Origin of the sequence: Streptomyces sp. NPDC093591 (genome assembly GCF_044764885.1) — a bacterium.
Classification (GTDB): Bacteria; Actinomycetota; Actinomycetes; order Streptomycetales; family Streptomycetaceae; genus Streptomyces.
The window spans coordinates 104470-161257 of the sequence record NZ_JBIWIY010000018.1 but is presented as its reverse complement, the minus strand read 5'-3'; the positions used below and the strand labels follow the sequence as shown (position 1 = coordinate 161257).

The 56788-nt window shown below is 70.5% G+C and carries 49 protein-coding genes, 1 tRNA gene, 1 pseudogene and 1 riboswitch (2 of these 52 running past the window's edge); of the genes and pseudogenes, 10 read left to right on the top strand and 41 right to left on the bottom strand.

The window, feature by feature from the left end:
* On the bottom strand, positions 1 to 861 hold the start of the coding sequence (locus ACIREI_RS33995) for a glycoside hydrolase family 15 protein (RefSeq protein WP_403341206.1). It extends 960 nt beyond the left edge of the window; the window shows 861 of its 1821 coding nt (coding positions 1-861); it begins with the start codon at positions 859 to 861; the stop codon falls past the left edge of the window.
* Positions 862 to 1267: 406 nt separating this feature from the next.
* On the opposite strand from ACIREI_RS33995, the gene ACIREI_RS33990 reads away from it, so the two are divergent.
* The 4 genes from ACIREI_RS33990 (at position 1268) to ACIREI_RS33975 (ending at position 7362) form a co-directional block, all read left to right on the top strand.
* Positions 1268 to 2614: a nucleotide sugar dehydrogenase gene (locus ACIREI_RS33990; protein ID WP_403341204.1), complete on the top strand. Its 1347-nt coding sequence runs from the start codon at positions 1268 to 1270 to the stop codon at positions 2612 to 2614.
* A gap of 158 nt (positions 2615 to 2772) precedes the next feature.
* Positions 2773 to 4245, top strand: coding sequence for a glycosyltransferase (locus tag ACIREI_RS33985; RefSeq protein ID WP_403341508.1), 1473 nt, complete (start codon positions 2773 to 2775; stop codon positions 4243 to 4245).
* A 103-nt stretch (positions 4246 to 4348) separates the two neighbouring features.
* Positions 4349 to 6502, top strand: coding sequence for a polysaccharide deacetylase family protein (locus ACIREI_RS33980; protein WP_403341201.1), 2154 nt, complete (start codon positions 4349 to 4351; stop codon positions 6500 to 6502).
* A complete protein-coding gene (locus tag ACIREI_RS33975) occupies positions 6499 to 7362 on the top strand; it encodes a hypothetical protein (RefSeq protein ID WP_403341198.1) in 864 nt (287 codons plus the stop codon). The genes ACIREI_RS33980 and ACIREI_RS33975 overlap by 4 nt, the downstream gene beginning before the upstream one ends.
* Before the next feature lie 355 nt (positions 7363 to 7717).
* Here ACIREI_RS33975 and ACIREI_RS33970 read toward each other — a convergent pair whose 3' ends face one another.
* The gene (locus ACIREI_RS33970) at positions 7718 to 8959 is read right to left on the bottom strand and encodes an FAD-dependent oxidoreductase (RefSeq protein WP_403341196.1); all 1242 of its coding nucleotides are present in this window, start codon (positions 8957 to 8959) and stop codon (positions 7718 to 7720) included.
* A gap of 179 nt (positions 8960 to 9138) precedes the next feature.
* Here ACIREI_RS33970 and ACIREI_RS33965 point away from each other — a divergent pair, with 179 nt between their 5' ends.
* Genes ACIREI_RS33965 through ACIREI_RS33955 form a run of 3 tightly spaced genes read left to right on the top strand, consistent with a single transcriptional unit; the run spans position 9139 to position 13009 of the window.
* Positions 9139 to 10479: an exopolysaccharide biosynthesis polyprenyl glycosylphosphotransferase gene (locus tag ACIREI_RS33965; protein ID WP_403341193.1), complete on the top strand. Its 1341-nt coding sequence runs from the start codon at positions 9139 to 9141 to the stop codon at positions 10477 to 10479.
* A gap of 53 nt (positions 10480 to 10532) precedes the next feature.
* Positions 10533 to 11879: an ATP-grasp domain-containing protein gene (locus tag ACIREI_RS33960; RefSeq protein WP_403341190.1), complete on the top strand. Its 1347-nt coding sequence runs from the start codon at positions 10533 to 10535 to the stop codon at positions 11877 to 11879.
* Complete coding sequence (locus ACIREI_RS33955) at positions 11876 to 13009, top strand: glycosyltransferase (RefSeq protein WP_403341187.1); 1134 nt, start codon at positions 11876 to 11878, stop codon at positions 13007 to 13009. The genes ACIREI_RS33960 and ACIREI_RS33955 overlap by 4 nt, the downstream gene beginning before the upstream one ends.
* Before the next feature lie 63 nt (positions 13010 to 13072).
* Here ACIREI_RS33955 and ACIREI_RS33950 read toward each other — a convergent pair whose 3' ends face one another.
* From ACIREI_RS33950 to ACIREI_RS33865, 18 genes and pseudogenes are all read right to left on the bottom strand, one after another.
* The gene (locus ACIREI_RS33950; RefSeq protein WP_403341184.1) at positions 13073 to 13846 is read right to left on the bottom strand and encodes a polysaccharide deacetylase family protein; all 774 of its coding nucleotides are present in this window, start codon (positions 13844 to 13846) and stop codon (positions 13073 to 13075) included.
* Entirely contained in the window at positions 13843 to 15996 is a 2154-nt protein-coding gene (locus tag ACIREI_RS33945; protein ID WP_403341182.1) for a glycosyltransferase, read from the bottom strand. The genes ACIREI_RS33950 and ACIREI_RS33945 overlap by 4 nt, the downstream gene beginning before the upstream one ends.
* 422 nt (positions 15997 to 16418) lie before the next feature.
* A tRNA-Pro gene (locus ACIREI_RS33940) sits at positions 16419 to 16492 on the bottom strand.
* A 124-nt stretch (positions 16493 to 16616) separates the two neighbouring features.
* Complete coding sequence (locus ACIREI_RS33935) at positions 16617 to 16976, bottom strand: MmcQ/YjbR family DNA-binding protein (protein WP_403341179.1); 360 nt, start codon at positions 16974 to 16976, stop codon at positions 16617 to 16619.
* A gap of 70 nt (positions 16977 to 17046) precedes the next feature.
* On the bottom strand, positions 17047 to 17532 hold the full coding sequence (locus ACIREI_RS33930; RefSeq protein WP_403341176.1) for a YfbM family protein: 486 nt from the start codon (positions 17530 to 17532) through the stop codon (positions 17047 to 17049).
* Between the two features lie 93 nt (positions 17533 to 17625).
* Positions 17626 to 18138 carry a GNAT family N-acetyltransferase gene (locus ACIREI_RS33925; RefSeq protein ID WP_403341173.1) on the bottom strand — a complete coding sequence of 171 codons (513 nt, stop codon included), beginning with the start codon at positions 18136 to 18138 and terminating at the stop codon, positions 17626 to 17628.
* On the bottom strand, positions 18135 to 18752 hold the full coding sequence (locus ACIREI_RS33920; protein WP_403341170.1) for a helix-turn-helix domain-containing protein: 618 nt from the start codon (positions 18750 to 18752) through the stop codon (positions 18135 to 18137). Before ACIREI_RS33920 ends, ACIREI_RS33925 begins: the two co-directional genes overlap by 4 nt.
* Before the next feature lie 46 nt (positions 18753 to 18798).
* On the bottom strand, positions 18799 to 19701 hold the full coding sequence (locus tag ACIREI_RS33915) for a LysR family transcriptional regulator (protein ID WP_403341167.1): 903 nt from the start codon (positions 19699 to 19701) through the stop codon (positions 18799 to 18801).
* A 38-nt stretch (positions 19702 to 19739) separates the two neighbouring features.
* Positions 19740 to 20933: a glycine C-acetyltransferase gene (locus ACIREI_RS33910; protein ID WP_403341164.1), complete on the bottom strand. Its 1194-nt coding sequence runs from the start codon at positions 20931 to 20933 to the stop codon at positions 19740 to 19742.
* 52 nt (positions 20934 to 20985) lie between these two features.
* A complete protein-coding gene (gene tdh / locus ACIREI_RS33905) occupies positions 20986 to 22014 on the bottom strand; it encodes an L-threonine 3-dehydrogenase (protein ID WP_403341162.1) in 1029 nt (342 codons plus the stop codon).
* A 152-nt stretch (positions 22015 to 22166) separates the two neighbouring features.
* Positions 22167 to 23348, bottom strand: a complete 1182-nt coding sequence (locus ACIREI_RS33900) for a Gfo/Idh/MocA family protein (RefSeq protein ID WP_403341159.1) — start codon at positions 23346 to 23348, stop codon at positions 22167 to 22169.
* Between the two features lie 68 nt (positions 23349 to 23416).
* Complete coding sequence (locus tag ACIREI_RS33895) at positions 23417 to 23992, bottom strand: GAF domain-containing protein (protein ID WP_403341156.1); 576 nt, start codon at positions 23990 to 23992, stop codon at positions 23417 to 23419.
* Between the two features lie 61 nt (positions 23993 to 24053).
* Positions 24054 to 24653, bottom strand: a complete 600-nt coding sequence (locus tag ACIREI_RS33890; protein WP_301995278.1) for an ATP/GTP-binding protein — start codon at positions 24651 to 24653, stop codon at positions 24054 to 24056.
* Complete coding sequence (locus tag ACIREI_RS33885) at positions 24631 to 25002, bottom strand: DUF742 domain-containing protein (RefSeq protein WP_403341505.1); 372 nt, start codon at positions 25000 to 25002, stop codon at positions 24631 to 24633. The genes ACIREI_RS33890 and ACIREI_RS33885 overlap by 23 nt, the downstream gene beginning before the upstream one ends.
* A 2-nt stretch (positions 25003 to 25004) precedes the next feature.
* Positions 25005 to 25439, bottom strand: a complete 435-nt coding sequence (locus ACIREI_RS33880; protein WP_399106822.1) for a roadblock/LC7 domain-containing protein — start codon at positions 25437 to 25439, stop codon at positions 25005 to 25007.
* 908 nt (positions 25440 to 26347) lie between these two features.
* A pseudogene (locus ACIREI_RS33875) lies at positions 26348 to 28195 on the bottom strand (ATP-binding protein); the annotation flags it as partial.
* A 318-nt stretch (positions 28196 to 28513) separates the two neighbouring features.
* On the bottom strand, positions 28514 to 28669 hold the full coding sequence (locus tag ACIREI_RS33870) for a hypothetical protein (RefSeq protein WP_403341153.1): 156 nt from the start codon (positions 28667 to 28669) through the stop codon (positions 28514 to 28516).
* A 281-nt stretch (positions 28670 to 28950) separates the two neighbouring features.
* Positions 28951 to 30144 carry an MBL fold metallo-hydrolase gene (locus ACIREI_RS33865; protein WP_403341150.1) on the bottom strand — a complete coding sequence of 398 codons (1194 nt, stop codon included), beginning with the start codon at positions 30142 to 30144 and terminating at the stop codon, positions 28951 to 28953.
* A 291-nt stretch (positions 30145 to 30435) separates the two neighbouring features.
* Here ACIREI_RS33865 and ACIREI_RS33860 point away from each other — a divergent pair, with 291 nt between their 5' ends.
* Both ACIREI_RS33860 and ACIREI_RS33855 read left to right on the top strand, forming a co-directional pair.
* The gene (locus tag ACIREI_RS33860; protein WP_403341147.1) at positions 30436 to 31614 is read left to right on the top strand and encodes a Glu/Leu/Phe/Val dehydrogenase dimerization domain-containing protein; all 1179 of its coding nucleotides are present in this window, start codon (positions 30436 to 30438) and stop codon (positions 31612 to 31614) included.
* Between the two features lie 68 nt (positions 31615 to 31682).
* On the top strand, positions 31683 to 32303 hold the full coding sequence (locus ACIREI_RS33855) for a TetR/AcrR family transcriptional regulator (protein WP_403341144.1): 621 nt from the start codon (positions 31683 to 31685) through the stop codon (positions 32301 to 32303).
* 99 nt (positions 32304 to 32402) lie between these two features.
* Here the strand turns inward: ACIREI_RS33855 and ACIREI_RS33850 are convergent, their stop codons facing one another.
* The 5 genes from ACIREI_RS33850 to ACIREI_RS33830 all read right to left on the bottom strand — a co-directional run bounded on the left by ACIREI_RS33850 (position 32403) and on the right by ACIREI_RS33830 (position 38862).
* Entirely contained in the window at positions 32403 to 33188 is a 786-nt protein-coding gene (locus ACIREI_RS33850) for an SGNH/GDSL hydrolase family protein (RefSeq protein ID WP_403341502.1), read from the bottom strand.
* A gap of 145 nt (positions 33189 to 33333) precedes the next feature.
* A complete protein-coding gene (locus tag ACIREI_RS33845; protein ID WP_403341141.1) occupies positions 33334 to 34053 on the bottom strand; it encodes a DUF6250 domain-containing protein in 720 nt (239 codons plus the stop codon).
* A 54-nt stretch (positions 34054 to 34107) separates the two neighbouring features.
* Positions 34108 to 35163 carry a GDSL-type esterase/lipase family protein gene (locus tag ACIREI_RS33840; protein ID WP_403341139.1) on the bottom strand — a complete coding sequence of 352 codons (1056 nt, stop codon included), beginning with the start codon at positions 35161 to 35163 and terminating at the stop codon, positions 34108 to 34110.
* 218 nt (positions 35164 to 35381) lie between these two features.
* Entirely contained in the window at positions 35382 to 36323 is a 942-nt protein-coding gene (locus ACIREI_RS33835) for a LysM peptidoglycan-binding domain-containing M23 family metallopeptidase (protein WP_403341136.1), read from the bottom strand.
* A gap of 4 nt (positions 36324 to 36327) precedes the next feature.
* Positions 36328 to 36485: riboswitch (cyclic di-AMP (ydaO/yuaA leader) on the bottom strand.
* Positions 36486 to 36792: 307 nt separating this feature from the next.
* Positions 36793 to 38862 (bottom strand): alpha-galactosidase, encoded by a 2070-nt coding sequence (locus tag ACIREI_RS33830; protein WP_403341500.1) that lies wholly within the window; start codon positions 38860 to 38862, stop codon positions 36793 to 36795.
* A gap of 180 nt (positions 38863 to 39042) precedes the next feature.
* On the opposite strand from ACIREI_RS33830, the gene ACIREI_RS33825 reads away from it, so the two are divergent.
* Complete coding sequence (locus ACIREI_RS33825) at positions 39043 to 39840, top strand: tyrosine-protein phosphatase (RefSeq protein WP_403341133.1); 798 nt, start codon at positions 39043 to 39045, stop codon at positions 39838 to 39840.
* A 73-nt stretch (positions 39841 to 39913) separates the two neighbouring features.
* On the opposite strand, the gene ACIREI_RS33820 is transcribed toward ACIREI_RS33825, so the two are convergent.
* The 16 genes from ACIREI_RS33820 to ACIREI_RS33745 all read right to left on the bottom strand — a co-directional run.
* Complete coding sequence (locus ACIREI_RS33820) at positions 39914 to 40033, bottom strand: DUF6126 family protein (protein ID WP_403341131.1); 120 nt, start codon at positions 40031 to 40033, stop codon at positions 39914 to 39916.
* Positions 40030 to 40659 carry a helix-turn-helix domain-containing protein gene (locus ACIREI_RS33815; protein ID WP_403341128.1) on the bottom strand — a complete coding sequence of 210 codons (630 nt, stop codon included), beginning with the start codon at positions 40657 to 40659 and terminating at the stop codon, positions 40030 to 40032. Before ACIREI_RS33815 ends, ACIREI_RS33820 begins: the two co-directional genes overlap by 4 nt.
* A 110-nt stretch (positions 40660 to 40769) precedes the next feature.
* The gene (locus ACIREI_RS33810; protein ID WP_403341125.1) at positions 40770 to 42155 is read right to left on the bottom strand and encodes an aspartate aminotransferase family protein; all 1386 of its coding nucleotides are present in this window, start codon (positions 42153 to 42155) and stop codon (positions 40770 to 40772) included.
* Complete coding sequence (gene dxs / locus ACIREI_RS33805; protein WP_403341122.1) at positions 42152 to 44173, bottom strand: 1-deoxy-D-xylulose-5-phosphate synthase; 2022 nt, start codon at positions 44171 to 44173, stop codon at positions 42152 to 42154. Before dxs ends, ACIREI_RS33810 begins: the two co-directional genes overlap by 4 nt.
* Positions 44174 to 44204: 31 nt before the next feature.
* The gene (gene ispG / locus ACIREI_RS33800; protein WP_403341119.1) at positions 44205 to 45380 is read right to left on the bottom strand and encodes a flavodoxin-dependent (E)-4-hydroxy-3-methylbut-2-enyl-diphosphate synthase; all 1176 of its coding nucleotides are present in this window, start codon (positions 45378 to 45380) and stop codon (positions 44205 to 44207) included.
* A gap of 4 nt (positions 45381 to 45384) precedes the next feature.
* Positions 45385 to 46407 (bottom strand): adenosyl-hopene transferase HpnH, encoded by a 1023-nt coding sequence (gene hpnH / locus ACIREI_RS33795; RefSeq protein WP_062716260.1) that lies wholly within the window; start codon positions 46405 to 46407, stop codon positions 45385 to 45387.
* 5 nt (positions 46408 to 46412) lie between these two features.
* Entirely contained in the window at positions 46413 to 47054 is a 642-nt protein-coding gene (locus tag ACIREI_RS33790) for a 1-hydroxy-2-methyl-2-butenyl 4-diphosphate reductase (RefSeq protein ID WP_403341115.1), read from the bottom strand.
* A complete protein-coding gene (shc, locus tag ACIREI_RS33785; RefSeq protein WP_403341112.1) occupies positions 47054 to 49042 on the bottom strand; it encodes a squalene--hopene cyclase in 1989 nt (662 codons plus the stop codon). The genes ACIREI_RS33790 and shc overlap by 1 nt, the downstream gene beginning before the upstream one ends.
* Positions 49043 to 49185: 143 nt before the next feature.
* Positions 49186 to 50322 (bottom strand): polyprenyl synthetase family protein, encoded by a 1137-nt coding sequence (locus ACIREI_RS33780; RefSeq protein WP_403341498.1) that lies wholly within the window; start codon positions 50320 to 50322, stop codon positions 49186 to 49188.
* Positions 50322 to 51749: a hydroxysqualene dehydroxylase HpnE gene (gene hpnE / locus ACIREI_RS33775; protein ID WP_403341109.1), complete on the bottom strand. Its 1428-nt coding sequence runs from the start codon at positions 51747 to 51749 to the stop codon at positions 50322 to 50324. Before hpnE ends, ACIREI_RS33780 begins: the two co-directional genes overlap by 1 nt.
* Positions 51746 to 51889 carry a DUF6380 family protein gene (locus ACIREI_RS33770; protein WP_403341106.1) on the bottom strand — a complete coding sequence of 48 codons (144 nt, stop codon included), beginning with the start codon at positions 51887 to 51889 and terminating at the stop codon, positions 51746 to 51748. The genes hpnE and ACIREI_RS33770 overlap by 4 nt, the downstream gene beginning before the upstream one ends.
* A complete protein-coding gene (gene hpnD / locus ACIREI_RS33765) occupies positions 51889 to 52851 on the bottom strand; it encodes a presqualene diphosphate synthase HpnD (RefSeq protein WP_403341103.1) in 963 nt (320 codons plus the stop codon). Before hpnD ends, ACIREI_RS33770 begins: the two co-directional genes overlap by 1 nt.
* Complete coding sequence (gene hpnC / locus ACIREI_RS33760) at positions 52848 to 53777, bottom strand: squalene synthase HpnC (RefSeq protein ID WP_403341100.1); 930 nt, start codon at positions 53775 to 53777, stop codon at positions 52848 to 52850. Before hpnC ends, hpnD begins: the two co-directional genes overlap by 4 nt.
* A gap of 357 nt (positions 53778 to 54134) precedes the next feature.
* The gene (locus ACIREI_RS33755; protein ID WP_403341097.1) at positions 54135 to 54914 is read right to left on the bottom strand and encodes an ABC transporter ATP-binding protein; all 780 of its coding nucleotides are present in this window, start codon (positions 54912 to 54914) and stop codon (positions 54135 to 54137) included.
* Positions 54907 to 55836 carry an ABC transporter permease gene (locus tag ACIREI_RS33750; RefSeq protein WP_403341094.1) on the bottom strand — a complete coding sequence of 310 codons (930 nt, stop codon included), beginning with the start codon at positions 55834 to 55836 and terminating at the stop codon, positions 54907 to 54909. Before ACIREI_RS33750 ends, ACIREI_RS33755 begins: the two co-directional genes overlap by 8 nt.
* A 97-nt stretch (positions 55837 to 55933) precedes the next feature.
* Positions 55934 to 56788 carry the 3' portion of a glycosyltransferase family 2 protein gene (locus ACIREI_RS33745; protein ID WP_403341496.1) on the bottom strand. 18 nt of this gene lie beyond the right edge of the window, so only the last 855 of its 873 coding nucleotides appear in the window; its start codon lies off the right edge, out of view; the stop codon is at positions 55934 to 55936.

Below are 56788 nucleotides of genomic sequence, written 5' to 3'. Positions count from 1 at the left end.
CGCCTCGTCGCGGTAGCCACTGCGCAGCAGACAGGACAGGGTCAGGGTGGAATCACGCAGCCAGCAGTACCGGTGGTCCCAGTTGCGTTCCCCGCCGATGCAGCCGGGCAGCGAGGTCGTGGGCGCCGCGACGATGCCGCCGGTGGGCGCGTACGTGAGCGCCTTCAGCGTGATGAGGGACCGCAGCACGGCGTCCCGCCACGGCCCCTCGTAGCGGCACTGACCGCTCCAGAGCCGCCAGAAGTCACGAGTCTCCTTCAGCAGCGTCTCGGCGGGGATGCACAGCGGTGCGGGCGTCCCGGGCAGATGGGAGGGCGACCAGACCAGGGTCAGCGCCAGCCGCCGTCCGGCGGGAACGGTGAAGTCGTGCAGCGTCGAGTCCCCGCCGCCGACCGCCCGCACCGGGCCGTCGGCGTCCAGCCAGACGGCGTCCGGGCCGGCGACCGCCACCGCGCACCGGTCGACGGCCCGGATCCAGGGCACGACACGGCCCTGGTGGAAGCGCAGCTGCAGCTCGCTGCGCATGGGCACCGCGCCCGACAGGCCCTCGACCACGCGGACGAGGCAGGGCACTTCGGACCTGGGCGGCATGAAGTCCGTGACCCGCACGGCCCCGGTGGCGGTCTCCCACTCGGATCGCAGGACGAGGGTGTCCGGCTCGTAGGATCGCCGCGTGCAGGGGCCCCGGGCCAAGGGAGAGACCCGCCAGAAGCCGTGCTCCTCCGTCCCCAGCAGGGCGGCCATACAGGCAGGCGAGTCGAAGCGGGGCAGGCACAGCCAGTCGACGGCGCCGTTCCTGCCGACCATGGCGGCGGTTTCCAGGTCGCTGATGAGGGCGTAGTCCTCGATGGGTGCACTCATGATCGACAGTCACTCACAGTCGGCCGCCAGGAGCGGTGCATCCGGCACCGAGGTGACGCCGACGGCGGCGGCAGCTCCGCCATCGGCTCATTCTGCGGGGCGGTCCGTTCCGCATCATTGATCACCATGACGGGATCCGTGGATCCGTATATTTACGACGTATACGTACATGTTCACCCGATGGGGCCACCGAGTCAACCCCGCCCCTCGCCGCACACTCGGCCCCTCGAACACCCCGCCTTCGCCCGCCCCTTGACCCTCACACCCCCAAGGGAGAACATGGGGCATATACGCCGTAAACATACACATTCAGGACATGTCCAGCCGCCTCTCCGGATCGGGTGAGGCCCCGATCCTGAGCATCGGAACCGCACTTCCCCACAACACTTCCGTCCACGGAGCACCGATGTACCCCCTTCCTGTCCGGCGGAGCGCCCAGCGGATTTCTGATGTCGCCCAGGAGTACGAGTCCGCGCGAATCGACCATGCCGCGGCAGCCGTCGCTGTCGTCGGCCTGGGATACGTCGGTCTTCCCACGGCCCTGGCCCTGCTCGCGGCGGGCAACGAAGTGATCGGCATCGACCTGAGCGAGAGCCGGTTGGAGGCCATCCGCCGCCGCGAGGTGGACCTCGTGCCCATCGACCACCAGCGTCTCGCCACCTACGTCGACGACCCCCGCTTCACCATCACCTCCGACCCCGCTGCGACGGCCCGGGCGCGCACCGTCGTGATCTGTGTGCCGACCCCGATCGACCGCCACCTCGTGCCCGACCTTCGCGCGGTCTCCGCGGCCTGCGCCTCGGTGGTCGAGCACGCCGTACCCGGCCAGCTGTTGATGCTCACCTCGACCACCTACGTGGGCGCCACCCGCGATCTGCTGGTGGCGCCGCTGACCGAGCGCGGCTTCCGGGTCGGCGGCGATGTGTTCGTCGCCTTCTCACCGGAGCGCATCGACCCCGGCCTCATCAACGACCACCCGCACGTCTCCCACGACCGCACGCCGCGCGTGGTCGGCGGCACGGGCGAGCTGAGCACCGAGCTGGCCGCGGCCGTTCTGCAACGGACCGCGCCCGCCGTACATCTGGTCTCCTCGGCCGAGGAGGCCGAGATGACCAAGCTGTGGGAGAACACGTTCCGGGCCGTCAACCTCGCACTGGCCAACGAGTTCGCCGAGGACTGCCGTGCTCTCGGCCTGCGACCACGGCCGATCATCGAGGCGGCGGCGACCAAGCCCTACGGTTTCGTGGCCCACTATCCGGGCCCCGGCGTGGGCGGCCACTGCATCCCCTGCGATCCGCACTATCTGCTCTGGCAGTTGCGGGCCCTGCGCGTCACCTCCCCGCTCATCGAAACGGCCATGACCGCCATCGCGGCCCGGCCACGGCAGGTCGTGCGCCGAGCGCGGGACATCCTCGCCGACCGGGGCCACAGCACCTCGGGCGCCCGGATCCTGATCGTGGGCGTCGCCTACAAGGCGGGCGTCGCCGACCTTCGGGAGTCGCCTGCCGTGGAGATCCTGGGCGAACTGGCCGAGGAGGGCGCCAAGGTGCACTTCACGGACCCGCTGGTGCCCACCGTCAAGCTCGGCGCCAAGGTGCTCGCCAGCGTCACCGAGCCGGAGGCGGAGCAGTGGGATCTGGTCGTGGTTCACACGATGCAGCCGGGTGCCGAGCTGGGTTGGCTGGCCGATCAGCCGGCCGTGCTGGACGCCACCCACCGGCTCGACCCGCTCAAGGCCAAGGCCGTCCTATGAGCGACACTCGACAGCACGCCCTCCGGGCCGTCTACGTCGACGGCGAGCGTCCCGGTCCGGGCGCCGCACCGGCTCCGCGCCCGCTGGAATCGCAGAAGCCGCAGCACCGTGATCCGGGCCGTGATCCGGCGCCGGCGCGGCCCGGACCTTCTCGGACCATGCTCACCAGGCCGAAGCCCGCGCCGCCGCCCCTGCCACCGATTCGCTCGGCGAGGCCACAGCGGCCGGGAATAGTGCGCCGTTCGCTGGACCGGCTGCCACCGGACATCCGCTATGCCGCACGGCGCGTGCTGATCTTGATCTTCCTCCTCCCGCTGTTGCTGATCCTGGCGCGGGGGACGCCGGCACTGTTGCGGGACCCGCTGCTGATGAGCTACGGCTTCACCGTCCTGCTCGGCACCATCACGATGTTCTACATCGCCTACAGCCGGTACGACGACCCGTCGGAACGCCCCATGCGCAAGCGGCCCAAGGATGCGGAGAGCTTTCCGGCACTGCCCGCCAAGCCGCGCGTGAGCTTCATGCTCGCGGTCAAGGACGAGGTGGAGAACATCGAGAACTGCGTACGCTCCATGGCCACGAGCGACTACCCGGACCTGCAGGTCATCATCGTCGACGACCTGTCCGGGGACGGCACCCAGGACGTGCTGCGCCGGTTGGAGGCGGAACTCGACATCACGGTGATCTATCTGAAGAAGAACCTCGGCAAGAAGGGCGCCCTCGTCCGCGCCTGCGAGGTGGCCCACGGCGATGTCCTCGCCATGACCGACTCCGACTGTTTCCTGGCCCCGGACGCCCTCGGCCGCTGCGTACGCGCACTGGTCAACCATCCCGAGCTGGGTGCGGTGAGCGGCCACGCCCGCGCGCTCAACGTGGACTTCTCCTTCTGGACGAAGGCCCAGGACGTGTGGTTCGAGGGCCAGTTCCGGGTGGCGAAGGCGACCGAGGCCACCTTCGGCCGTGTCACCTGCGTGTCGGGCCCCTTGGCGGTGTTCCGGCGCGACGCGATCTTCAACTACCTGCCCGCCTGGGAGAACGACCGCTTCATGGGCGCGCCCTTCCGCTTCTCCACCGACCGCCAGCTCACCGGCTACGTCCTGGGCCAGAAGTGGAAGGGCCCGGAGCTCAAGCGCAAGTACGCGGATTCTCCGTTCGTCACCGGCCGGAACTACCCGGAGCGCGCGTGGCGGGTCGGCTACGTGTATTCGGCCAAGGTGTGGACCAACGCCCCGCCCCGCTTCCGCCCCCTCATGAAGCAGCAGATCCGCTGGAAGAAGAGCTTCGTGCGCAACCTGTGCTTCACCGGCTCCTTCATGTGGCGCATGGGCCTGGGACCGGCAACCCTCTACTACGGCCACGTCCTGTGGGTGACCGCCGCCCCCCTCATGGCGTTCCGGCACATGGCCTGGGCGCCGACGCACGGAGGGGCCTTCCTCACCCTGCTCTACCTGTGCGGAATCATCCTCAAGGGCTGCGCCTACGGCCTCGCCTTCAAGATCGACAATCCTGGCGACTCCCGCTGGGTCTACCGGCCTGCGATGGGCCTGCTCTCGACCTTGGTACTGGCCTGGCTGCTGCCGTACTCCCTGGCCACCATCCGGCGCGGGGTCTGGGCGAGAGGTGCGACCTGATGAACAACCTGCGCAAGGTCTGGAACCTGCTCGGCCTCCTGATGTCCCTCGCCGTGGTCGCCGGCTTGTACGCGATGGTGCTCAGCCGGGGAGGCATCCTGCCGTGACCGCGACCGATCCCCTGTCGAAGCCGACGCCCCTGCCCGTCGGGCCCCGTGGACCGACCTGGCGAGTCGCCCGTCATCTCGGCCACTGGTGGCTCCGGACCGCACTGATCCTGCTCGCACTGACCGTACTCGCGGTGCCGTTCTATGCGGCCAGGGAGTACTACCTGCACGAGAAGTACCTGAGCAAGCAGGCCGATCCGCCGGTGGTCCGCCTCGACGCGGCCGACGCCGCGGCAGCGACCCGGGCGGTCGCGGGGCTGCCGGCCGCCACGGCACCCGTCGTGCTGGTCTACCACGAGATCGCCGACGACAGCCCCAGCAAGTACACGGTCACCCCCGAGGCCTTCGACGCCCAGATGGCCGCGCTGGAGCAGGCGGGATACCGCAGCCTGACCACCGAGGAGTTCGTCAACTACCTCAAGGGCGGCCCCGCGCCGCCGAGGTCTGTCTACCTCACCTTCGACGACGGGCCGCACGGCCTGTGGATCAACGCCGACGCCATCCTGGCCCGCCATCGCATGCACGGCACCGTCTTCCTGGTCACCGACCGGCTGAACGACCGCCCGTACTATCTGTCCTGGATGGAGGTCGAGCGCATGGCCGGCAACGGTCGATGGGACTTCCAGGCCCATACCCACGACTCGCACACCCGTCGGCAGATCGACGCCGCCGGACACGTCGGCTCCGCCCTCTCCCACCGCCTGTGGCTGCGGGACGAACGGCGGCTGGAGACGCCGTCGGAGTACCAGGCCCGGGTGAGCGCCGACATCGAGCGGAACCTCGACGAGTTCCGCAACCACGACCTCCCGAGGCCCCAACTGTTCGCCTATCCCTTCTCCGAGGCCACGGAGCGCGGCAACCTGCCCGCGGGGCTGAGTCTGCAGGGCCTGCTGAACAAGCACTACGTGGCCACCATGTCCAACGAAGCGGATCCGCTGCGGCCGCCCGCCGTCGGCAGCCGTCGCGCCGCGGCCGAGCGCATGGTCCAGCGGCTCGAGGTGCTCAGTTCGACCACCGCCGAGCAGCTGCTCTCCAGAATCGCCGCGTGGACCCAAGTGCCGCCCGTCACCTCCGACCCGCTGACCCGGCCCGCGTTGTGGACGCGCACGGACGGCACCGGCCAGAGCGGCGTCGGCGTCTTCACCGAGGGCAAGCCGTTCGCCGACAAGGGGCAGCGTCACGCCGCTGCGGAGTACCGCCCCATGGGCAGCACGGACTGGACCGACTACCGGGTGGACGCCACCATCACCGGACTCGGTGAGAGGACCGGCCAGGCCGCCATAGCGGTACGCAACCGCAGCAAGGACCCGGTCGTGATCAGCGTCGGCCGGGGCACGGCCACACTGGAGCACGGCGGACGCCAGGCGGTCGAACGCCGACTGGTGCCGAAGAGTTCGCACACCCTGAGCATCAGCGTGCGCGGTCCCACCACCACGGCCCGGGTGGACGGCGGCACCGAGTTCAGCTGGACCGCCAAGGACGTCCCCGCCACCGCGCTCACCGGGGGCATCGGCATCCGGGTCGGCAGCAACCGGCCGGGAGCCGCACCTCCGGCCTTCAGCGCGCTGCACCTGACCCCGCTGCCCCAGAAGCCCCCTCCGGCAGCCGGCACCGGGCAACCAGTGGCGGGTTCGGCGCTGCTCGCCCCCGACGCGTACTGGGAGAGCGCCCCCGGGGTGCGGGCGCCGTTCGAGATCAAGGACGGCGTCATCACGCCGCTGGGTCGTAGCGCCCTGTCCGTCTATGGGGCGTATCAGCCCGCCCGGACGCAGGCATGGACCGGCTACACGGCCAGTGGCACGATCTCCAAGCTGTACGATCCGAGGGTGAAAGGTGCAATTCGGGTCAAGGTGGGCAGTCAGCAGGCGATCAGCGTGCAGGTCTCCCACAGCCGACTGGAGGTGCTCGCCGGGAACGCCGACAGCCAGAGCCTGGTCGGCGCACACGACCTGAAGGCGGCCGACTCGCACGAGGTGTCGGTCACGGCGACCGGCCGGTCCACGGTGATCAGCGTGGACGGCAAGGTCAGGATGACGCTGCCGGCCAAGGGAGAGACCGGAGGCGTGGCCTACGCCGCGTACCGGGACACCAACCGCAGCTCCTGGCCGCGCCTGGCCGACCTCAAGGTGGCACCGGTGGCGGGCGGATGAGCAACGCGCCGGCACACCCGCCCGAGGGCCGCGGGATCTCCCGGCGGACACTCATCGGCGGCCTGCTCGTGGCCACGGCGGCGGTTACCGGGACCGGCACGGCCATGTTCATGAAGATGAACGAGGAGGAGTCGCCGAAGCCGACGACCCCTTTCGACCCTTTCGAACCGACCTTCGGCAAGGAGGGCCTCGTCACCAACGCCTTCGCCTTCGTCCACCCGGACAACCCGCACTCGAAGCGCTCCCGGGACTGGGTCACCACCAGCGGTTCCCTCTTCGCCAAGGACGGCGCAGGCTGGACGGGCGTGCCCGACGCCGGGAACACCGGCCCCGACTCCGCCCGTCACACCGAATCAGCCGTCTTCCGTCTGGTCACGCGACGGCGCGACTTCGGGCCGGTGGAGGTGAGTGCGTGGGTCCGGCTGGAGCCGCCGGTGACCACGCGACGCACCCCGGCTCGGGACTGGGACGGCGGCCATGTCTGGCTGCGCTACCACAGTCCCCAGGAGCTGTACGCGCTCAGCTTCCGCCGCCGCGACGACGTGGTGGTGATCAAACGCAAGATTCCGGGGTTCGGCCCCGAGGACGAGGACAGCGGGGGCTACGCGACCCTGGCCGAGGGCAGACACGCCCTCTCCTATGGCGCCTGGCACCATGTGGTGGCGAGCGCGGTCAATCTGCCCTCCGGATCGGTGCGGCTCCGATTGGACATCGACGGGAAGACGGTCCTCACGGGCGAGGACCGCACCCCTGGGCCGCTCCGCCGGCCGGGCGGAGTGGGACTGAGGGCGGACAACACCGAGCTGCTCTTCCGGGATTTCCGTGCCCTGCCAGAGCCCTCCGCACCGACGTCCGAATGACCGGACTCGGCTGTCAGCGCTCGCGATGAACCGGGTCGAGCGGACTGCCCATGCCTACGGCCGGACGGCCGGGCACGGGGTTCGGCGCGCCCGGGCTCCTCCATGTCGTCCCGGAGTATGTCGTCCCGGAGGCTCGGCGCCGAGCGCGATGTCGAGGCCATGCCCGTCTCCCGTTGTGCCGCGGAGAAAAGCACGAGCCCCGTCGCATGCAGAGCGGGCCGAGGGGGCGGCGATCCTGCGCCTGCGGCCCTCCCCCGCGGCCGGGGCTGCGGCTCCACGGGCGCCTCCTCGCGCCGCTTCGACCGGACCGGCAGGGACGGCCGCACCGCCGCCCCCAGTGACTGGCTAGCCGGCCCTATGCGCCGTTGCCCGCCGCCAGCGAAGCGCTGATCCGACTGGCGGTGAATCCCGTGCCGCACACGAATCGCAGCAACGGCCCGAAGGTGGGAGCGGCAGCCAACCCCGCGAAGTACAGACCCGGCACCGATGCCTGGAAGTCGGCGGACAGCCGCGGCGCACCGGCCAGTTGAGGCGGATCGGCGGCGCCCTTGCGCACCGCCCGGCGCAGCTCCGGGCTCAGCAGTTCCATCCGGTCGATGTCGACCAGGTATCCGGTCCCCGCGATGACGTGGTCGGCGTGCAGGGCCTCCACGGCTCCACCCGGATTCCGTACCTCCAGCCGCACCCCGCCGTTCTCGCGCGCCGCCGAGTGCAGGCTACGGCCGGACAGGACCGGGACACGGCCCTGCACACGCTCCCGGAGCCACCAAGCCCCGGACGGCCCCAGGACCGTACGCAGCAGGTGGGCACGGATGCGGGCCGGCATGCGCCGGATGGCCGCGGGCCCGCGGCTGCAGACCACCAGCGGCCATCCGGTGCCCATCACGGCCTCCGGCCACAGCAGTCGAGCATGGAGCGAACGGTCCCGCGCCCAGTCGGCCTCGGGGGGAGGACCGAAGGACGGACGCGTGCGGGCGACCACGGTGGGCCGCGCTCCGGCCTCGTGCAGCAGAGCAGAGGTCTCCAACGCCGACTGGCCGCCTCCCACCACGACGACGCTCCGGCCCGCGAACACCGACAGATCCGTGTGGTCCGCCGTGTGGGAGACAAGGCCGTGCTCTCGCAGCCCGGTCAACTCGCGCGGTACGTACGCGAAGGGGCTGACACCCGTGGCGACGACGACAGCCGGAGCGGTGAACTCCTCCCCGGAGTCCAACGTGACCCGGAACCGGCCGGCGTGGGCACGGTCGATGCCGCGCACCACGGTCCGTTCCAGCTCGGGGACACAGTTCTGCTGGAACCAGAGCCCGTAGCGCACGAACTCCGAAAGCGGCACCGGTTCCCGCTCTCGGCCGGGGTGGCGTCCCTCCTGAGCTCGGAACGAACCGAGCCCATACCCCGGAGCGGGGGCGGAGATCGACGAAGAGAACGGGGACGACTTGAGGTACATCTCGCGCGGCATGTGCGAGCGCCAGCCCTCCATCGGCTCACCGAAGATCCGGTACGGCACTCGGCGGGCCTGGAGGTGGGCGGCGATGGAGAGCCCGTAGGGGCCTGCTCCCAGCACGGCGACTTTGGCGTCTCCTGGAGGCTTCATGATTCTCGGCGACCTTCCCACCAGCGACTTCTTGACTATTCCCCCATATCGGGCGTATGTATATATACATCGTAAACATACGCGATACGGCAATCAAGACCGGCCAAGAGGTGAGGTAGCGAGCCGTGGCCGTCGTAGACGAAACGAGCAGCACTGGACCGGCGCGGGCCGTGAGGAGGATGCGCGAGCGCCATCGCCGCGGATCTTCGGTCCCGGGCCTGCTCGCGGTCGACACGATTGCCGCGACCGTCGCGGCGGGCGGGGTGTATCTGCTCTTCCATCGCTGGTTCGTCCCGGCCGCGCTGTACCCGCTGTGGCTCCTGGCCCTGGCGTCACAGCGGTTGTACGGAGCGGACGCCGACGCGGAAGGCTTGCGACGGATCCTGCGGGCGGCCTGCCTGGCCGCCGCCGCGGCCGGCGCCGCATGGTGGTTCGCACCGCGCGACGAGCTGCTGCACGACGCTCTGATCGCACTGCCGCTCGCCGCCGGGCTGACGTACGGTTTGCGTCGCTGCCTGCAGGCGCGGTTGCGCATCGGCGCAGGCCGGGGCCGGAACGCCGACCGGGTGCTCGTGCTCGGACCCGACGAGTCCGCCGCCGAGTTGATCGCGGCACTACGGAGAGGGCGCCCCGGGCCGCAGGTCGTCGGCGTCTGCCGCACCGGCCAGGCGGCCTCCGACGGCGATGCCGTGGACCTGCTCAAGGCGGTACGGCTGACCGGCTGTGACGCGGTCATCGCGCTGCCGGGCCCCGAGCTGTGTGCCGCGAGACTGCGGCGGCTGTCCTGGGAGCTGCGGGCGGCGGGCGTCGACCTGATGCTCGCGCCGGTCCTGGCCGACATCGCGGCCTGGAGGCTGACCGTGCGTCCGGTCGCCGGAGTGCCCCTGCTGCAGCTGCGCGCGCCCCGGTTCTGCGCGCTGTCCCGCCTGCCCAAAGAGCTGACGGACCGTCTACTGGCCTTGCTGGGAATACTGTTGCTGGCTCCGTTGATGATGGCCATCGGCGCGTGGGTACGGCTCGACAGCCCGGGGCCCGCGTTCTTCCGGGAGCGCAGAATCGGGCGCGACAGCCGTGAATTCACTCTCCTGAAGTTCCGGACGATGCACCGTGGCGCGGAGCGGCGCAAGCTCGAACTCGCCCACCTCAACCTCTACGGCGGCGACCGGTTCTTCAAGATCGCCGATGACCCGCGCGTCACCAGAGCGGGCTCGTTCCTGCGCTCGTCGTCCCTGGACGAACTGCCGCAGCTGTTCAATGTGGTGGCAGGCCATATGTCCCTCGTCGGTCCGCGGCCTCTGGTGAAGGACGAAGTCGCCGCCCTGAGCGAGGACGGGAGCCACCGGCTTCTGGTGAAGCCGGGTATGAGCGGATTGTGGCAGGTCAGTGGCCGTTCCTGCCTGCCCGCCGAGGAGCGGGAGCGTCTCGATGTGAGCTACGTCGAGAACTGGTCGCCCGCCCTGGACCTGTCCATCTTGCTGCGGACGCCGTCCGCGGTCGTGCGCCGGACCGGCGCATGCTGACACATGTCATCGGCGTGACCCGCAGTCCGCAACGTCGCACCGAAGGAGCCCCCATGAGCGACCCCGTACCGGCACTGCTCGTCAAGGTGGGGCGTTTTCCCCAGCTCCATGGGGGCCTTGGGGTTGTGCGCACCCTGGGGCGGATCGGGGTCCCGGCGTACGCCATGGTCGAGGACCGTTTCACACCGGCCGCCCTCTCACGCCATCTCGCCGGCCGCTTCATCCGCCCGACGACCGGGGCGGAGGACGCGTCGGAACTGGTCTCGACCCTGCTGCAGATCGGACGCGAGATCGGTCGCCCCACCGTCGCCGTGGCGGAGGGAGACGAGGCCGCGGTGCTGCTGGCGGAGAACGCCGATCGCCTGGCGGAATGGTTCGTGCTGCCCCCCGTTCCGCCCGCCCTGCCCCGCAGGCTGGCGAGCAAGGAGGGGCTGCACCGGATCTGCCAGGAGCAGGAGGTGCCCACTCCCCGGACGCGATCGCCGGTCGACCGCGCCGAGCTCGTCGCGGTGAGTCGCGAATGGGGCTTTCCCGTGGTGCTGAAGGACAGGGAGCCGTTCACCAAGTTGGAGGACTCCGCCATGGGGCACACCACGGTCGTTCGCGACGAGGACGAATTGCTCGCCCGGTGCGGGGCGGCCGAGTCTCCCTCCGTCATCGTGCAGGAGTACATCCCTCTCGAGCTTGCCGAGGAATGGTTCACCCACCTCTATTGCAGCGCAGGGGGCGTACCCCGGCTCGTCTTCACGGGGCACAAGCTCCGCTCCTGGCCACCCAAGTCAGGACTCACCACCCGGGCGCGGGCCCGGCCCAACCCCACCCTGGCGACGCTGGCCGCCGAACTGTGCCGTGCGATCGGCTACTGCGGGATCGCCGACCTGGACTGGCGGTTCGACCGGCGCGACGGGCGCTACAAGCTGGTGGATTTCAACCCTCGGTTCGGGCAGCAGTTCCGCCTCTTCAGCACCGCGCAGGACATGGACGTGGTCCGTGCCATGTACCTGGACCTGACAGGTCAGTACACAGCCGACGGGTCACAGATCCACGGCCGGGGTTTCATCGTGGGCAATCTCGATGCGGTGTCGGCCGCGGTGACCGCCTGGCGCGAACGCCGGCTCCCGGCGGCGCTGCCGCGACGGAATCTCGAACGGGCCTGGCTTTGCCGGGACGATCCCGTGCCCGCGATCGCCGAGGCGGTGCGCTTCAGCGGCACCGTGGCACGGCGGCTCACGAAACCGCTGCGCGCCAAGGTCGCTCCGTCCCAGGCTGCTCCTGCCAAGGCCGCTCCTTCCAAGGCCGCTCCTTCCAAGGGGGTTCCGGCGGACGAGGGTGCGCTGCGGCAGGACGACGTCCCGGCTCGGGGAGGTCCGCACCTGCCGCTGAAGGGGGCAGCGCCGTGAGGCGGGCCATCCTGCACATCGCGCAGCCGAGCGAGGCAGGTGTCGCGCGAGTGGTCACGGACCTGGCGGCCGGGCAGTGCGCGAACGGCGACCAGGTGATCGTGGCGTGTCCGGTCACCGGCACGCTGTGGTGGACCGCCGCGCGGCGCGGGGCCCGGGTAGTGCAGTGGGACGCCGTGCGCTCCCCTGGTCCGGCCCTCGCGCGCGAGATTGCCGGAGTGCGGCGCATAGTCGACATGGTGCGTCCGGACGTGGTGCACCTGCACAGCGCGAAGGCGGGCCTCGCGGGACGCCTGGCGATACGCGGGCGCCTTCCGACCGTCTATCAGCCGCACGCCTGGTCGTTCGATGCCGTGTCCGCGGCTCTGCGCACTGTCGCGGTGCAGTGGGAGAGGGCGGGAGCGCGATGGGCGCACCAGGTGGTGTGCGTCAGCGACGGCGAGCGTGCCCACGGGGTCGCCGTGGGCATCCGGTCCCGGTACACCGTCGTACGCAACGGGGTGGACCTGGCTTGGTGCGGCCCGCCGGACGCCTCTTCACGCGAAGCCGCCCGGTGCCGGCTCGGCGTCCGCGTCACCGGACCACTGGCCGTGTGCGTGGCCCGCCTTTGCCGTCAGAAGGGGCAGGACGTGCTGCTCGACGCCTGGGCGGAGCTCGAGAAACGGATGCCGCAGGCGCGGCTGGTCCTCGTCGGGGGCGGGCCGGACCAATCGGCCCTGGCAGCACGGGCATCCCCGACCGTCGGGTTCGCCGGAGCCGTCGCCGACCCTCGCGACTGGTATATCGCGGCCGATGTCGTGGTTCTGGCCTCTCGCTGGGAAGCGGGAATGGCGCTCGCCCCCATGGAAGCCATGGCCTGCTCCCGCCCCGTCGTCGTCACCGACGTGCCGGGAGCGCGCGAAGTCCTCCCGCCCCGTCATGTGCCGTTCGCCGTCGTGCCGCTGGAGGATTCTGCTGCGCTCGCCGCCGCCATGGCACGCCTGCTGACCGATCCGGTGACCAGCCGTGCGCTCGGCGAGGAGGCACAGGCACACATCCGCTGCCACTACGACGTACGGCGGGTCGTCGAGCACATGTACACCGTGTACGGCGAAGCGCGCCGTGTCTGGGCCACGGGCCGCACGGCCTGAACCGTACGTCGGTCGCCGGCCGCCGGCGCGCGGGAATCCGGTGCCCGGGCGCCGCACACGTGGTCATGACCGTTGCGCGAAGCCGATCAGTGAGTGCAGGGCGGGGCGCAGCAGCGGGACTGCCCCGGACATCCGGCGGATGGTGGGGTAGCCCCGCCAGGTCTTCACCCGGAAGGTCGCGTCGACCTCGGTGGCGTTGATGTCGACCCGCCGGACGGCGTAGCGCCCGGCGGCGTCGTGCACGCTGAACGCGATCTCGAACCCGGCTTCGGCCACTGCTCTGCGTGCGGCGGCGTCGTGCGTTCCGTAGGGGTAGGCGAAGGCACGAGCGCGCTTGCCGGTGATGTCGGCCAACACCGCCGGTGCGTCCACGAGATTGCGGGCGAGGGTCCCGGTCCCGGCGTTCACCAGGTCGCTGTGGTCCCATCCGTGGCATTCGACGTCCAGGCCTGCATCAGCGAGTGCGCGCACGCCTGCGGCGTCGAGCAAGGGCTCATCCGGCATTTCGGCCATCCACGCGGAGGTGCCTCCGAGTACGCCGCTGAGCACGAAAGCGGTGGCCGGAAACCCCAGCTTGCGCAGGACCGGCAGGCCCTCGTCCAACAGGGCCTGGTAGCCGTCGTCGAACGTCACGAGCACGCTTCGCCTGGGGAAACGACCGTGCAGGTACCGGTCGAGGGTCAGAGGCGTCCAGCCCCGGTCGAGGAGCCCTCGCAGTTGTCTGTAGAGCGTGTCCGGTGGGACGAACAGGCAGAACGGGTCCTGGCGCGCGGAGCGTCTGCCGACGCCGTGGTACATCAGAACCAGTGCCTGCCTGGCCGTGAGGGTATGACTCATCGGGGACCTCCTCCGTCCGGACCGCCCGCGACAGCACTGTCCGATCTCATGCACCGGACCAGTCCACGCGCGGCCCCGGCCACCTTGGCGAGGTCGCGCACCGCTGCGGCGAAGGGGACGAGCGGCAGCGCCGCCCAGTGCCGTCGACGGACGACCCTGGTGAGCGGCAGTGACAGGTACGCCGCGAACGCGGTGGTCGCTACGGACCGGGCGCGTGGCCCCTTCACCACCGCGGCGAGGGCGAGGGCGTAAGCGAACGCTCTGGCCACGTCCCGGCCCACCAGGTACGGTCTCGCCGAACGTCCGTCGCCCTCGCCGTAACGGAAGTACATCGCCGCTGTCCGCCGTAGCGTCGGCCGCTGTTCCCAGCTCACCTCGGCGGAGGTGGCCAGGACCGCGCGGTGGCCGGCCGCGACCACCGCACGACCGAAGAGCACGTCCTCGGAAGTCCGCAGGTGCTCGGGGAAGCCCCCGGCGTCCTGCCAGGCAGCGCGGGAGAAGGCCATCGAACGCCCGGTCGGCATGGTCGCGTCGAGCCCCCGGCCGAAGAGCCGGAAGTACACGCGGGTCCAGGGTCCGGGATGACGGGCCTCCTCGGGGACCGGATAGCCCACAGCCGCCATGGCCCGGGCCGGCGCTCCGTGGCCGTCCACCCGGTAGACGCCGGTGATCAGGTCGGCCGGGTCGGGCTCTGCCGCCGCGGCGCGCAGTTGGGCCAGCCAGTCCGGATCGGGGTAACAGCCCGCGTCGGTGCAGGCGATCAGCGAGTTGCCCGCCGCTTGCACGCCGGCGTTGCGGCCGGCCGAGATACCCGAGCCGGGACGCCTGAGCAGGCGGATCCGGGCATCCTTCGAGACCCACGCCTCGACCCGGTCAGCCGTGCCGTCGGTCGAGCCGCCGTCGACGACGACGATCTCGTCCCCGTTCTCCACCAGTTGGGGAACCAGCAGGCCGAGCAGCCGCTCGATCACGTCAGCCTCGTTGAGCACGGTGGTCACCACCGAGACCGGCGCGGTCCCGGTGAGCCCCGCACCGGGCAGCCGAGCGGCCTCGGACAGGATCCGCACCAGTTGTCCGGCGCACTCGGCCGGGCCCGGATGAGTGGCCGTCAGACGCTGTCCCACCGCGCCCATGGCGATACGGGTGTCGCGGTCGGCCAGGCGCCGCAGCGCCAGGCCCACCTCGGCGGAGTCGCCGGGCGGTACGGCGATTCCGGCCTGTGGCGCACCCGGCTGCGCCACTCGGTCGGCGACGGGGCCCGGTGTGGTGATCACCGGGACCGCGGAGCGCATCGCCTCCAGCGCGACGGCACCGAACCCCTCCGGATGGGGCATCGCCGGGGTGGGCTTGGTCAGCACCGCGGCCGCGTCGGCCCCGGGAATGATCCGCCAGGCGTCCTGAATCCAGCCCGTGAAGTCGACGCGGTCGCCCACTCCGAGGCCGTCGGCCAACTGCGAGAGCCGGCTCTGCTGGCCCGGTTCGGCCGGATCCTCACCCCCGACCACGGCCAGTCGCCAGCGTCGGCCGCCGGGCTTCGCCAAGGCCTCGATCGCGTCGTCCACGCCCTTGTTGGCGACCAGACGGCTGACGGTCAGCAACAGCGGCTCGTCGTGGCCGTCGAGCCGCGCGCCGTGTCGTACCAGTTCCTCTCGGGCGGCCTCGCGGGGCAATGCGGTGCCCTCCGGCGCGGGGAACGGTACGAGTACGGCCCGGGGATGCCGCGAGGCGACGACGAGCCCCTCCGCGGTCGCCACGCAGTCGTCGGTGAGCATGGCCAGGAGCTTCATCAGACGGGGGTGGGTGTAGTCGTGCTTGGCCCACACGCATCGCACCCCGGTGAGCCACGCGGCCGGGCCGCACACGCACGCCGCTTTGATCCCGTTGGCGAGGACCACGTCCGGCCGGTCCGCCCGCAACCGGCGTGCGAGTGACATCGCGGAGGCCGCGATCGCCGCTCCGGTCCGGCCCGTGGGACACGTGACGCAGGGCACGCCCCTGCGCCGGAACTGCTCGTCCAGGGGTCCCTTCCCCAGCATCACCGCGTCCACGTCCAGCCGGTCGGTCGCGTCCAGCAGCGACAGCAACCAGAGTTCCGCACCGCCGAGGATTCCGGCGGTCGTGACCACCGTGACGCGCAGTGGACGGTTCATACGTCCCACCCCTCAGCGAGAGGACGAGTCAGATTTCATGGGCAGAACAGTTCCCATGGCGAAATTCCACGTGCTCACAGAGGCAATGGAGTGCGTCGAGGTCGACGGGCGCGCGGCCTACAGCTCACGCGTACATTTACGATGTATACGTACAAAATTATCCCGGTAGGTGCCTGCAGTCAAGACGCCACTTCGGGGGTTCCGGCAGGCTCCGCCGTGGGCGTGTTCGGGCGCCCCGGCGAGTCGAGGATGCCGTCCTCGACGGTTACCGGCCGTTCACCAAGGAGACCCACGACCGGCCGGCGGATCGCAGGCGCGGCAGACCATTGAGGCCGGGCGGCGGCCCGGCGGTCGAAGGTGGGGCTGCAGCCAAAAACGTCCAGCGGGTCTGCCATGATCGGCAGACCCGCTGGTCGACACCGTCGGGACGACAGGATTTGAACCTGCGACCCCTTGACCCCCAGTCAAGTGCGCTACCAAGCTGCGCCACGTCCCGGTGCCGTCTGACCTGGGGTTTCCCCCGGCCGAACGCGCATGGAAACAATACCGCACTCGGGTCGGTGGTCGCGCACTCCTTTATCCGGGGTGGCCGGGATGTCCGAGGCACGCAGGGCGGATGATCACTCTCCCGTCGACAGGCCCAACTCGGGGTAGGCATCCAGCAGGCGCGGCGGTGCGGCCTGGCGCCAGGAGTCGGCGAGGATGTCACGCAGTTCGTCCTCGTCCTCGACGGCGGCGAGCCGGGCCCGCACCCAGGCGAACTGCGCCTCGTGGTCGGCGATCCAGAACTTCTCCGGCTCGGCCAGGACGAGTTCGTCGCGCTCCTCCTTGGGGCAGCGCACCGCGAGGGAGGTCTCGTCCTCGGGCAGCGTGGCGAACATCTTGCCCGCGACCCGGAACGTGGGCATGCTCCAGGCGATCTTCTCCGTCGTGTCCGGCAGAGAAAGGGCGATACGGCGTACGTCTTCGGCATCCGGCATGAGACGCACGGTAGCGGCCGGCACTGACAAACACCTGGCGAGAGGGGCGCCGGTCTGCCTGGGGCGGCCCCTAGAAGCTGAAGGTCATGAACGCCCCGAGCCCGCGCTCGGCTGCCGCGCAGAAGAACTCGACCAGTTCCTCGTAGGCGTACTCGAGCCAGCCCAGCTCACCCTCGGGATCGAATTTCCACATGTTGGGGTACACGTCGTCCTTCGCCATCCGCTCCGCGTCGTAGTGGGCCGCCAACCGCTCCCAGGGGGTCTCCCGCAGTTGCCCCGCCAGGCTCTCGACCTGTTCCGCGGTCCACCCGAACAGGGTGCCGTCCTCCAGGATCATGGACCCGTCCATCAGGAACTCGGGCCCCACCCTCGCCTCGTCGAACAGGAACTGGAGGCCGCCCCAAGCCTTGTCCGGCCCGCCGTAGGGACGGTCCGGTGCCGGGAAGTTGTCGCTGTCGTACAACTGGTAGACGTATTCATCGGCCCAGTCAGGGTCCTTCTCCGCCCTGTCCAGCTCCTGCGTCGTCGCGCTGATGAACGAAATGCTCACGCCCATGCCAGGCAATCCCCCTTGGCGTACCGCCTGTTCGACCCTTTGTCGATCAACGACGGGGAGTGTTCCACGCGGCACTGACAACGGGACGGCCGGTCACAGGCGCTTGTAGTAGATCGTCGTGGGGCGCATGACTCCGGCCGGGCTCGCCGCGTAGTCGGGGATCGCCCCGACCCGGGTCCAGCCGGCCGAGTCGTACAGGTTCTCGGCGTGGCTGTCGGTCTCGGTATCAAGGTGGAGGAGGGTGATCCCGGCGCCTTTCGCCGCCTGTTCCGCGGTCGTCAGGAGCCTGCGGCCGAGACCCTGCCCCCGCGCGTCCCGGTGGACCATGAGCTTGACCAGTTCGGCGCGGTGGCGGCTGTTGGGTTTGTCAGGGAAGTCCAGGCTGACCGTGCCGATGGTTCGCCCGCCCTCCCGCGCCACCCACACGGCCAGCCGCCCGGCGCCGACGCCTGCCGCGCGGTCCTTCCACCAGGCCGTGGCCGCCGTACGGCCCAGGGGGGCGAGGAAGCCGACGGAGGCACCGTCTTCCACGGTCTCCACCAGCAGGTCGGCCAACTCCTCGATCTGTCCCAGCAGTTGGGCTTCGTCCAGTCGCGTCACGATCACGGCAGCACCACCGCCAGGAGGTACCGCACCTCTCCGGATCCCGTACACCGGAAGCGCGTCGCTCCCCACACCCGCATCCGCAGGCAGTCCCCGGCGCCGAGGCGGTGCTCGACGTCCTGGACCGTCACGCCGAGTTCCCCTTCCAGCACCCAGATGTGCTGCTCCAACCCCGGTACGGGCGGCCGGTCGTAGGCGATGTCGGCGCCCGCGGTGAGCCGTCCTTCGACGAGTTCGGCACGCAGCCCGGCGTGCGGCGGCGACACGGACCGTCGTACGAATCCGGAGGCGCGGTCCTGCCACACCTGCTGCTCGGGCGCCCGCAGCAGCAGTGCGGGCTCGGACTCGACCTCGCTGAGCAGTTGGGACATGGTCCGGCCGTAGACGTGGCACAGCCGGTTCAGCAGCGCGGCCGTGGGGCTGGTCTCCGCCCGCTCGGCCCGGGACAGGGTCGAGCGGCTGATGCCGGTGCGCTCCGCCAACTCCCCGAGCGACCAGCCGCGTTCGGCCCGCAACTCGGCCAGGCGGGCACCGAGGCGGGTGTCGACCGCGTCCGGGGCGGGGTCGGGCGGGACGGGGTCCGGGGTGTCGCCGCCCCGACCTGAGGTCTGTCTCATATCCGGGAAGCTATCCCATATATGAAACGACAGCGTTACGGGAGGCTCACTCTCCCGCCGCCTCCCCCAGCGCCTCCAGCACCGGCCGGATCAGCGGGTGCTCCTCGGCGCCCCGGCGCACGGCCGCGAAGACCCGGCGCGTGGGCGCGACCCCGTCCACGGGCCGTACGACGACGCCCGTGAGGTCCATGCCGCGCAGCGCCGAGCGCGGTACGAGCGCCACGCCCGCGTCGGCCGAGGCGAGGGCCACGACCGCGCGGAAGTCGTCCGAGGAGTGTTCCAGGCGGGGCTGGAAGCCGGCGTTCTCGCAGGCCAGGACCACCACGTCGTGGCAGGGATTGCCGGGATAGGGGCCGATCCACGGGTCCTTGGCCAGCTCGGCGAGCGGAACCTCGGCCGCGTCGGCCAGCCGGTGGCTCACCGGGACGACCGCGTCGAAGGGCTCGGCGTACAGCGGGACGTGGGACAGGCGCGGATCGTCGGCGGGCGGTGCCCCCCGGTACTCGACGGCCACCGCGATGTCGATCTGCCGGTCCAGCACCATCGGCAGGCTGGCGTCGCCCTCGGCGTCCTGGACGCGGATGCGGATGCCCGGGGACGTCCTGGCGAGGCGGGCCACCGCCGGCGCGACGACCTGGGCGATGCCGGTCGCGAAGGAGGCCACCGTGACCGTGCCGGCCGCGCCCGAGCTGTACGCCGCGAGCTCGGCCTCCGCCCGCTCCAGCTGGGCGAGGACGGCGTTGGTGTGGCTGAGCAGGATCTCGCCGGCCGGGGTCAGTCGTACGCCCTTGGCGCCGCGCTCCACCAGGCGGTGGCCCGTCTCCTGTTCGAGGGCCGTGAGCTGCTGGGAGACCGCCGACGGGGTCAGATACAGCGCGGCGGCAGCCGCCGTCACCGTGCGGTGGTCGGCCACCGCACGGAGGATGTGGAGCCGCCGCGCTTCGATCATGAGATCGATTATCGCAATATGTCCGGGCCGGCCGGACGTCAGGCTTCCAGTTCCGCCCGGGCCGCTACGAAGGCGTCCACGGCACGGTCGACGTCGTCCGTCGAGTGCGCGGCGGACAGCTGGACACGGATGCGGGCCTGGCCCTGCGGCACGACCGGGTACGAGAAGCCGATCACGTACACGCCCCGCTCCAGCAGCAGTTCCGCCAGCCGGCTCGCCTTGGCCGCGTCGCCGATCATCACGGGGGCGATGGCGTGCTCGCCGGGGAGGATCTCGAAGCCCTCCTCGGTCATCCGGCGGCGGAACAGCGCGGTGTTCTCGTTCAGCCGCACGCGCAGGTCGTCTGCCGACTCCAGCAGGTCGAGGACCTTGAGCGAGGCCGCCGCGATCACCGGGGCGAGGGTGTTGGAGAAGAGATACGGCCGTGAGCGCTGGCGCAGCAGGGCGACGATCTCGGCGCGGGCCGCCACGTAGCCACCGGACGCGCCGCCGAGTGCCTTGCCGAGGGTGCCGGTGATGATGTCGACGCGCTCCATGACGCCGTGCAGCTCGGGCGTGCCGCGGCCGCCGGGGCCGACGAAGCCGACGGCGTGCGAGTCGTCGACCATGACCATGGCGTCGTAGCGGTCGGCGAGGTCGCAGATCTCCCGCAGCGGGGCCACATAGCCGTCCATGGAGAAGACGCCGTCGGTGACGATCAGCCGGCGCCGGGCGTCCGACGCGTCCTTCAACTGCCGCTCCAGGTCCGCCAGATCGCGGTTGGCGTAGCGGAAGCGGCGGGCCTTGGACAGGCGGATGCCGTCGATGATCGACGCGTGGTTCAGCGCGTCGGAGATCACCGCGTCCTCCGGGCCGAGCAACGTCTCGAACACGCCGCCGTTGGCGTCGAAGCAGGAGGAGTACAGGATCGTGTCCTCCTGCCCGAGGAACGCGGACAGCCGCGCCTCCAGCTCCTTGTGCACCTCCTGCGTGCCGCAGATGAAGCGGACCGAGGCCATGCCGTAGCCCCAGCGGTCCAGGGCCTCGTGGGCGGCGGCGATCACCTCGGGGTGGTCGGCGAGACCGAGGTAGTTGTTGGCACAGAAGTTGAGGACCTCGCCCGGGCGGCCGCCCGCGGTGACGTCGACGGTCGCCGACTGCGGGGTGCCGATCACACGCTCGGGCTTGTGCAGGCCGGCCGCGCGGATCTCGTCGAGGGTGGCGCGCAGGTCGTCGCGCACGGAGTCGAACATCGGAAGTCTCCTGAAGGTGCTTGCGGTTGAGGGGGGGGTACGCGGCAGTTGGTCACGCGGTCCAGTCGAGGATGACCTTGCCGCCACGGCCGCTCGCCGCGTCGGCGAACGCCGCCTCGAAGTCGCGGTAGCCGTACCGGCCGGTGATCACGGGGGCGAGATCGAGGCCGCCCTCGAGCAGCACGGACATCGCGTACCAGGTCTCGAACATCTCGCGGCCGTAGATGCCCTTGATGGTGATCATCGAGGTGACGATCCTGGCCCAGTCGACCGGGAACTCCTGCGCGGGCAGGCCGAGCATGGCGATACGGCCGCCATGCGTCATGTTGGCGATCATCTCGCGCATGGCCTCGGGTCGGCCGGACATCTCCAGACCGATGTCGAAGCCCTCGCGCAGGCCCAGTGCGCGCTGTCCGTCGGCGATGCTCGCCCGCGACACGTTCAGCGCGAGGCTCACGCCCACCTTGCGCGCCAGGTCCAGCCGTTCCTCGCTCACGTCGGTGATCACGACGTTGCGCGCACCCGCGTGCCGGGCCACCGCGGCCGCCATCAGGCCGATCGGGCCGGCGCCCGTGATCAGGACGTCCTCACCGACCAGCGGGAACGAGAGCGCGGTGTGCACGGCGTTGCCGAACGGGTCGAAGATCGCGGCGACGTCGAGCTCGACGGGCACGCGGTGCACCCACACATTGGCGGCGGGCAGGGCGACGTACTCGGCGAAGGCACCGTCGCGTCCGACACCGAGCCCGATGGTGGCACGGCACAGGTGGCGCCGTCCGGCCAGGCAGTTGCGGCACTTGCCACAGACGAGGTGACCCTCGCCGCTCACCCGGTCGCCCACGGCGATGTCCACGACGTCACGACCGGTCTCCACGACCGCGCCGACGAACTCGTGCCCGAGCACGAGCGGGGCACGGATCGCCTGCTGGGCCCAGCCGTCCCAGGACCGGATGTGCAGATCGGTGCCGCAGATCCCGGTGCGCAGCACCTTGATCAGGACGTCGCCGGGCCCCACGGCCGGTTCCGGGACGTCCGCGAGCCAGAGCCCGGGCTCCGCCTTCTCCTTGACCAGCGCCTTCAACGCTACGGCTCCTGAGGGTGAGTCCCGGCTGCGGGCCGCGGGCATGCCGAGGGAGCCCGCAACCGGGGAGAGGGGTGGAATCGCGTAGCAATCTGCCGTACGGCGCCGCCCCGGTCCATCGAGGATTTCTTAAGCGGCGCCACAGCTTTCCTTCACGCCTGCCCTCGTTCGAAGTAGGCGACCAGCTCCGGATCCAGGTCCGGGATGTCCCGTACGACACCTCCCGCGCGCAGCGACTCGGTCGCCCCGCACCCCGCCGCGACCGCCATCCGCGCGGCCACCGGCGAGGTGTCCGTGCGCCCTCCCCGCCGTACGAAGCGCAGGAACTCGTCGATGATCAGCGCGTCCGCCCCACCGTGCCCGGCGTCGTCCGCCACCTCCGGCACCACATGGGCGGCGTCGGCCTGCTCGCGGTGGAGGGAACGGCGGGAGTTCCAGACCTTCACCACCGCGCCGGGCCCGTCCCCGAAGTTCTCCAGGCGGCCCGCGTCGCCGATGACCGTGTAGTTGCGCCAGTAGTCCGGTGTGAAATGGCACTGCTGGTAGGCGGCCAACACCCCGTTGTCCAGGCACATGTTGGCCAGCGACACGTCCTCGACATCGATCACCGGGTTGAGTGCCCGTTGAGTGTGTGGCGGCCAGCGGCCGTCCTCCGTGTACCAGTCGTCGGCCTTGGGTTCGCCGGGGGCCCGGCGGTGCGGGTTGTCGCCGTACACCATGAGATCGCCGAACGCCTGCACCCGGCGCGTGTACCCGCCCGCGAGCCAGTGCAGTACGTCGATGTCGTGGGCGCCCTTCTGCAGCAACAGGCCGGTGGTGTACCGGCGTTCGGCGTGCCAGTCCTTGAAGTACCAGTCGCCGCCATAGCCGACGAAGTGGCGCACCCAGACCGTTTTGACCGTGCCGATCTCACCGCGAGCGATGATGTCGCGCATCATCCGTACCACCGGCATGTGCCGCATGTTGTGCCCGACGTACAGTCGGGTCCCGGTCTCGCGGGCCGTACGCAGGATGCGGTCGCAGCACTCGACGGTGATGTCCAGGGGTTTCTCGACGAAGACGGGCTTGCCCGCGCGCAGGGCCGCGCAGGCGAGGTCGGCGTGGGTGTGGTCCGGTGTGAGGAGGAGGACGGCGTCCACGTCGGGGGCGTCGATCACCTTGCGGTGGTCGTCGACCGTGTGCACGCCGGGAATGCGGGCTGTGGCGTCGTCCCGGCGTGCCGGGTCCGGGTCGGCGACGACGGTCACGCGGGAGCCGTGGCCGGGGCGGTGCGCGGTACGGGCGAGGGAGCCGCGCAGGCCGAAGCCGAGGGCGCCAAGACGCAGATCGGTCATGATGTCCCTCTTCCGTGGGAGATCCGAGGCGAGCCATCAATTCCCCTGATCCACGAGGCACTTGGCGCCTACAGCGGCAGCCCGTCCGCCGCCCGCCGCTCCAGCCGTATCACCAGCTCCGCCGCCGATGCCTTGATCGTCTCCAGTCCGGCCTTCCCCCAGGGCCGCGGCTCCACGTCGACCACGCACACCGTGCCCAGCGCCATCCCCGTGGAGTCGATCAGCGGGGCGCCCAGATAGGAGCGGATACCGAACTCGTCGACGATCGGGTTTCCCGCGAACCGCGGATAGTCGCAAACGTCCTCCAGGACCAGCGCCTTGCGTCGGACGACCACATGGGGGCAGAACCCATGGTCGCGCTCCATATGGCGGTCCAGTTGCGGCTTGGTGTCGGCGGCCCGCGCAAGACTCACGGCGTGCCGCACATGCAGGCCGGCGAAGAACTGCCGGTTCTCGCCGATGAAGTTCACCATGGCGTAGGGCGCCCCGGTGAGTGCGGCCAGATGATCCGCGAACACGTCGAGGGCCGGGTCCGCGTGCTCTCCCAGGCCCAGTCTCAGCAGGTGCCGTGCGCGGGCGGGGCCCTCCTTGTCCTCGGGGGTGAGCAGCAGGCGAGCGACCGGGCGGGGTGGGCCGTAGCTCATGGGCGGATTCCGTCGCTGTGGGCGTGGTTCATATGCGGCTCCGTCCTGGGATGTGCGGGTGTCACATGTGTGCGCCGTGGCTCGGCGCGTGTGCCGGCGTGTGGGCGATGAGGTGCCGGACGAGGGTCAGCAGGGTCTGGACACTGGAGCTGGAGATCCGGGCGTCGCAGCGGACGACGGGGATCTCCGGATCGAGGTCGATGGCGGCGCGGACCTCCTCGGGTTCGTACCGGTGGGCACCGTCGAACTCGTTGATCGCGACGATGAAACCGAGGCCTCGCTGCTCGAAGAAGTCCACGGCGGCGAAACAGTCCTCCAGGCGCCGGGTGTCGGCGAGGATGACCGCGCCGAGCGCGCCCTCCGAGAGCTCGTCCCACATGAACCAGAAGCGTTCCTGTCCGGGCGTGCCGAACAGATACAGAACGTGTTCCGGATCGAGTGTGATGCGGCCGAAGTCCATGGCGACCGTCGTCTCGACCTTGTTCTCGACGCCCTCCAGGCTGTCGGTCGCGGCGCTGACCGTGGTGAGCAGTTCCTCCGTGCTGAGCGGTGCGATCTCACTCACCGCGCCCACGAAGGTCGTCTTGCCGACCCCGAACCCTCCCGCCACCAAGATCTTCAGCGCGGTGGGGAACGGGTCAGAGCTGTCGTCGTAGTCCATCGAGCACTGCCTCCAGAAGAGCCCGGTCTGTCGGGTTGTGGTGGAACTCGGGGGGCTTGGTGGTGAGCGCCCCACCGTCGACGAGGTCCGACAGCAGCACCTTGGTGACCACCGCCGGCAGCTTCAGGTGGGCGGCGACCTCGGCGACCGAGACGGGGGCGCGGCACAGGTCCAGCGCCTGCTCGTGCTCAGGGCCCAGGTAGCCGAGGGGGGTTGCCCCGGTGGCCCTCACCTGCGACATGAGGTCGAGCGCGATGGTGGGCCGGGTACGGCCGTTGCTGACCGTGAAAGGGCGCACCAGCCGTCCGGCCGCGTCGTCGAGCCAGGGCCCGTCGCCCGCCGCCGTCACGTTCAAGGCCTCAACGCCGACGGTTCGACGGAGTGCTGCCGGGGTGCCGTCACCAGGTAGGGGCGGACGCTCTTGACCAGCATCGCCATCTCGTAGCCCAGCACCGCCGCGTCCGCCTCGCGGCCGGCCAGCACCGCGAGACAGGTGCCGGAACCGGCCGTGGTCACGAAGAGCAGGGTCGAGTCGAGTTCGACGACGACCTGGCGCACGTCCCCGCCGTCGCCGAAGCGGACCCCGGCGCTGCGGCCGAGGGAGTACAGGCCTGAGGCCAGGGCGGCCATGTGGTCGGCGCTGTCCGGGTCGAGGCCGTGAACCGACTTCACGAGCCCGTCGCAGGAGAGGAGCACCGCACTGGTGGTGTGCGGTACGCGCTGTACGAGGCCGCTCATCAGCCAGTCGAGATCGGACACATGGGCGGTCGGCGCTTCGCTCGCCATGATGGATCGACTCCTTGAGGTACGAAGGTCTGCGGGAGCACTGGGGGTGGGGGTGGTCTTCCAGGCGGACTTCGAGCTGGTCAGAGGCACGGTCATCCGGCTGGTGCGCTCCCGTCGTGCCGGGTGGTGTGGTCGGTGCCGGGCGCGGACCCGGGGTGCGTCTCCCTTTTGTGGGCCGGGTCCATGGGCGATACGTCCATGGGCGGCCGGGGGGTCATGGGGGCCACGTCGGTGTGAAGTGCATCCAGGGAGCTGGGGCGCAGATATGTGGGCTGCGGTCGAGCCGGGTCGAGGCTCGTCGGCTCCAGGCGGATCGACGCCGGACGCACGGATTCCAGGTGGGTTGGCTCGGGGGGTGTGGGGTCCAGGCGTGTTGGTTGGGGGGCGGGTGACCTCGTGTCCGAGGTCGTGTGCGGTGAACGCTTGTATACGGATGCGGCTGCGGTCGGTTGAGGGGTGGGCATGTGTGCCGAGCCCATGTGGCCCGCGTCCGCGTGGCCCGAGGTCATGTGGCCCGAGACCATGTGATCCGCGGCCAGGTGGCCAAACGCCGTGTGACCCGACGCTGTGTGGGTCGACGCGTGGGCCGGCGTGTGGCCTGATGCCATGGGCGGGGCGTCCATGTGGCTGGCGTCCATATGCCGCGCATCCATGTGCCCGCCGCCCAGTCCCGGTTCCCCTCGTCCGGACTCCGTGCGCCCCAACTCCACGGACCCCTCGGACACGTGCCCGCCATCCATGTGCGCGGCATCCATGTGTCCGGCATCCATGTGGCCGGCCTCCACATGCCCGGCATCTACGTGCCCGACGTCCATGTGCCTGGCCCTCACGTCCCCGGGATCCACATGCCCGGCCCCTACGTGCCCGGCCTCCATATGCGCCGCATCCATATGCGCCGCCTCCATCTGCTGCTGCGTCTCCGCAAGCCCAACCCCCCGCTGGAAGGCCGCCATCAGCCCAGGGTCGTGCCCGGCGAGGCAGTCGGACTCCTGGCGTGGGGCGGGGCCCTCACGGAGTTGGGGGACGATGTGTTCCTGGGCCCGGCGACGGGGCAGTTGGGGCTTGCTCATGGTGCCGCGGACGGCGTCGTTGCGCGGGGCAAGCGGTGTGACCGTGTTCTCCTCGAGGCGCCCTCGTTCGTCGGGCCTGATGCCGGGCACGGCCTCCGCAGGGTTGGCCCGCTCCTCGCGGGCGCCGCGCACGGGCAACGGCGCCGGTCCGCTGCCGTTCGTCCTGGGTGCCGCGCCCACGCCCCTGGCACCGGCCTGCGGCTCCTGCCGCCCCGGCGTCCCCGGCGCCGCTTCGGCTGTACCCCGCAGCCCGCCATGCTGTCCACCCCACTGCCCGCCCTGCCGTCCGCCCCGTTGCCCGCCCTCCGAGCCGGCCGACGCGGACTGCCGCTGCTGCTGGGGCGGCACCGGAACCGACGCCTGCCGCGGACGGGACTGCGCCGGGGAGTGCGGCGGTACGGACGTTCCGGCAGTCCCTTGTGGTGGGACCAGCGGCGGCTCCTGCTCCTGCGCCCGCGCCGCGCCTGCACGGGCTCCCGGTTCCTCCCCCAGCAATGCCTGCGGCACCACGAGAACGGCCTGGACACCGCCGTAGATATTGGTCTGCAGGCGCACATGGATGCCGTGCCGTTTGGCGAGTTGCGACACCACGAACAGCCCGATGCGTCCGTCCGCCAGCAGGCTGGCGACGTTGACCTGGTCGGGGTCGGCGAGCAGGGCGTTCATACGGTTCTGCTCGCCGAGGGGCATGCCGAGGCCGCGGTCCTCGACCTCGACGGCGAGCCCCGAGGTCACGAGGTTGGCCCGGAGCAGCACTTGGGTGTGCGGGGCGGAGAACACCGTGGCGTTCTCGACCAGTTCGGCCAGCAGGTGGATGACGTCGGCGACGGCATGCCCACGCAGGGTGCCGTCGATCGGCGGCACGAGCTTGACCCTGGAGTACTGCTCGACCTCGGCGATGGCGGAGCGCAGGACCTCGGTCATGGAGACCGGGTTGCTCCACTGCCGCCGGGAGACGGCGCCGCCGAGCACGGCGAGGTTCTCGGCGTGGCGCCGGATGCGGGTGGCGAGGTGGTCGACGTGGAAGAGGCCCTTGAGCAGGTCGGGGTCCTCGATCTCGTTCTCCAGCTCGTCGAGGATCGAGATCTCGCGGTGCACAAGCGACTGAAGCCGCCGGGCGAGGTTGACGAAGACCTCGAGCTTCTGTTCGCTGCCCGCCTGGCTGGAGAGCTGGGAGGCCTGGACGACGGCGGTGACGGCCCCGTCGTGGGCGCGGGCGAGGTCGGCGGCGAGCAGTTCGAAGTCGTCGGCGTCCTCGGGCGGACCGCTGCGCACCTTGCGCTTCGGTGGGCCGTCACCGCGCCGCAGTGCTTCGACGAGGGTTCGCAGATCGGCCTCGCCGCGCGCGCTGCTGCGTCGCAGGGCGCCGATGCGGTCGCTCACGGACTTGGCGGTGCGGTTGGCGGCCACTGCGGCGATCAGGATGCCCGCGAGGGTCACCGAGACCGCGCCGGCGAGCACGGCCCACAGCGTGAGGCTCGGCCGCGCTCCGGTGGTGCGCACGACGAACAGCACGGCTGCGCAGGCGCTGAGCGCCACCGCGATGGGCGGCAGCACGGCCAGACGCAGCAGTTGGGGCCGTATATGGGTCTCGGGCAGCGCGGTTGCGGTGCGGGCGGCCGGGCGCCCGTGCCGCCCGCCCTCACGGCGGTCTGCGCGTGCGGCCGGGGCGCGGAGTTGAGACATCGGGGTCCTCAGTACTGGTCCGTCGGTCGGGGCCTTGGGGTGCGCGCGGGACTGCGCGGCCCGGGGCATGCGCCATCGCGATGTCGGTCGACAGAGCTGACGTGTTCGGCTCCGCGTCGCCCGACGGACACTGACAGTAGTCGCCTCTGCATCATGTGCGGTGGGCAGTTGACAAAGTCCGGCGGGCAACGTCCCGCTCTGGTATGAGGTCTCGTACGACAGACCGATAACCCGCTCCACCGTTCGCCCAGAAGCAGCAGTCCAGCGATCAGGCCTGGTCAGAAATGGTCACGAAGAAAAGTCGAGGGGCCGGGCACTTCACGCGCCCCACCCCTTGCCGACCCGCCGCTCCCGCGCCGCCACCGGCCCCGGCCGGGACGATTCAGCACCCGGCACGCCCAGCCTTCCACTGCCCAGGACGTCACCGGCCGTAGCGGCGCGCACGGCCCCGCGGGCGCCCAGACGCACTCCCATGCGCCCGGCGCGAACCGCCCCGCAGGGGCGCGCGGGGCCGACACCGCGCGCGCTGTTTCGCTTTTACGCCAGGACGGAGAACCGCCCCGACAGACGCCCGGCGCCTCGGCCCGACAGCAGTCGGGGTCCCTCCCACACGGAAACGGTCTACCCGTCTCTCCCCGACGCGCGTTCCTTCGTGCCCCCGCCCCACACCGCCCCGGCCCCTCTGTCCGCCCCACACCGACCTGCCCCGGCCCCCCCCTGTCCGCCCCGGACCGCCTGCCCGATGCGGTGGCGCCCTAGGCGACCACCACGCTGTCCGCCTCCGGCGTCTCCGGCGTCTCCGGCGCCACCGGCGGCCACGCCGGCCAGCCCTCGGCGGGTGCCTCGGCCGCCTCCCGCCACCACGGCGTCACGGGCGGCACCGCGGCCGGCGCGAAGGGCTCGCCGCAGCGCGGCGCCGCCATCGTGACCCCGGCCTTGTAGGTGGCCCGCATCGTCCACTCCGCCGGCTCCGCCCACGGATGTGTCGCCAGGTTGAAGGTGCCCCAGTGGATCGGCAGCATGACGCCCACGGTCGGATCGCCCCCCTGGAGGTCGAGGTGGGCGCGGACGCCCTCGTCCGGGGTCATGTGGATGTCGGGCCAGAAGTCCGAGTAGGCGCCGAGCTGGATCATCGTGGCGTCGAACGGGCCGTGGTCCGCGCCGATGTCCTTGAAGCCCTCGAAGTAGCCGGTGTCACCACTGTGGTAGATCCGGTGTTCGTCCGAGGCGACGACCCAGGACGCCCAGAGTGTGTGCTGCGTGTTGCGCAGTCCCCGGCCGCAGAAGTGGCGGGCCGGGGTGGCGGTCAGGGTGAGGCCGCCGACCTTCGTCGTCTCGTGCCAGTCCAGCTCGCGCAGCCGGTCGGCGGAGACGCCCCAGTGTTCGAGGTGCGCGCCCACACCGAGCGGTACCGCGAAGAGCGTGTCCGTGTCGGCCAGTGCCTTGATCGTGGGCAGGTCGAGGTGGTCGTAGTGGTCGTGGGAGATGACGACCACGTCGACCGGCCCGAGCGCGGCGAGCGGCAGCGGCACCGGATGCAGCCGCTTGGGCCCGGCGAAGGGGAACGGGGAACAGCGCTCGCCCCACACCGGGTCGAAGAGCACCCGGTGACCGTCGATCTCCGCGAGGACGCTGGAGTGCCCCATCCAGGTCAGGCGCAGCCCGCCGACGGGCGGCTTCGCCAGGTCGGCGTAGGTGGTGGGGTGCACCGGCACGGTGCCCTTCGGGGCACGGCGGGGCCGGGTGTCCTTGTCGAAGAAGACCTTCGCGAACTCCGTCATCGAGCCCGAGGGTCTGGTCCGGGCGGCGCCCCCGGGGTTCTGGAAGACCCCGTCCCGGAAGTGCGGCGATCTGCGGATACGCGCCATGCGCTCACCGCTCGGGTCCACGCCGAAGGCCTCGGGCCGCAGGGCGCTGAGCCCGGCGCTCGGGAAACGAAAACCGGCCACGGTACCTCCAGGTGGAGTCGGTGAGGAATTCCATTATGGGCAGGCCCTCCGACAACCCCGGCCGCCCCCTGGTGACAACCACGGACGCCCCTGGTGACTTCCCCGGCGGCCCCTCCGGGGAGAACCCGGCCGCTCCGCGACGCCCCACCCCATGGGTGAATCAGCCCGCCGCTGAAGATCCGTTCAGTACGTTGACATGTCCGCGCCTTCGCTTCAATACTGACCCATCGTTCAGTAACCTCGTCGTCAGCGAGCGTGCGGCACACGAACCTCGCCCCCTCCGGAGACCCCATGACCACCCCCCTGCTGTCGCTCACCTGGACCGATCACGTCACCGGCCGCCAGGGCTTCCTGGTCGTCGACCGGCTGGTGCGTGGCGTCTCCAGCGGCGGGCTGCGGATGCGGCCGGGCTGCACGCTGGACGAGGTCACCGGGCTCGCCCGCGGCATGAGCATGAAGGAAGCCCTGCACTACGACCCTGAGGCGCGGTACGTCCCCCTGGGCGGCGCCAAGGGCGGCATCGACTGCGACCCCCGTGCCCCGGAGGCGTACGGGCTCCTGGTGCGCTACCTGCGGGCCATGCGTCCGTACATCGAGAACTTCTGGACCACGGGCGAGGACCTCGGCCTCACCCAGGAGGTGGTCGACCGGGCGGCGGCCGAGGTGGGGCTCGTCTCGTCCATCCAGGCCGTGTATCCGCTGCTCGACGACGAGGCAGGCGCCCGTCGGCGGCTCGCGGACGCGTTCGCCGTAGAGGTGGACGGCATCGGGCTCGACGAACTGGTCGGCGGCTGCGGGGTCGCCGAGTCGGTGCTCACGGCGCTGGACCGGGCCGGTGTGCCCTACTGGAGGACGCGCGTCGCCGTCCAGGGGCTCGGAACCATGGGCGGGGCCACGGCGCGCTTCCTCACGCGCGCGGGGCTCACGGTCGTGGCCGTCGCCGACATCAAGGGCACCATCGCCAACCCCGCCGGCCTCGACATCGAGACGCTGCTGGCGGCACGCGACACGTACGGCACGGTCGACCGCGCCGCGCTGCGTCCCGGCGACCGTGAACTGCCGGGCGACGCCTGGCTGTCGGCCGAGACCGAGGTGCTGGTGCCGGCGGCCGTCTCGTACGTGATCGACGCCACGAACCAGACGCGGATCACCGCCCGCTGGATCGCCGAGGCGGCCAACATGCCCGTACGGCCCGACGCGGAGGACGTGCTGGCCGCGCGGGGCGTCACCGTGCTGCCGGACGTCGTGGTCAACTCGGCCACGAACGCCTGGTGGTGGTGGACGCTGTTCGGCGACATCGGCGCGGACGCGGACGAGGCGTTCGCCCACACGCAACGCTCGATGCGTGCGCTGACCGACCGCGTCCTGGCCCGCGCCGAGGCCGACGGGACGACACCCCGGGCCGCGGCGCACGCCCTCGCGGCCGAACGGCTGCCGCTGATCACCGAGCGCTTCGGCAGGCACCGGTGACGGCGGAACGCGGGGCCACTCGACCGCGCCCACAGGAACGGCTCATGGCGAGGCTTTAGGGTGACCGCGTGGCAAGAGTGCGGTTGAGCGTGGCGGAGCGGCGTGAGGAGTTGCTGCGGGCCGCCGTGGAGCAGATAGAGGCGCGCGGTGTGTCGGCGGTCAGGATCGCCGATGTGGCCTCGGCGCTCGGGGTGAGCAACGCCCTGGTGCTCTATCACTTCGCCACGAAGGAGAAGCTGGTCGCCGCCGCGTTCGCGCATGCGGCGGAGGGCGACCTGGCCCATCTGCGCCGGCTCCTCGGCCGCCGTACGACGGCGCTGCGACGGTTGCGGTCGGCCGTGCGCTGGTACGCGCCGACCGGTCAGGCCAAGGGCTGGCGGCTGTGGATCGAGGGCTGGGCGGCGGCACTGCGCGAGCCCGCTTTGCAGGAGGTCACACGGGACCTCGACCGACAGTGGAAGGCGGCCATCGCCGAGGTCATCGCACAGGGCGTGGCCGCGGACGAGTTCCGCTGCCCGGACCCCACCGGCACGGCCCTGCGCCTCACGGCCCTCCTCGACGGCCTCGCGGTACAGCTGACGTCGTACCCGGGCGCGGTGTCACGCGCGCGTGCCCAGGAGTGGGTGGACGAGGCGCTCGCCCGGGAACTGGGGCTGGAGCGGGAGGCGTTGACGGCGTCGGCGCGGTGAGGTCGTCGATCGCCGAGAGGCCGGTTCGCCCCGGCCACGACAGCGGTGCGGGCCGCGCCCCTTGAACAGGCGCGGCCCACACACCGCCGAGGCGCCGCCTCAGGCCACCGAGTCGATCCGCATCTTGATGTCGTCCGGGGACAGCGCGCCCTTGGCCGTCACGTGGTCTCCCGACGACTCCCCGCGCAGGCGTCGCCCGATCCATGGCACCAGGTACTCGCGCGCCCAGTGGACGTCGTCCCTGCGGATCTCGAGGGTTCCGCGCGGCGGGAGCGGCGGCCAGGGCTGGTCCGGGTCGGCCGGCACCTCCAGGCCGAGGACCTGCCCCGCGCGGAGCGCCACGCGCGTGTGCCCCTCGGGAGACAGATGGAGCCGGTCACCGTCCCAGGCCCTGCGGTCCTGAACGGTCTTCAGGGACCACAGGTCGAGCACCGGACAGCCGTACCGGTCGGCGATGGCCCGCACATGACCGTTGTACGTGGCGATCTTGCCGCGCAGATGCTTCAGCACGGGCACGCCACGGGTGTCGAAGCCGGTCGTCACCATGACGGTGCCGACGGCGGAGGTGAGCCTGACAATCGCCTGCTCGAAGCGCTCGGCCACCTCGTCGGGGTCGGTTCCGGGTCGGATGATGTCGTTGCCGCCCGCGCAGAACGAGACCAGGTCCGGGGCCAGTTCGACGGCCTTCGGAAGCTGGTCCTCGACGATCTGGTCGAGCAGTTTGCCGCGCACGGCGAGGTTCGTGTAGTTGAAGTCGCCCTCGGGCCGCCGGTCCGCGAGCAAAACCGCGAACCGGTCGGCCCAGCCGACGAACGCCCCGTCGGGGCCGGGGTCGCCGACGCCCTCGGTGAAGCTGTCCCCCACCGCAACGTACGACCCGATCACTGATCTGCTGTCACTCTTCGAATCGTCTGCCACATCGGCACATGATTCACCTTGGAATGTGACCTACGCGACCGTAAGGAAGGGTTGACGGACGGTGAGATAAGCCACTTGCAAAGTGTTGGCCAAACCTGGAATAAGCCCCTGATCAGGGGCGTTGTGGGCTCAACCGCCACACCCTGAAGTCGCTGATCCGGAAGTGGCTCCATGTGGTCCGGAAGGCGAAGTGCCCGCCGGTGTACGGCTCCGGGTCGGTGTGGTCGAAGACGAGCCGCCTGTTGTCCCACCACCGCACCGTCGAGCCGTCGGAGACGATCCGGACCCGATTGGGCTCGTTCGCCACGAGCAGCGGCTCCGTGTAGTCGTAGAGCAACGGGCGGACCCCCGCCTGGCCGACGTACCGGCGCATCCGGGTCGTGGTGTTCGTGTTGGCGCCGTAGCCGACGTAGTACGTCTTGAGGTGGTCGTACTCCGCCAGCGCCCCGCTCCGCGGCGTGGCGAAGATGTCGCCCGGGGAGCGGACGTCGGTGGCGTTCCAGAAGTTGTTCAGATCGGAGACGCGGTCATTGACACCGCCCTCCGATACGGGCGTGGCCGTGTATTCGATGACGTACGGCCCTTCCAGCCGTTTCTTGAACCAGACCGTCGCTCCGGCGGGTACGTCGACCTCCAGGACCCCGCGGGAGGCGGTGACGGTGCCGCCCTTCTCGAGCTCCACCGCCCATTGCCCCAGGCCGTGACGGAAGTCGTCGTGGGCGATGAGGCGACGGTGACGGGGCGACGCGGCGCTCGCCGTCCCCGCCGGGGCTAGGGCCGCGAGGGCGGCGCCGGCGGCCAGGGTTCCGAATGCTCTACGCGTGGTCGTCACGGGAGACGGCCCCTTCCGGGAAATGATGGTGGGCTTCTGCATGTGTCGGGTGCGCTAGAACCCCTTCGCGAGAAGGGCGATCAGCCGGGTGGCCACCTTGCGATGGCCTTGGGCGCTGGGGTGGACGGTGCCGTTGAAGTCCCCGTCCGTCGGGGAGAGCCAGTCGGTCGTGTCGACGAACTCGGTGCGGGGGTCGGCGAGTTCACCGACCACCGCTGCGATGTCGTTCGCGTGGGCGCCGTTGAAGGGGCGCAGCGCGAGGATGCGGGCGCGCGGTGCGGCGGACCGCAGCTTGTCCAGGTACGCGCGGTAGGCGGTCCGGAATTCGGCCGAGCCGTACGCCTCGTCGTTGGTCCCTTGGTTCACCACGATCACGTCGGCCCGGCGGTCGGAGTCGGCCCGGGAGCCCGCGTGGTTCCAGCCGTACGCGTCCGGGGCGGCCGGTACTCCCCCGTTGCCGGTCTGGATCACACCCTGGCGCCCGAAGCCGACCTGGGTGAGCGAGGCGCGCAGGGCGTCGGCGACGAGGGTGGGGTAGGCGGCCGTACCGTCGGCGCAGTCGGAGGTGTTCACCTCGCACAGAGCCATGACGCCCTGCGTGATGGAGTCGCCGTAGAAGGCCAACTTGCGGGCGATGGGGGTGGGTTGAGGCAGCAGACGCCCGCCGTCGTCGACCCGCAGTCCGGTCAGCACGACGCCCGTCTCCAGCGGCGGAGTCCACCGGTTGGCCCGGGAGAAGACGTCCTTGACGGAGATCGCGACCGAGTGTGGTCCACGGCCGTCCGCCGTGATCCGCAGCTCGCCCCGGTCGACCGCGTGCAGGCGCTTCGGCCCGCCGTCGACCGACACGTAGATCTGCGCGGGCACGGTGATCGAGGCGACGTCGAAGAGGGCGTGGACGCTACCGCCGGTGAAGCGGAAGCGCAGCCGGGAGCCCGAGTTGACAGTGACGGCCGCTTCGGGGGTGCGGCCCCAGTGCCCCTCGTAGACGAGACGCCTGTCGTCGGGGCGTACGACAGTCCACGCATCGGACGCGAAGGCGGGCTGCGAGGAAGCGAGGAGGAACCCCACCGCGGCGGCGAAGGACGTACGTCTGTCGACGCCGGACACGGAACCTCCAGGAGCTACCGCAGAAAGCGCTTGCACCATGACAGGGATCACTGTGTCCTCCCCGTCCCCCAGTTGTCGACACCCCGGGCCGGCTCTGCCACAAGACCGCAATGGAGCGATCATGAACGGGCACGGCCGGACACACCGAAGGCCGGACCCGGGGATCGAGGTCCGGCCTTCGGTGGCGTGTCAGGCAGGTGGTTCCGTGGAAGAGATCGTCAGCCGACCGGGACGCCCTTCGAGCGGAGGTAGGCGACCGGGTCCACGTCCGAGCCGTAGTCCGGCGTGGTGCGGATCTCGAAGTGCAGGTGCGGGCCGGTCACGTTGCCGGTCGCACCGGAGAGGCCTATCTGCTGGCCCGCGGTCACGGACTGGCCGGCCGAGACGGAGAGCGACGACAGGTGGGCGTACTGGGCGTAGTAGCCGTCGGCGAGCTGGATGACGACCTGGTTGCCGTAGGCGCCGCCCCAGCCCGCGGAGACGACGGTGCCCGCGCCGACGGCCTTCAGTGCGGTGCCGGTCGGGGTGACGAAGTCGACGCCGGTGTGGTACCCGCTGGACCACATGCTGCCCGCCACCTTGTAGGCGGTGCTGACGGCGGCACTGGCGACGGGGGCGGAGAAGCCGGTGGCCGTGCCGGCGTTCTGGGCGGCCGTGGTCGTCTTCTTCGCCGCGGAGGACTCCGTGGCGGACTTCGTGGAGGACTTCGAAGCGGACGAGTCCTTGGAGGGCGCCGAAGAGGAGGACGGCGAGGACTTGGGGGCGCTCGCCGTGGCCTTCTTGCCGATCGTGAGCTTCAGACCGGGGTGGATCAGTGCCGGGTCCTCACCGACGGCGTCGCGGTTGTCGGCGTAGAGCTTCTTCCAGCCGCCGCTGACGTTCTGCTCGTCGGCGATCTTCGAGAGGTAATCGCCGACCTTCACGGAATAGGTCCGCACGTCCGCCTTCTTCTCTGCGGCCTTCTTCTCCGCAGCGGTCTTCTTCTCCGCGGCCGGAAGGGACTGAACAGCCTTTTCCGAAGCGGACTGCGAAGGAGCGGCGTGGGCGCCGGTGGCTCCGATGAGCGGGAGGGCGAGAGCGGCGCCACCGGTTCCGGCGACGGCGATGGAGCGGGTGAAGCGCTGGGACTTCGGGCGGCGGTGCTTACCCTTCGCGGGCATGGCGAATTCCTCTCCGGCGCCTGCGAGGTGAGCTGTCGGGTGCGGGCTGGAGATGCCCGGCCGCGCCGAAACGCGGCTGAACCCCTAGCCGTTCCGGAGACCGGAACAGGCGGTTGTACCTGTGGGTCCCCCGCTCCTGCCGTGGTCGGGTGAGTGTGCGCGGGCTCCGGGCGGCGGCAGGATTGGGCGTCCGTCCGGATTGGTGGCGAACGTAAGCGAGGAAGACGCACGGGAACAAGTGAGGGGTTCCGTCCGAATGCGTTCCTGTTGATCCCTTGTGGGAATTCCCGGTCACACTCCGTGGATTATCGGTGCGTCGCCCGACACAAAACCCCTTGAAAAGCACGTGAATTACGTGAACATGACGGGCGACGCACGGTCACGAATATGACGCTCCTCACGTGACACCGCTCCAGCTTCCTTTACTCCAGAGCGAGTTGGAATGAAGGCGCCAATTCGGACAGAACACCTAGATGCGACGCAGCCGGATAACCGTCGCATCGAGGTCGCCGTGCAATGCGGTGCGCAGTCCGTGATGCACCAATACGGCACCTCGGTGAATTTCGCCCGTTTCAAGGCATTCGTACGACGCTGTCGGGTCGAGGGCGCGCAGCCGCAGCGCGGGCAGGGGTTCGCCGTAGCTCTGGGCCTGGAGCCAGGCGAGGACGACCGTCTCTTCCCCGAGCACGTACTGCACCGCGCTCAGCCCGCCCCGTGGAGGCCGCAACCGGTAGAGGTCGCCACGCTGCACCACGGGCCGGATCTCCTTGTAGAGCGTCACCCATTCCCGGCCCTCGGCGAGCTCTTCCTCGCTCCACTCGGCGAGGTCACCGCCGACGCCGAGCACGCCCGCCATGGCGCTCACGAACCGGAAGCGCAGCGAGCTGGCGCGGTGGTTGAGCATGGCGTTCGGACTGTCGGTCACCCAGGCGGCCATGACCCGGGCCGGATGGATCTGGCTGAATCCATGCTGGATGGCGAGCCGGTCGAGGGGGTCGGTGTTGTCCGAGGTCCACACCTGGTCCGTACGGCTCAGCACGCCGAGGTCGATCCGTCCGCCACCGCCCGAGCAGGACTCGAAGGCGACGCCCGGGTGCGCGGCCCGCAGCCGGTCCAGCAGGCCGTACAGGGCACGCACATGCTCGACCCACAGGCGCTGCGGATACGGCTCACCGGGCCAGCCGGCGTCGGTGAAGCAGCGGTTGAAGTCCCACTTCACATAGTCGATCGGGGCGCTGGAGAGGAGTCCGTCGAGCCGCTCCCAGAGGTACTCCTGGACATCGTCCCGCGCGAGGTTCAGTACGAGCTGATTTCGGAACTCCGTCCGCTTTCGTCCCGTTTGATGCTGCACCCAGTCCGGGTGGGCGCGGTAGAGCTCGCTGTCCGGATTGACCATTTCCGGTTCGACCCAGATGCCGAACTGCATCCCGAGCGCGTGCACGTACTCGGCGAGCGGCTTGAGCCCCGACGGGAAGCGGTCGGGGTTGGGCGTCCAGTCGCCGAGCCCGGCGCGGTCGCTGGTGCGCGTGCCGAACCAGCCGTCGTCGACCACGAACAGCTCGACGCCGATGGCCGCGGCCCGCCGCGCGAGCACGCTCTGCTGCTCCTCGGAGATGTCGAACTCGGTCGCCTCCCAGGAGTTGAACAGCACCGGCCGGTCCTGGTCGGCGTCCGGGATCACGTACGCGCGCTGGTACGCGTGCCAGGCGCGGCTCGCTCCGCCGAAGCCGCCGTCGCTCCACAGTCCGGCGAAGACGGGGGTCGTGAAGGACTCCCCCGCGGCCAGCCGCAGCAGGCCCGAGTCGTCGTATCCGGCCCCGCCGGTGATCTGCACGCGCGCGTCCGGGAGTTGGGCCACGGCGATGCGCCAGGATCCGGACCAGCCCAGGGCGCAGCCGTAGACCTCGCCGTGCTCCTCTGTGGCGTCCGTGTCCAGCGCGACCCACGGCAGGTGCTGGTGCCCGGTGTGGCCGCGGCGGCTGCCGATGACCTTCTCACCGTGGGTGAGCGGGGACCGCGCGAGCCGGGACTCGGCGCCCCAGCGGCCGTGCAGCTGCGACAGCCGCCAGTCCTCCCGTTCGGGCAGCGTCCAGGTGGCCGAGTCGGCGCGCAGCAGTTCCAGGGCGGGCCCCTCGTTGTCCAGGGTCACCCACCGCTCCACGACGTCCCCGCGCATCCGGTAGTGCAGGGTGACGCCGAGCCCGCCGTCACGAAAGCGCAACCGCAGCTCGTCGCCCTCGGTCTCGTACCGCTCGAAACCCCACTCGGTGCCGCGCCGCTCGTCGGTGCGCACGGACAGGGCGGGCCGCACGAAGCGGGGGCCGCCCTCGACGGGGTACTCCTCGTGTCCGTCGAGCGGGGACTCGAAGGGCCAGTACTCCGGCAGTGGGCGCGCGGCGAGGGCCTCGGCGTCGGCGAGGGCGATGCGTGGCCCCCAGTGGAGGTGCAGGAGCTCGTCGCCTTCGGTCAGATGGACGGCGTAACTGCTGGCCGGCCCGGTCAGGAGCCACGTACGGCCGTCGTCGGAGATCTCCAGCATCAAGCCCTCACAGATGTGCACAGGTGCGATCAAGTACCAACATCATCATGGGTGCGGCGATGCCGAGGCAACGCCTGTGGACAACTCATTGGCCCAGGAAGCCATGTCGTATCGTCGGGAAGGCACCCCGTCGGCCGCACCGCCGAGCCGCGTCGGCGGGGCCGACTGGGAGGAGCCCCCGTGACGCAGCAGATCCCGTCGACCGAGCCCGAACTGGCCGGAGTTCGCAACTTCCGTGATGTGGGCGGACTGCCGACCGTGGACGGACGGCGGGTGCGGCACGGAGTGCTGTTCCGCAGCGGCCACCTCGCGCACGCGACCGAGGAGGACGCCGCCTTCCTGGACTCCCTGGGCCTGCACACGATCTTCGACTTCCGCAACGCGGCCGACCAGAAGCTCGAAGGGCCGGACGTCGAGCTGCCGGGCGTGCGCAATGTGAATCTGCCGCTGTCCGATCCCGCGGACGGCGCCGAGTTCTGGAAGATGGTCCGGGACGGCAACCTCGACCAGCTCAGGGCGATCCTGGCGGACGGCAAGGGCGCGGGCCGGATGATCACCTCGTACCGCACGATCATCAAGGAGCGCACCGCCGAGCACTCCCGGGTGCTGCACGCGCTCGCGGACGACAGCGTGCCCGCCCTGATGCACTGCGCGGCCGGCAAGGACCGCGCCGGGCTGTCCATCGCCGTGACACTGCTCGCCCTCGGCGTCGAGCGCGAGGCGATCCTCACCGACTACCTGGAGTCCAATGCCAAGCACCGCCGCTACAAGGTGCACCGCAGCAGCAGCTCCGCCTCGGCCTACTCCCCCGAGGTGATGGAGCTGCTCAGCCCGCTCTTCGACGCACGCGCCGAATACCTCATGGCGGCCTTCGAGACGATCGAGGAGACGTGGGGCGGCGTCGACACCTACCTGGAGCAGGCCCTGGGAGTCACCCCGGAGATCCGGGAGCGGCTGCGGGAGCGGCTGCTCGACTGACCTCCGGCCGCCGCCCCGTACCCGCCCCGCGCGTGTGTCCCGCGCGGGGCGGGTACTTCTTCGCTCCGCACATCTACTTCGCCCCCACCTCGAACAGCAGGTAGATGAAGGCCGCGAAGACGTGCCCCACCGCGATGTAGATGATGAGCCGCACCCACAGGGCGCGCGGGAACCGCTCCTCCCTGTCGCTCATGGCGTCACTCCAGGGGTGGGGCCCAGGCACAGCGTGGCCGTGGGGCTCTGCAGCAGGGTGTGGACGAAGAGAAGCTCGACCCCGCCCTCGTCCTGGGCTGCGATACGGTGCGGGGTCAGCGAGTCGAAGTGCGCGCTGTCGCCGGGCGCGAGCCGGTGCGTGGTGTCCCCGAGGCGCAGCCGAAGCCGCCCCTGGAGCACGTAGAGCCACTCCTCACCGGGGTGCACACGCACGATGTCGCCCTGCGCGCCGTACGGCACATGGACGCGCAGGGCCTGCATCCCGCGTCCGGGCGCACCTGCCTGCCAGTACGTCCAGCCACCCGCCGCGGTCGGCTCCATATCGGCGGCGCGCACGACGGCGTCCCGGTCGGCGACCGTCTCGCCGAGCAGTTCGGAGACGGTCGTACCGTAGATACGCGCGAGCGCGAGCAGCATCGGCAGCGAGGGCTGACGCTGCCCGGTCTCCAGGCGGGACAGGTGGGCCGGCGACAGCCCGGCGGCGCGGGCCGCGGCCTCCAGGGTGAGGGAGGCGCGGCGGCGCAGCGCGCGGAGCTGGGGCGCGACGACGGGGAGGGCCTCCAGCCCCGTCGAATCGGCCTCCGGCTCGATCTCGGAAGAGCTCATGCTCTCCATTCAGCCGGAGGCTTGCCCCTCCGGCAAATTTCTTGCCTCAGAGGCAAAGATCGCCCCCAAGCCGGCCCGCAATAGCGACCCGCAAGCCGATCCCCCTGTGACTACCGGTTGGCGACCGCCTGCTTGATCAAGGTCTTGCCGAAGTCCCACATCAGCCCGCCCCCACCGTGCGCGTCGTCCATCACATCCGTGAAGGCGTCCACGAACCGGTCCACCTCCCGCTCGCCGATGATCAGCGGCGGGATCAGCTTGATCACCTCCAGGTGGTCGCCGGAGACCTGGGTGAGGATCCGGTGCCGCCGCAGCAGCGGTACGACGACCATCTGCGCGAACAGGCCCTTGCGGGCGGCCTGCAGCATGGTCCAGCGGCTTCGCAGCTTCAGCGAGTCGGGTCGTCCGAACTCGATGCCGATCATCAGCCCCCGGCCACGGACATCGGCGAGCAGCTCGTACTTGTCGATCAGCGCCGCGAGCCGGGACTTCAGCAGTTCCCCGGTCGCCCGCGCGTTCGCGACGATCTGCTCGTTCTCCATGACGGACAGCACGGCGAGCCCGGCCGCCATGGCCTGCGCGTTGGAGCCGAAGCTCGCCGAGTGGACCAGCACGCGGTCCATGGACGAGTAGACCTTCTTGAAGATCCAGTCCTTGCCGAGGGTGGCGCCCACCGGCACATAGCCACCGGACAGCGCCTTGGCCACGCACACCAGGTCCGGCTCGACACCGTCCTCGTGCTGGTAGGCGTAGAAGTCGCCGGTACGGCCGAGGCCCGTCTGCACCTCGTCGGCGATCAGCAGCGCCTTGTGCCGGTGCAGCAGTTCCTGGGCCGCGCGCAGACAGCCCGGCGGAGCCTCGTGCACGCCCTTGCCCTGGATCGGCTCGACGATCAGGGCGGCGACGTCCCCCTTGTTCAACTCCCGTGCCAGGGCGTCGAGATCGCCGAGGGGCACGGCCGTGTCGGGCAGCAGCGGGGCGAAGCCGTCCCGGAAGCCGGACTCGCCGTTGACGGACAGGGAGCCGGTGGTCAGCCCGTGGAAGGCGTGGTCGCAGTACAGGACCCGCGGCTTGCCGGTGACGAACCGCGCGAACTTCAGCGCGGTCTCCACCGCCTCCGTACCGCTGTTGCCGAAGAACACCCGGTCCAGGTGCGGGCTGTGCGCGAGCAGCTTCTCGGCCAGCATCCCGGGCAGCGGCTGGCAGTCGAAGCGGGTGAGGTCGGCGAGGGAGGCGTCGAGGACGTCGTGCAGCGCCTTACGGACGACGGGGTGGTGCCGCCCCAGGCCCATCACCCCGAACCCGGCGAGCATGTCCAGGTAGTCGTCGCCGTCCGCATCCCAGAAGTACGCGCCCTCGGCCCGCTCGTAGACCTTGTCGAAGCCGATGGTGTGCAACATGCGCGGGAGCTGGTGGTTGAGGTACCTGGAGTGCAGCTCATAGCGCTCGGCTCCGCGCTCGGACAGGAGTCTGCCGAGGTCGAACTCGGTGGTCATTCCGCCTTCTCCTTGACCGACACGGCCTTGGCCTTGCCTGACACGGATTTCTCCCCGACCGGCACGGCTTTCTCCTTGCCCGACACGACGCTACGACCGCCCTGGCCGCCGTCGCCCCGCTCCGCCCCGGCGCGGCCGTTCTCGGCCTCCTGGAGGGCCAGGCTCGCGCTGATCCGTCCGGCGACCTCGACGGGCGTGAGCCCGATGTCGGCGAGCACCTCGCCCCGCTTGGCGTGCGCGAGGAACTGCTCCGGGATCCCGAACCGGCGTACGGGCACGTCGACATCGGCGTCGCCCAGCGCCAGCGCCACGGCGGCACCGACACCGGACGAGCGGCTGTTGTCCTCCACGACGGCCACCAACCGGTGCTGTGCGGCCAGGGGCGCGAGCGCGGGATCGACGGGCTTGACCCACCTCGGGTCCACGACGGCGCAGTTGATCCCGCGGGCTTGGAGCAGTTCGGCGGCCTGGAGGCACACCGGGGCCATCACACCGACGGCGACCAGCAGGACATCCGGCTCGCCCGCGTCCCGGTGCAGCACGTCCAGCGCGCCCACCCGGTCGACCGCCGGGATCGACGGCCCGACCGACTCCTTCGGGAACCGCACCAACGTCGGCGCGTCGTCGACGGCCACGGCCTCCCGCAGCTGCGCCCGCAGCTGGTCGGCGTCGCGCGGCGCGGCGATCCTGAGGCCGGGCACGACCTGGAGGATCGACATGTCCCACATGCCGTTGTGGGAGGGCCCGTCGGCGCCGGTGACGCCGGCCCGGTCCAGCACGAACGTGACCCCGCAGCGGTGCAGCGCGACATCCATGAGGAGCTGGTCGAAGGCGCGGTTCAGGAACGTCGCGTAGACGGCGACGACCGGGTGCAGCCCGCCCGTCGCGAGCCCCGCCGCCGACACGGCCGCATGCTGCTCGGCGATCCCGACGTCCCACACCCGGTCGGGGAACCGCTCCGCGAACTTGCCGAGCCCGACCGGGTGCAGCATGGCCGCCGTGATCGCCACGACGTCCTCCCGCTCCTCCCCGATCCGCACGATCTCGTCCCCGAACACCGAGGTCCAGGACGGCCCGTTGGACGGCGCGAGCGACTCGCAGGTCAGCGGGTCCATCACGCCGACGGTGTGGAAGTGGTCCTCCTCGTGGGCGAGGGCGGGCTCGTAGCCGCGTCCCTTCTCCGTGAGGCAGTGGACGAGGACGGGCCCGTGGAAGCGTTTCGCACGCCTGAGCGCGGACTCGACGGCCCCGATGTCGTGGCCGTCGATCGGGCCGACGTACTTCAGGCCCAGGTCCTCGAACATGCCCTGCGGCGCGAAGGCGTCCTTGAAGCCCTTCTTCGCGCCGTGCAGGGACTCGTAGATCGTGTTGCCCACGAGCGGGGTCCGCAGCAGTACGTCCTTGCCCCAGGCCAGGACCTTCTCGTAACTGTCGGTCGTGCGCAGGGTCGCGAGGTGGTTGGCGAGGCCCCCGATGGTCGGTGCGTACGACCGCTCGTTGTCGTTGACGACGATGATCAGCGGCCGGTCCTTGGCGGCCGCGATGTTGTTCAGCGCTTCCCAGGCCATGCCGCCGGTGAGCGCCCCGTCGCCGATCACCGCGACGACGTGGCCCTTCTCCCCCTGCACCTGCCGGGCCTTGGCGAGGCCGTCGGCCCAGCCGAGCGCGGTGGAGGCGTGGCTGTTCTCGACGATGTCGTGCTCGGACTCCTCGCGCGAGGGGTAGCCGGACAGACCGCCCTTGCCGCGCAGCTTGGAGAAGTCCTGACGACCCGTCAAAAGCTTGTGTACGTAGCTCTGGTGACCGGTGTCCCAGACGATGCGGTCGACCGGTGACTCGAAGACCCGGTGGAGCGCGATGGAGAGTTCCACCACCCCCAGGTTGGGCCCGAGATGTCCGCCGGTCCTGGCGACCGCGTGCACCAGGAACTCCCTGATCTCGTCGGACAGTTCACCGAGTTCCGCCTCGGACAGCGCCTTCAGGTCACGTGGTCCCCGGATGCTCTCCAGAATCGTCACGCTCGGGCCCCCTCTCGGTCCGTGCCTTGCTTCAACTCACAGTCACTTCTGGTGTCCCCGTGACGGTGGGGGCGCCCGATGCGGCCCCGTCCTGCTCCATCTGCTCGGCGATCTTCATCGCCTCTTCGATCAGGGTCTCGACGATCTTCGACTCGGGTACGGTCTTGATGACCTCGCCCTTCACGAAGATCTGTCCCTTGCCGTTGCCGGAGGCGACCCCCAGATCCGCCTCCCGCGCCTCACCGGGGCCGTTGACCACGCACCCCATGACGGCGACGCGCAACGGCACTTCCATGCCTTCGAGGCCCGCCGTGACCTCGTCGGCCAGCTTGTAGACGTCGACCTGGGCGCGGCCGCACGACGGGCAGGAGACGATCTCCAGGCGCCGCTGCCTGAGGCCCAGCGACTCCAGGATCTGGATGCCGACCTTGACCTCCTCGGCGGGCGGGGCGCTCAGGGACACCCGGATGGTGTCGCCGATCCCCCGCGACAGCAGCGCGCCGAAGGCGACGGCCGACTTGATCGTGCCCTGGAAGGCGGGGCCGGCCTCGGTCACCCCGAGGTGCAGCGGATAGTCGCACTGGGCCGCGAGCTGCTTGTACGCCTCGATCATCACGACCGGGTCGTTGTGCTTCACCGAGATCTTGATGTCCCGGAAGTCGTGCTCCTCGAAGAGCGACGCCTCCCACAGCGCCGACTCCACCAGCGCCTCCGGTGTCGCCTTGCCGTACTTCAGCAGCAGCCGCCTGTCGAGCGACCCGGCGTTCACGCCGATGCGGATCGGCGTGCCGTGGTCCTTGGCGGCCCGCGCGATCTCCTTGACCTTGTCGTCGAACTGCTTGATGTTGCCGGGATTGACGCGTACGGCCGCACAGCCGGCCTCGATCGCGGCGAAGACGTACTTGGGCTGGAAGTGGATGTCCGCGATCACCGGGATCTGCGACTTGCGGGCGATGGTCGCGAGGGCGTCCGCGTCGTCCTGCGTGGGGCAGGCGACGCGGACGATCTGGCAGCCGGACGCGGTGAGTTCCGCGATCTGCTGGAGGGTGGCGCCGACGTCGGACGTGCGGGTCGTCGTCATCGACTGCACCGACACAGGGGCACCGCCCCCGACCGCCACCGGGCCGACCTGGATCCGCCGCGACACGCGCCGCTCGGCGATCGGCCGGAGGGGTACCTCGGGGAGGCCCAAGGAGATGGCGGTCATGGTGTCACTCCCGGTTCCCGGAGACCGTCTCGCGCATGGCGCGCAGCGACTCCTTGAGCGAGCCCATGGTGGCGAGGACGGCGGTGGGCTCGTAGCCGCAGTGCGCCATGCAGTTGGCGCAGCGCGGGTCCTTGCCGCGGCCGTACTTGTCCCAGTCGGTGTCCTCGATCAGCTCGCGGTACGTCGGGACGTACCCGTCGCTCATCAGGTAGCAGGGGCGCTGCCAGCCGAACAGCGAGTAGTTCGGGATCGCCCAGGCGGTGCACGGGAAGTCGACCTTGCCCTCGAGGAAGTCGAGGAACAGCGGCGAGTGGTTGAGCCGCCACTTCCTGCGGTTGCCGCCCGCGAAGGCCTTCTTGAACAGCTCGCGGGTCTGCTCGACGCCGAGGAAGTGCTCCTGGTCGGGAGCCTTCTCGTAGGCGTAGGCGGGCGAGATCATCATCTCGTCGACCTTGAGGTCGTCGTTGAGGTAGTTGAGGACCTCGATGATGGTCTGCGGGGTGTCGGTGTTGAAGAAGGTCGAGTTGGTGGTGACCCGGAAGCCGCGCCGCTTGGCCTCCTTGATGGCCTCCACGGCCTCGTCGAAGACGCCCTCCTTCGCCACGGACTCGTCGTGCCGCTCGCGCAGGCCGTCGATGTGCACCGCGAAGGCGAAGTACGGCGAGGGCGTGAACTTGTCCATCTTCTTGCGCAGCAGCATGGCGTTGGTGCACAAAAACACGTATTTGCGCTTCGCCACCAGCTGCCGCACGATCTCGTCGATCTGAGGGTGCATCAGCGGCTCACCGCCGGCGATGGACACCATCGGCGCCCCGGATTCGAGCACCGCTCCCACCGCCTGCGCGACCGGCATGCGCTGTTTGAGCACTCCGGCCGGGTGCTGGATCTTGCCGCAGCCCTCGCACTTGAGGTTGCAGGCGAAGAGCGGTTCCAGCTCGACGATCAGCGGAAACTTGTCCCGCCTACGGAGCTTCTGTTCGGCCAAGTATGTAGCGACCTTGATGGATTGACGCAGCGGCATGGCCATCTGGCTCACCTCCTGGGGAGCAGCAAGGAACGGTGCCATTCGAAGAAAGCGGGGAGAACGGAACGAAGGACACGGAAAGCCGATATTCCACCGCGCAACGTGCCGATCCGGACGAGTTCATGCTCTGGAGCGTCCACGACCACTCGTACGGCCGCAACCGGGCGCTCGCCCGCGCGGACGGCGCTCAGGAGCGTGGCCGCCGACTCCATGTCGACCGCGATTGCGCCGGTCGCGCACAGATCGGACCGCTCCTGACCACGGATGATGCGGTCGGAACCGGTGAGCGGTCCGGTGTGGACGGTGCGGCCGGGGACGGCCCGCGCGAGCTCTTTGACGAGCAGTTCGGTCCCGACGCACGGAACGGTTCCACCCGGATCGCGGGTCTCCTCGGCGACGACCAGGTCGCCGGGGTGCATACCGGGAGCGAGCCCCGCGCAGAAGCCCGTGGCGAGCACCGCTGCTCCACTCAGGGCAGGGTCTGCCAGCACCCGGGTGACGGAGCGCTCGGCGGCCTTGGGCCCCATGCCCGTACGGAGCACGGTGACCGGCCCGCCGGCGCCGCCGCGGTCGCCGGCGCGCAGGGCGAACTGCTCGATGCCGAGCGCACAGGCGATCAGCAGCGGCACCGGGGCGGCCGGGGTATTCATCAGCCGCCCTTGTGCCGGTCGGAGAAGGGCTCTCCGTGGACGTACCGGCCGAGCGCGGTGAGCGGGAACACCTGCCGGTAGAGGTGGTAGTTGATCGAGAAGTCCCACGGGAAGCCGGTCCCCGTGAAGTACGGCTCGTCCCAGGAGCCGTCCTCCCGCTGGGTGGCCGCGAGCCACTCGATGCCACGCTCGACGGCCTTGGAGTCCTTCTCCCCCGCGGCCAGCAGGGCCATCAGCGCCCACGCGGTCTGCGAGGCGGTCGAGGCGCCCTTGCCGCTCCACTCCTTGACGTACTTGTAGGAGCGCAGGTCCTCGCCCCAGCCGCCGTCGTCGTTCTGGACGGACTCCAGCCAGGTCACGGCACGTCGGATCGCCGGGTGCGGGCCCGGGAGCCCGGCGGCCACCAGGGCGGGCACCACCGATCCGGTGCCGTAGACGTAGTTGACGCCCCAGCGCCCGAACCACGAGCCGTCCGGCTCCTGTTCGGCGAGCAGCCACTGGATGCCGCGCCGGGTGCGCGGGTCGTGGGCGAGGCCCTCGACGGCGAGCATCTCGACGACGTGCGCGGTGACGTCCGCCGACGGCGGGTCGATGACCTCGCCGAAGTCGCAGAACGGCAGCCGGTTGGGGAACGGGCTGGTGTTGTCGACGTCGAAGGCGCCCCACGCCCCGTTCTTCGACTGCATCCCGAGGTTCCACCGCACGCCGCGCCCGATCGCGCCCTCCACGCGCTCCGGGTCGTGGTGCTTGACCCGGCGCAGCGCGAGGACGACCTCGGCGGTGTCGTCGATGTCGGGGTAGTTGTCGTTGTGGAACTCGAACGCCCAGCCGCCCGGCGGAAGTTGGGGCCGCTTGACCGTCCAGTCGCCGGGCCGGACGATCTCCTCGCCCAGCATCCAGTCCGCCGCCTTGACGATCTGCGGGTGGTCGGCGGGGACACCGGCGTCCACGAGCGCGATGGTCGCCAGGCAGGTGTCCCAGACCGGCGACTGGCAGGCCTCGATCATCCGGGCTCCGTCCTCGCGCCAGACGGCGAAACGGTCCAGCGACGCCAACCCCTCGCGCATCACGGGGTGTTCGAGGTCGTAGCCGAGCAGGTGCAGCGCAATGATCGAGTACACCGCCGGCGGCTGGATGCCTCCCCAGCAGCCGTCGTTCTCCTGCCGCTCGATGATCCAGCGGGCGGCGCTGTTCATGGCGGCTCTGCGCAGCCTGCGCGGGGCGACCTTGCGCAGCTGGTGCAGCGCCTTGTCTAGCCGCTGGAAGGCTCCGTCCCAACTGGCCGCCGGAGCAAGGGGCTTGGGCGGGTTCGGCTGGGCGGGGTCGGTGTGCAGCTCGTCGAGCGGGAAGGGCGCGGGCCGTACCGGGCGCTTCGCGGAGACGATCGTCAGCGGGACGATGGTCTGCCGGGCCCAGCAGCCGAAGTCGTAGATGTTGAGCGGGACCCACTTGGGGAAGTAGATGAGCTCCGGCGGGAGTTCGGGCAGGTCCTCCCACTTCCACCAGCCGAACAGGGCCAGCCAGATCCGGGTGAAGACCCGGGAGGCGGCGATGCCGCCCTGCTCGCGGATCCAGGCGGAGGCCTTGGCCATGTGCGGGGCGTCCGGCGCGTCACCGGCGAGGCGGAGGGCGACGTACGCCTCGATGGTGGCGGAGAGTTCGCCCGGCCCGCCGTAGAAGGTGGCCCAGGCGCCGTCCTCGCGCTGCTCGCCGCGGATGAACAGAGCGGCGGCGTGGGTGGTCGGCTCGTCGCGGATGCCCAGGAACTGGCGGAGCAGCAGGTCCTCGGCGTCCATGGTGACGTTCGTCTCCAGGTCGCCCTTCCACCAGCCCTGGGCGTCCTGCTTGGCCAGCAGGAAGTCGGTGGCGCGCCGGACCGCGCGTACGGCGGCTTCGTGCACCCCGGCCGCCACGGGGTTCTCGGTGTCGCTGGCCGCGGCTGCCCGGGGCGGGAGCGCCCCGGTGCTTCCGTCGGTCGTCGCTGTCATGGCTTCCCCTTCGTGCAGTGCTCCAGGTAGTGCGTCTGCTGTGGGTCCGCCGTCGGCCGGTGCTCTGGTTCCCGCCACACCGGCCGGCGACTACGCGAGGGCTATTCGACCGATATTGATCATCTCTTTTCGCCCGGTGGTGATCATCTCTTCCGTACGACGACGAAGTCGGCGAGCGCCGTGAACCGCGCCCGCACCTGCTCGGGCATGTCGACGGCGTCGAGGGCCTCGACGGCGATGGTGTGCTGGCGGCGCGCCTCTTCGGCGGTCCACTCCCGGCCGCCCGCCTCCTCGATGAGGGCGGCGCGGGCGGCGAACTCCTCCTCGGAGAAGTTCTCGAAGTCGCTGCTCTTGGCGTCGGCGGCGAGGATCTCGCCGAGCCGCTCGGAGGCGGATCCGCCCGCCGCGAGGGCGGCCACGACCGGCAGGGACTTCTTGCGCTGGCGCAGGTCGCTCCAGGTCTGCTTGCCGGTGGAGACCGGGTCGCCCCAGATGCCGAGGAGGTCGTCGACGGCCTGGAAGGCGAGGCCCAGGTGGTAGCCGTACTTCTCCAGGGTGTCGGCCGTGCGATCGTCCGCGCCGCCGAGCACCGCGCCGATGGAGCTGGCGCAGGCGAGCAGGGCGCCGGTCTTGTTGCCCTCCATCTCCAGGCACTCCTCGACGCTGACGCGGTCGCGGTGCTCGTAGGAGATGTCCTGCGCCTGACCGTCGATCAGGGCTCGGGTGGCGGTGGTCAGGCGGCGGGTGGCGCGGCCGGCCTCGACCGTGCCGAGCTCCAGCAGCACCTCGTTGGCGAGGGCGAACAGGGCGTCGCCGACGAGGATGGCCTGGGCGGGGCCGTGCACCTTCCAGACGGTGTCGCGGTGGCGGCGCTGTTCGTCGCCGTCCATGAGGTCGTCGTGCAGCAGCGAGAAGTTGTGGACGAGTTCGACGGCGACGGCGCCGGGGATGCCGACCTCGGGTGCGGCGCCGGTGACCTCGGCGGAGAGCACCGCGAGGGCGGGGCGTACGGCCTTGCCGCCGTCGCCGGCCGTGGGGTTGCCCTCGGCGTCGATCCAGCCGAAGTGGTAGGCGGAAACGGTGTCCATGGGAGGGGCCAGGCGGTCGATCGCCGCCCTCAGTACCGGTGTGGCCAGGGTCCTCCCGCGCTCCAGGAGCGCGGTCACGTCCACCGCGGTCTCTCGAGCGGCCTTCTCGGCCGGGGGCACAGTGGGCACGGTCTCTCCTCTTGTTGCGGTACCGGGGGTGCGGGGGCCTGCCGCCGTGCGCTGGTTCAGCATCACGCCGCCTCCTCGACGTCGAAGAGGTGGCTGGGGCGGGGCCGGCCCAGGGCGCTCAGCGCGGCGCCGGCCGCACTCACGCCACTGCGGACCGCACTCTCCATGGTCGCGGGCCACCCTGTGGCGGTCCACGCTCCGGCCAGGTAGAGGCCGGGGACTTTGGTACGGGCGCCGGGCCGCAGCCGCCCGACGCCGGGAGTGGGAGCGAACGTCGCGGTCCGCTCCCGGGTTACGAAGAAGTCCTTCACCTGCGCGCCGCGCGCCCTGGGCAACAGCCGCTCCAGCTCGGGCAGATACCGCTCGCGCAGTGCGGCGACCGGCTCGTCGATCTCGTCCTGCGCGGCGGACTGGGACAGGGCGAGGTACTGGCCGTCCCTGAGCCCGGAGGCGTCGGTCCGGTCGAACACCCACTGCACGGGGGTGCCGAGGGCCGCGAAGAACGGGCGGCTGAGCACCTTGCGGTCGTACACGACATGGACGTTGAGGATCGGCGCGGTCCCGATCTCCAGCAGCTGTTCCGGCGCGTCGAGGGCGCCTTCGGGCAGCAAGTCGTGGGCCTCGCGCTGGGCCACGGCGAGCACGACGGCGTCCGCCCGGAGCGTCTCGCCGGGAACCTGAACGCTCCAACGCCCGTTTTCGTCAGTAGAGATGGAGGTGACGCGTGTACGGACCTCGGTACGGACGCCGGCGGAGTCGAGCGCCTTGCGGGCCAGCCGGTCGTGCAGTTCGCCCAACGGGACGCGCGCCCAGCCGATGTCGGCCGCGCCCGGGTCGGAGAGCAGACCGGTCTTGAACACCATCGCGGCGAGCCCCAGCGAGGCGTCGCCCGCGACCGCGTTGAGGGTGGCGACCCCGACCAGGTCCCACAGGGCCTCGATGGCACGCGCCGACTGACCGTGCGCGGTCAGCCAGGTGCCGAAGTCAGTTGCGTCCAGGCTCGGATCGGTGAGGTCGAGGCCCTTGAGCGCGAGTGCGGCACGCCCGACCTTGGCGCGATCGGCGAGCGAGAGGTGCGGATACGTCGCCAGGCTCCGGCCCAGGTGCAGGGGTACGGGCAGTTCGTCGCGCCGCAGCCTGCCCAGCCGCCGCCCCTCCGGCCGCGCGACGTCGACCACGGGCACGTCGAGACGCTCCTGCAGCGGCGCCAGCGCCGTCCCCTCGATCCGGTCGAGGAACCAGCGGTAGGCGGTGCAGCAGCGCAGATACACGTGCTGTCCGTTGTCGACGACCAGGTCACCGCGCTGGAAGGAGAAGGCGAGACCGCCGAGCCTCGGCCTGCCCTCGATCAGGGTGACACGCACTCCGGCGTCGGCGAGCGCGAGCGCGGCGGTGATGCCGGCGAGCCCGCCGCCGACCACGACGGCGTCCCTCCCCGGGCGTCCCGGGAGGTCCGCGAGCGATCCTTCGGACTCCATGCCCTCGGTCATCGTGCCCCCTCCCCTGCGCGACCACCGTGCCGGTACTCGAACGGTGCACGGCCGGTCGTCTCAGTCAGGGACGCGGCCCGGCAGCGGAGGGTTGCCCGCCACTTTTCGCCGGTGGCATCACCTTGGACCGGAATGTCCATCAGGCACGCCTCCTGACGGTACGACTGACGGCCCGGCGGGTGACATGCCGGGCGTCCAGGCCGCTCAGGCCGCGTACGGCGACGTACGCCTTCTCACGCCCGGGCAGGGAGACCCGGCCGCGCAGCACGGCCTCCGGGTCGCGCTCGATGCGATCGAGGAGGCGGCGGTAGATGCCGGCCATGGCGGCGACGCAGGCGCCGCTGCGCCGGTCCAGCATGGGGAGCAGCCGGTAGCCCTCGGCGAAAAGGGCGCGGGCCCGACGCACTTCGAAGTGCACGAGGCCCGCGAAGTCCGAGCCCTCCGGTGGTGTCGGCCCGCTGAAGCCGTTCGAGCAGCCGAATTTGGCGAGGTCGTCGGAGGGCAGATAGGTGCGCCCTCCTTCGGCGTCCTCGCGGACGTCGCGCAGGATGTTGGTGAGCTGCAGGGCGAGCCCGAGCGTGTCGGCGTACTCCGACGCGCGCTCGGTGCCGCGCGCCCCCAGCTCCGTGCCGAACACACCGAGCGAGAGGCGGCCGATGGCGCCCGCGACACAGCGGCAGTAGACCTTCAGGTCGTCCCAGGTCTCGTAGGTCTCGCCGCGCACGTCCATCAGGACGCCGTCGATGAGCTCGTCCAGGCCGCCGAGCGGGATCGGGAAGGTGTCGGCGGCATGCGTGAGGGCGACGGCCACGGGGTCGATGTCGTCCTCGTCGACCGACCGGTCACGGATCCGGGTCAGCAGCTTCCGGGTGTCCTCGAGCCTGGCGATCTTGACCTCGGCGGTCAGCGCGCCGTCGCCGATGTCGTCGACGCGGCGCGAGAAGGCGTACAGCGCCGACATCGCGCGGCGCTTGGACGTGGGCAGCAGCCTGATGCCGTAGGCGAAGTTACGGGCCTGCTGCCCGGTGACGGCCTCGCAGTAGCTGTAGGCGGCGAGTACCGGTGCGGACGCGTGTGGTGCAGACTCCACGGTCCGGATCACCCCTCTCCTCGCAGAGTCACGCCCACCTCGCGCAGCAGCTGGAGCTTGCTGGCCTTGGGCGGGCCGGGAAGTACGTCGTATTCGGCGGCGGCGATCGCACGGATCGCCGCCCTTCCCCCCGCCACGAAACCCGCGAGCAGCAGCTTGAGCCTGCCGTGGACGCTACCCACCAGGGGGGTGCCTTCATTCAGGAGGTTCCGGGCACGTTCGGCTTCGTATGCAACCAGTGCGCGCACCGATGCGCCTGCTGTTCCTACCGCTAGATCGGTTTCCTCGACGTGAAAGCGCTTCATGTCGTCCGCCGGCAGATAGATCCGGTCACGCCCGAGGTCCTCGGCGACATCCTGGAGGTGCTCGACGATCTGCAGCGCCGTGCACACCGCGTCGGAGCGGCGGATCCGCTCGGGGGTCGCGGTGCCGGTGACGGCGAGGACGAGGCGGCCGACCGGGTTGGCGGAGAGTTCGCAGTAGGCAAGGAGATCGTCGTAGGTCTCGTACCGCCCGACGAGCTGGTCCTGGCGGTTGGCGGCGATCAGGCCGAGGAAGGGCTCGGGGGTCAGCGAGCGGCGGCGGACGGTCGGCTGCAGACGGCGCAGCAAGGGATGGCGCGGGGTGCTGTCGAAGACTCGGCGCAGGTCGGCCTCGAAGGCGTCGAGGAGGACCAGACGGTCCTCGGCCTCCTCGGGCGACACGCCGAGCAGACGGGCGTCGGCGCCGCCGGGGGCGAGGTCGCCGTCACCGATGTCGTCGACGAGACGGGCGAAGCCGTAGACGGCCATGAGGTCGGTGCGCCAGGCCCTGGGCAGGAAGAACGGCGCCACGGGGAAGTTCTCCGCGGCGGCCTTGTCGAGCGTGTCGCGCTCCGGATCACCTGGGCGCGCGCTTGGTCCCGTCACCGCGGACTGCCTGGCGCGGGGACGGCACATGCTGCGTGGAGCTGGGGAGTTTCCGTAGCCATTGCCGTCACATCTCCCGTTCTACACCGCAGACCCAATGCACACTATTTCGGACACGCCGCCCGGCCGTCCGCGCCGCAGCCCGGAGAGAGGGGTGTCGCGCGTTATCGCCCTACTTGCCGCGTTTCGGTACCGGTACAGCTTACGTTGTACAACGGGGCGCGACCCGTGCGGGTGTCCTGCACATCACAACAACGCACCGATTGGCGCCAAGATTCCTACGGCCAGCCGGAGTTGACGTTTCCTTTGCAGACGCGGGCCCCGCCGGGGCAGTTCCGGCGGGGCCGTGGGAAGCGTCCTGGGCCGTACGGCCCATGGCCACGTGGACTACTTGCCCGTGAACTTCTCGTACTCCTTGAGGACCTCGTCCGTCGGACCGTCCATCCGCAGCTCGCCACGTTCCAGCCAAAGAACACGGTTGCAGGTGTCGCGGATGGACTTGTTGTTGTGGCTGACCAGAAACACGGTGCCGGCTTCCTTGCGCAGCTCGCGGATGCGTTCCTCGGAGCGCTTCTGGAACTTGCGGTCGCCGGTGGCCAGCGCCTCGTCGATCATGAGGACGTCGTGGTCCTTGGCGGCGGCGATGGAGAAGCGCAGCCGGGCCGCCATGCCGGAGGAGTAGGTGCGCATCGGCAGGGTGATGAAGTCGCCCTTCTCGTTGATGCCCGAGAAGTCGACGATCTCCTGGTAGCGCTCCTTGATCTGCTCGCGGGACATGCCCATGGCGAGCCCGCCCAATATGACGTTGCGCTCGCCGGTGAGGTCGTTCATCAGGGCCGCGTTCACGCCGAGCAGGGAGGGCTGGCCGTCGGTGTAGACCTTGCCCTTCTCGGCGGGGAGCAGGCCGGCGATGGCGCGCAGCAGGGTGGACTTGCCGGAGCCGTTGGAGCCGATGAGGCCGATGGCCTCGCCGCGGTAGGCGATGAAGGAGACGCCGCGCACGGCGTGCACCTTGCGTACGCCCCGCTCCTCGCCACGCTTGAGGATGCGGCTGAGGGCGGCGGTGGCGCTGCCCTTGCCGGTCTTGGCGCCGTTGACGCGGTAGACGATGTGCAGCTCGTCGGCGATGACGGTGGGGATACGGGCATCCGTCTTCTGCTCAGCCACGGCCGTACCTCTCTTCCGCCTTCCAGAAGTAGACGAAGCCGCCGACGGCGAACAGCACGGCCCAGCCGAGCGCGGCCGCCCAGGCGAGGTGGGGCAGGTTCGAGTAGTCGTAGCCGTCGATGAGGGCGAAGCGCATCAGGTCCATGTAGATCGCGGCCGGGTTCCACTGCAGGACGGTCGCGATCCAGTCCGGCCGGTCCTCAAGCATGATCGGGATGGAGAACATCACGCCGGACGCGTACATCCACGTACGCATCACGAAGGGCATGAGCTGGGCCAGGTCCGGGGTCTTGGCGCCCGCCCGGGCCATGATCATCGCGAGGCCGGTGTTGAAAAGGAACTGCAGCGCCAGCACCGGCACGATGAGCAGCCAGGACAGGCGCGGGTAGCTGCCGAAGCCGACCGCCACCACGAACAGCACGATCATCGAGAACAGCAGCTGCTGGAGCTGCTGCAACGCGAAGGAGATGGGCAGCGAGGCGCGCGGGAAGTGCAGGGCGCGGACCAGGCCGAGGTTGCCGGAGATCGCCCGTACGCCCGCCATCACCGAGCTCTGGGTGAAGGTGAACACGAACACGCCGGTGACGAGGAACGGGATGTACACCTCGCGGTTCATGCCGCGGTCGGCCTTGAGGATGAGGCCGAAGATGAAGAAGTACACCGCCGCGTTCAGCAGGGGCGTGGCCACCTGCCAGAGCTGGCCGAGCTTCGCCTGGCTGTACTGGGCGGTCAGCTTCGCCCGCGAGAACGCGAGGATGAAGTGCCGCCGGTCCCAGAGCTGGCGGACGTACTCGAACAGCGAGGGGCGGGCGCCGCTCACGGAGAGCCCGTACTTGGCGGCGAGCTGTGCCGCCGTGAGGCCCTCGTCGGGCGACGGAGGCGCGCTCACCGCGACACCGCCGTCGTGCGTTGTCTCACTCACCAGTTGAAACTTTCGTCTTCGAGATGCGCAGCCTGTGCGGGCCTGGCATGAACCCTCGGGCCCGGATACGGCCCGGTTGCTCTAAGGGTCGAGCTTGTCAGATGACGGGAGGTCGGCCCAGTCGAGTCAGCCGCCACACCGTACGCCACTTCATGGGCCTGCGGGGACCGCACGGAGTGGTCCAGCCTTCCCTGAATCCGCCGAACCATGCCTTCAGGGCGGGGCGGGAGGGGCGGCGCAGGAGCGTGAGCAGCATCCAGACGCCCAGATAGACCGGGACGAGGGGGGCGGGGAGGTTACGGCGGGCGAGCCAGACGCGGTTGCGGGCGACCATGCGGTGGTAGACCGCGTGCCGGGAGGGCGCGGTCGTCGGGTGGTACAGCACCATGTCGGACCGGTAGTCGATCATCCAGCCCGCGTCGAGGGCCCGCCATGCCAGGTCGGTTTCCTCATGGGCGTAGAAGAACTCGTCCGGCAGCCCGCCGACCTCGGCGAGGACCTGGGTCCGCACGGCGTTGGCGCCGCCGAGGAAGGTGGTGACCCGGGAGGAGCGCATCGGGTCGGAGGCGCGCAGCCGGGGGACGTGGCGGCGCTGGGTCTCGCCGGTGTCCGGGTCGGCGATGCGGAAGCTGATGATGCCGAGCTTCGGGTCGGCCTCGAAGGCCTGGCGGCACAGCTCCGCGGTGTCGTGGTGCGCGAGGAGACCGTCGTCGTCGAGGAACAGCAGTACGTCGACGTCGCGGCCGCTGGGGCCGAAGGCCTCGATGCCGACGTTGCGGCCGCCGGGGATGCCGAGGTTCTCGGGCAGCTCGATCGTGCGGACGCCTTCGGGGACGTCGGGCACCGGGGAGCCGTTGCCGACCACGACGACCTGGACCCGGTCGCCGTCCTGCTTGGCGACCGAGTCGAGCAGGGCACGGAGCTCGTCGGGGCGGTTGCCCATGGTGATGAT

What these genes read in the sequence shown, in the direction of transcription:
- ACIREI_RS33990 (WP_403341204.1), top strand. Translation starts at nt 1,268, where the DNA reads ATGTACCCCCTTCCTGTCCGGCGGAGCGCCCAGCGGATTTCTGATGTC.
- ACIREI_RS33985 (WP_403341508.1), top strand. Translation starts at nt 2,773, where the DNA reads ATGCTCACCAGGCCGAAGCCCGCGCCGCCGCCCCTGCCACCGATTCGC.
- ACIREI_RS33975 (WP_403341198.1), top strand. Translation starts at nt 6,499, where the DNA reads ATGAGCAACGCGCCGGCACACCCGCCCGAGGGCCGCGGGATCTCCCGG.
- ACIREI_RS33970 (WP_403341196.1), bottom strand. Translation starts at nt 8,959, where the DNA reads ATGAAGCCTCCAGGAGACGCCAAAGTCGCCGTGCTGGGAGCAGGCCCC.
- ACIREI_RS33965 (WP_403341193.1), top strand. Translation starts at nt 9,139, where the DNA reads ATGCGCGAGCGCCATCGCCGCGGATCTTCGGTCCCGGGCCTGCTCGCG.
- ACIREI_RS33960 (WP_403341190.1), top strand. Translation starts at nt 10,533, where the DNA reads ATGAGCGACCCCGTACCGGCACTGCTCGTCAAGGTGGGGCGTTTTCCC.
- ACIREI_RS33950 (WP_403341184.1), bottom strand. Translation starts at nt 13,846, where the DNA reads ATGAGTCATACCCTCACGGCCAGGCAGGCACTGGTTCTGATGTACCAC.
- ACIREI_RS33945 (WP_403341182.1), bottom strand. Translation starts at nt 15,996, where the DNA reads ATGAACCGTCCACTGCGCGTCACGGTGGTCACGACCGCCGGAATCCTC.
- ACIREI_RS33935 (WP_403341179.1), bottom strand. Translation starts at nt 16,976, where the DNA reads ATGCCGGATGCCGAAGACGTACGCCGTATCGCCCTTTCTCTGCCGGAC.
- ACIREI_RS33930 (WP_403341176.1), bottom strand. Translation starts at nt 17,532, where the DNA reads ATGGGCGTGAGCATTTCGTTCATCAGCGCGACGACGCAGGAGCTGGAC.
- ACIREI_RS33920 (WP_403341170.1), bottom strand. Translation starts at nt 18,752, where the DNA reads ATGAGACAGACCTCAGGTCGGGGCGGCGACACCCCGGACCCCGTCCCG.
- ACIREI_RS33915 (WP_403341167.1), bottom strand. Translation starts at nt 19,701, where the DNA reads ATGATCGAAGCGCGGCGGCTCCACATCCTCCGTGCGGTGGCCGACCAC.
- ACIREI_RS33910 (WP_403341164.1), bottom strand. Translation starts at nt 20,933, where the DNA reads ATGTTCGACTCCGTGCGCGACGACCTGCGCGCCACCCTCGACGAGATC.
- ACIREI_RS33900 (WP_403341159.1), bottom strand. Translation starts at nt 23,348, where the DNA reads ATGACCGATCTGCGTCTTGGCGCCCTCGGCTTCGGCCTGCGCGGCTCC.
- ACIREI_RS33895 (WP_403341156.1), bottom strand. Translation starts at nt 23,992, where the DNA reads ATGAGCTACGGCCCACCCCGCCCGGTCGCTCGCCTGCTGCTCACCCCC.
- ACIREI_RS33890 (WP_301995278.1), bottom strand. Translation starts at nt 24,653, where the DNA reads ATGGACTACGACGACAGCTCTGACCCGTTCCCCACCGCGCTGAAGATC.
- ACIREI_RS33880 (WP_399106822.1), bottom strand. Translation starts at nt 25,439, where the DNA reads ATGGCGAGCGAAGCGCCGACCGCCCATGTGTCCGATCTCGACTGGCTG.
- ACIREI_RS33870 (WP_403341153.1), bottom strand. Translation starts at nt 28,669, where the DNA reads ATGGGAGTGCGTCTGGGCGCCCGCGGGGCCGTGCGCGCCGCTACGGCC.
- ACIREI_RS33860 (WP_403341147.1), top strand. Translation starts at nt 30,436, where the DNA reads ATGACCACCCCCCTGCTGTCGCTCACCTGGACCGATCACGTCACCGGC.
- ACIREI_RS33835 (WP_403341136.1), bottom strand. Translation starts at nt 36,323, where the DNA reads ATGCCCGCGAAGGGTAAGCACCGCCGCCCGAAGTCCCAGCGCTTCACC.
- ACIREI_RS33830 (WP_403341500.1), bottom strand. Translation starts at nt 38,862, where the DNA reads ATGCTGGAGATCTCCGACGACGGCCGTACGTGGCTCCTGACCGGGCCG.
- ACIREI_RS33820 (WP_403341131.1), bottom strand. Translation starts at nt 40,033, where the DNA reads ATGAGCGACAGGGAGGAGCGGTTCCCGCGCGCCCTGTGGGTGCGGCTC.
- ACIREI_RS33815 (WP_403341128.1), bottom strand. Translation starts at nt 40,659, where the DNA reads ATGAGCTCTTCCGAGATCGAGCCGGAGGCCGATTCGACGGGGCTGGAG.
- ACIREI_RS33810 (WP_403341125.1), bottom strand. Translation starts at nt 42,155, where the DNA reads ATGACCACCGAGTTCGACCTCGGCAGACTCCTGTCCGAGCGCGGAGCC.
- ispG (WP_403341119.1), bottom strand. Translation starts at nt 45,380, where the DNA reads ATGACCGCCATCTCCTTGGGCCTCCCCGAGGTACCCCTCCGGCCGATC.
- hpnH (WP_062716260.1), bottom strand. Translation starts at nt 46,407, where the DNA reads ATGGCCATGCCGCTGCGTCAATCCATCAAGGTCGCTACATACTTGGCC.
- ACIREI_RS33790 (WP_403341115.1), bottom strand. Translation starts at nt 47,054, where the DNA reads ATGAATACCCCGGCCGCCCCGGTGCCGCTGCTGATCGCCTGTGCGCTC.
- shc (WP_403341112.1), bottom strand. Translation starts at nt 49,042, where the DNA reads ATGACAGCGACGACCGACGGAAGCACCGGGGCGCTCCCGCCCCGGGCA.
- ACIREI_RS33780 (WP_403341498.1), bottom strand. Translation starts at nt 50,322, where the DNA reads ATGCTGAACCAGCGCACGGCGGCAGGCCCCCGCACCCCCGGTACCGCA.
- hpnE (WP_403341109.1), bottom strand. Translation starts at nt 51,749, where the DNA reads ATGACCGAGGGCATGGAGTCCGAAGGATCGCTCGCGGACCTCCCGGGA.
- ACIREI_RS33770 (WP_403341106.1), bottom strand. Translation starts at nt 51,889, where the DNA reads ATGGACATTCCGGTCCAAGGTGATGCCACCGGCGAAAAGTGGCGGGCA.
- hpnC (WP_403341100.1), bottom strand. Translation starts at nt 53,777, where the DNA reads ATGTGCCGTCCCCGCGCCAGGCAGTCCGCGGTGACGGGACCAAGCGCG.